The sequence below is a fragment of the Streptomyces sp. NPDC059010 genome, assembly GCF_042740355.1.
Classification (GTDB): domain Bacteria; phylum Actinomycetota; class Actinomycetes; order Streptomycetales; family Streptomycetaceae; genus Streptomyces.
In genome coordinates this window covers 143,467-198,673 of the sequence record NZ_JBHYJA010000014.1, presented here as the reverse complement: position 1 = coordinate 198,673, position 55,207 = coordinate 143,467, and the positions used below count along the sequence as shown (strand labels likewise).

The window sequence follows — 55,207 nt, the reverse complement described above, 5'->3', positions numbered from 1 at the left end:
GTCGACGGTCTGCAGCCACTCGTGCGCGTACACCATCCAGGGCTGCCCGGACGGGGCGACGTAGAGGGTGCCGTCGAGGGTCATGAGGTTCTCGGGCGGGGTGGGGCGTGCGGGGGCGAGGACCCTGAAGGGACCCAGCAGCGAGTCGGACACGGCGATGATCGTGCCGCGCATGTGCTGGGGGAGCTGGAACGGCGTGCCCCAGGGGCCGGGCGGCGGGACCGGGAGCGGCTTGTCCTGGTCGTGCAGCGTGGTGAACAGGAAGTACTTGCCGCCCCAGACGTGCACCTCCGGCGCCCAGCCGCCGTCGGTCGCCCAGAGCCCCTCCTGCCCGCCGGTCCGGAACACGACGACCGGGGGCGTCCAGTCCCGCAGGTCCTGGCTCCGGTAGACCATCGTGCCGGTGCCCTCCACGCCCGACACGGACGGGTCGTTGGAGGTGTAGAGGTGGTAGGTGCGCGTCCTCTCGTCGGCGACGACGAAGGGATCGTGCAGCGGCATGTCGGGCAGTCGCATCAGGTCGGTCTCGGCCACGGGCGCAGAATAGGGCGCCGTCGTGCCGCCGCCGGTGCCGGGATGGTAGAAGCGGGCATGACCAACTTGCTCTTCCGCAGGACCCCGTTCTTCCGCGGGGCCCCGCACACGCCCTTCCGTACGGCGGTCTCCCGATGACCGCCGGTATCGACACCCCCGACCGCCGCGGCCGTACCGGACTCGACCGGACCGGCCGGGACCTGACCGGCAACCCCCGGGTGAAGGTGCGGGACGTGCGGCTGCTGTCCAGCCACTGGTACGTCGAGCGCACGACCACCTTCGACTTCCGGCACGCCGACGGCAGTTGGAGCACCCAGGAGCGCGAGACGCACGACCGCGGCAACGGGGCGACCATGCTGCTGTACGACGCCGAACGCGAAACGGTGCTGCTCACCCGCCAGTTCCGCTTCCCCGTCTACGTCAACGGACATCCCGACGGCATGCTCGTCGAGACACCGGGCGGTCTGCTCGACGACGATGACGAGCATCCGGAGATCGCCGTGCGGCGCGAGGTCGTGGAGGAGACCGGGCACACCATCGGCGAGGTCCGGCACGTCTTCGACGTCTATATGAGCCCGGGCTCGGTGACCGAACGCGTCAGCTTCTACGCCGCCGCCTACGGCCCCTCCACCCGCACGCACGAGGGCGGCGGCCTGGACGAGGAGGGCGAGGACATCGAGATCGTCGAACTGCCCTTCCGCGGGGCCCTGGAGATGATCCGCACCGGTGAGATCGCCGACGCGAAGACCATCATGCTGCTGCAGTGGGCGGCACTGGACGGGCCGTTCGCGAAGTGACCGTGCCCGGATGCCGCGAACTCCCTTGACTTGAAGTGCTCTTCAAGATGAAGACTCCCGTGCGTGCCCCGCAGGAGGGCACGTACGGGAGGGGTTCACCATGAAGTACCGCACCATCGGCACCGGCCCGGACAACCGCCGTGAGGTGAGCGTGCTCGCGCTCGGCGCGATGCTGTTCGGCTCGCGGACCGACGAGGAGACGTCGTTCGCCGTACTCGACCGCTATGTCGAGGCCGGCGGGAACTTCATCGACACGTCCGACAACTACGCCTTCTGGGAGGACGGCGGCCAGGGCGGCCAGAGCGAGCATCTGCTCGGCCGCTGGCGGCGCAGCCGCGGCATCGGCGACGAGATCGTCATCGCGACCAAACTCGGCGCCCGCCCCCTGACCCCCGGCACCGGCTACGTCGACAACCCGGAGGGGCTGTCCGCGAAGGTGATCCGCGAGTCCGCCGAGCGCAGCCGGGAACGGCTCGGCGTGGCGAAGCTCGACCTGCTCTACGCCCACATCGAGGACCACCGGGTCCCCCTCAGGGAGACCGTCGAGGGATTCGCCGAACTGGTCGCCGAGGGCACCGTCGGCCTGCTCGGCGTCAGCAACCACGCCGTCTGGCGGGTGGAGCGGGCCCGCGCGATCGCCGCGGCGGCCGGACTGCCCGGCTACGAGGTCCTCCAGTACGCCCACAGCCATCTCAGGCCGCGCACCGACGTACCCGGCGATCTCTTCCCCGACGGCAGCCTCGGCCACGCGGGCCCCGATCTGCTCGGCTATCTGCGCGCCGAGCCGGGCCTGACCCTGGTCGCCTACTCGCCGCTGCTGAAGGGCGCCTACGTCCACCCGGACCGGCTGCCTTCGGACTACGACCACCCGGGCACCCCGGCCCGTCTGACGGCCCTGCGCGAGGTGGCCCGGGAGACCGGCGCGACCGTCAACCAGGTCGTGCTGGCCTGGCAGATCGGCGGCGAGCTGCCGGTCGTCCCGCTCGTCGGCATGTCGTCGGTGGCCCAGCTGGAGGAGAACCTGGCCGCCGTCGACCTGGAGCTGACCCCGCAGCAGCGGGCCCGGCTCGACGGGGCCCACTGACCGCGCAGCGCACGGAGCGCCGCAGTACGCTCCAGACGGAGCCGAAGGAGAGTGGATCATGACCACTTTGCCCACCGAGCGATCCGTCCGGACCACCCCCGAAGGCCTCCGGTGGGAGCCCAGCGAACGCTGGGTGCGCGGGTACAAGGGCGAGGTCGCCGTCGTGGACAGCCGCCATCCCGTCCTCGTCTGGGAGCCGAGCCTGCCCGTCCCGCAGTACGCCTTCCCGCGCGAGGAGGTCCGCACCGACCTCCTGCGCCCGGCGAAGCGGCCACGGACGGGCAGGCACACCGGATCACAGATCTTCTACGACCTCGAAGTCGCCGGCGAACAGGTGCCGAACGCCGCGTGGACCTTCCCCTCGGACGACCTCGCCGGGCACATCGCCTTCGAGTGGTTCGGGCGCTGGGACAGGGGCCTGGACCACTGGTACGAGGAGGAGGAAGAGATCTTCATCCACCCGCGCGACCCGCACAAACGGGTGGACGCCCTGCCGAGCAGCCGCCATGTACAGGTCGAGATCGCGGGCACGGTCGTGGCGGACACCCACCACCCGGTGCTGCTGTTCGAGACCGGCCTGCCCACGCGGTACTACATCCCGCGCGAGGACGTCCGCCTCGACCTGTTCGACGCCACCGACCACAGCACCGGCTGCCCGTACAAGGGCCGGGCCCATTACTGGACCTGGCGCGCCGGGGGTGACGTCCCGCGCAACATCGTCTGGAGCTATGCGGAGCCGCTGGCCGCGGTCGGCACCGTCAAGGGGCTGCTCGCCTTCTACAACGAGGCCGTCGACATCGTGGTGGACGGCGAACGCCTGGAACGCCCGGTCACGCCGTTCAGCGCGATGCTGCGCACGCAGGCCTGACCGTTCGTCCCCGTGCCCAGAGCCTGTGGCTTACCCCCGGGTGAACCGGTCGAGCAGGGCGTCCAGTCCGACCGCCAGTCCGTCCGGTCCGCCCCGTTTGGCGAGCGCGGTGGCGGTCTCCCGCAGCGTCGGCATCTCCTGGGCCGACAGACGGTGCAGGCCCAGGCGCAACGCCGGGTCCGGCTCGTCGGGGTCGTCCACCGTGGGGCGCAGCTGCACGGACACATAGCCGAGGATCCAGGCGGTGAACGCCTGGAAGGCGGCGGCGCTGCGGACGTCGTCGAGCCCGGCCTCGCGCAGCAGCCGGAGGACCCGCTCGTGGTCCCGCAGGACGGCGGCCGGCGGCCAGGCCGGCGGGATCGCCGGTACGCGGGTGGCGAGCAGGGGGACGGCGTGGGGGTGGGCGTGGCAGGTGTCGTACGTCGCGCGGGCGATCCGGTGGAGTTCGGCGCGCCAGACGGGCATGCCGGGTGTCGTGGCGGGGCCGGGCGCGGTGAGCAGGCGTTCTTCGAGTTCGCGGTAGAGGGACTCGACGACGCCGTCCAGGAGGGCTTCCTTGCTCACGGCATACCGGTAGAGCGCCATCGCCTCCACGCCCAGTTCGGTGCCGAGGCGGCGCATGCTCAGTGCCGGGAGGCCCTCGCGGTCCACCAGGTCCAGCGCGGCGGCCCGGACGCGTTCCCGGTTGAGCCCGCCGAGACGCGCGCTGTCGACGGCGCGATGCGCCGGGTCGGCCTCTGAGCCATTCGCCATTCCGTGCCTCCGTCTTCGCCTTGACGGTCTGCACCTTGCCGTTTAGATTGTACGTTTACATCGTAAATATAGCAGACGGCTGTCTTGAATCCTCTGATCGGCCCCGACCCGCCCCGCCTGACGGCGCTGGTGGACCGGGGTCGATCGCTGCCACTTGACCATTCGGATGCATGGGTGCAAAGTGGACGTATACGACGTAAGTTTACTGGTTAGGGGATGAGTTCCCACCGGGACCCGCTGACAAGACGTCTCAGGATGTTCGATGAAGTTGAGCGCCTTTATCAGGAAGCCTCGCGGCCCGCTGATCCTCCTGGCCTTCACCGTCGGTGTCATCCCCTTGATCATCACGCTGGCGGTGGCGCCCCAGGGATCCGGTTGGCAGGCGCTCCCGGACGCCCCGAACGTGCCGGACGCCCCGGAGACGAGGGCGACTCCGCCCGCGCCCGCCGTCCCGGGCAAGCAGCTCGTGCCGGTGCGCGACGACAAGACCGACGAGACCCCGGTGGCCCGGGGCGGCAAGGTCGCCCTGCGACAACTGGTCATCGCGGCCGACGCCCAGGACTTCGGGCTGCCGGCCTGGCGGAGGATCCTGGACCAGATCGGCACGCCCTACGACGTCCTGCTCACCAAGACCGACCGACTCGACCCGGACCGGCTGGTGCGCCCGGACGGCACCGGCAGATACAACGCCGTCCTGCTCACCAACAACACGCTGAGCGACGCCACCGGCTCGAACACCGTAGGTCAGCAGGAGTGGGACGCCCTGTGGGAGTACGAACGCACCTACAAGGTGCGGCAGGTCTCGCTGAACACCGCCGGAGTCGGCTTCCCCTGTCTGAACCCCGGATCCGAGGGGCCGGCGCGCCCCGGGTCGGACGACGTCACGCTGACCGGCCGCGGCCGGGAGATCTTCGACTACCTCGCCCCCGACATACACATCCCGCTCGGCGAAGCCTACGTGTACCGCTCGACGCTCAAGGCGGGCTGCGGAGCGCAACCGGTCCTGACCGTCGGCTCCTCGGTCGTCGGCACGCTCGCGGGCACCGACGGCCGGGAGGAACTCGGCGTGGGATTCTCCATCGGAGCCGGTGACGTGCCGGGTGAACTGCTCGGCTTCGGGCTGCTGCGGTGGGCCACCAGAGGCGTCTTCCTCGGTGAGCAGCGGCACTGGCTGAACGTCGACATCGACGACTGGTTCCTCCCCACGCAGCACGGTGGGCCCACGGCACCCGACGTACAGGCGTTCCGGATCACGGGACCCGAGGCACTGGGGCTCAGCCGGCAGCAGGCCGCGTTCCGGCGCCGGTATCCACTCGCCGACGGCTTCAAGCTCAACCTGGCCTTCAACGCCAGCCTGCTGCACGCCGAGGCCCCGGCGCAGTGCCGTCCCGGGAACACACCGGACGATCTGACGAGTTACACCCGCTGTCTCATGGACCAGTTCCGCTGGATCAACCACACGGCGACCCACCCCCAGATGAACACGACTCCGTACGACCGCAATCACGACGAGATCAGGCAGAACCTCGCAGGGGCGGCGTCGATCGGGCTCCCGGTCCCCGTCGAGGTGCTCAAGACCCCGGAGTACTCGGGGCTCGGCGCCTACGCCCCGCAGGCGCACACCCTGGCCGATCCGGTCGACCACGGGCTCAAGGCCTCCAACAAGGCGCTGCTGCGGGCGGCCAAGGACGTCGGCGTCAAATACCTGCACGGCAACATGTCCTTCCCCAGCCACCGGCCCGACTGCTTCAACTGCGGTGTCCGCCACCCGCTGGAGCCGGACCTCATGGTGGTGCCGGACTGGCCGGTCGCCATCGCCTTCCAGGCGATCGACCCGGCGGAGCAGGTGGCGCACTACTACGCCGCCTCGGACGCGAAGACGAGCACGGCCGCCAAGTACCGGAAGTCCATCGACGAGCAGGCCGATCTGGCGCTGGTGCACCTGATGAACGGCTCGGTCTACGCGCACACGCTGCATCAGGGCAACGCGCATCAGTACGCGCCCGGCAGGAGCCTCACCTTCGACTGGCTGCAGGCGCTGCTCGCCAAGTACACCGCGTACTTCCAGGTGCCGCTGAAGAACCCCGACTGGCTCAGCCTCGCGCAGTACGTCGAGGCCCGCACCAGCCATTTCGCCGAGCTCCACAGCCGTAAGGACGCCGTGTGGAACCGGGTCACCGACGCCATCACCTACACCCCGGCCGAGGACGGCTCCCTGTTCATCACCGGCGTCAGGACCAGGCCCGCCACCGATGACGACCAGGACGGCCCGGACGAGGCGGAGAAGTACGGCTCCGACCAGGTCTCCCGGCTCGGTCTGACCGAGGGCGACACCGTCACGCTCACCGCGAGGCCGCGATGACCAGTCCGGTACGGGTGAACCGAGGCCAGGATCGCGGCGATCAGGGCATCGATCCGCACTATGCCGACCTGGACCCCGCCGAGGTCGACAGGTCGCTGCGGGTGCTGCTGGTCGCCGAGGGCACGTACCCCTACCACACCGGCGGGGTCAGCCTGTGGTGCGACCAGATCATCCGGGGCATGCCGCAGAACTCCTTCACCGTCGTGGCGCTCACCGTCGACGGCACCGAGCCCCCGGCGTGGCCCGCCCCCGACAACCTCACTAGGGTCGTCAACCTGCCGATGTGGGCCGTACTGCCGTGGCCCGCGCGTCGCCCGGGACCGCCGCGGTCGCTCGTCGAGGCGCACGAGAACTTCCTGCGGGCGCTGATGCGTCCGCCCCAGCAGGACCCGGACCAGGACCGGCAGCTGGCGGAAACCTTCCTGATCATGGCGCGGACCATCTTCGACCACGCCGGGATCGACGACGTCCGGGCGGCGTTCATCTCCAACCAGGCGCTGGACCGGATGATGCGGGCGTGGCAGGAGGCCAATGGCGACGACCAGGCCGACGCGGCCGGCCAGGGCGGCACGCTCACCCTCTACGACGCGTTCACCGCGGCCGACCTGATGGAACACGCACTGCGTCCGCTGTCCCGCCCCCCGATCGACGCCGACGTGTGCCACCTCGCCATGTGCGGGCCCTGCGTCCTGGTCGGGCTGACCAGCAAATGGGCGTACGGCACACCGCTGGTGATGTCCGAGCACGGCGTCTACCTGCGCGAGCGGTACATGGAGATGCTCCGCGAACCCCACCCGACCGCCGGCCAGTTGCTCATGCTGCGCTTCTGCCGGGCGCTGACGGTGGCGGCCTACCACGCCGTCGACGTGCTGGCACCGCACTCCCAGTACAACCGGCGCTGGCAGCTGTACGGCGGAGCCGACCCGGCGCGGATCCGGACCATGTACAACGGCATCAACCCGGCCGACTACCCGCTCGCCCAAGGGGAGCCGGACGTCCCGACGATCGTGTTCATCGGCCGGATCGACCCCCTGAAGGATCTGCACACCCTGATCAGGGCGTTCGCCCTGGTACGGCGCGAAGTCCCGGACGCCAGACTGCGGATGTTCGGTCCGATCCCCAGGGAGAACAAGAACTACCACGCGAGCTGTGTGGCGCTGGTCGAGGAACTGGGGCTGACCGGCGCCGCGGTGTTCGAGGGCAGGGTGCCCCGCCAGGTGGACGCCTACCAGGCCGGCCATCTGACGGCGCTGACCAGCGTGTCGGAGGGATTCCCGTACACCGTCGTGGAGTCGATGTCCACGGGGCGACCGCAGGTCTGCACGAACGTCGGCGGTGTCTCGGAGGCCGTCGGCGAAGGGGGAATCCTCGTACCCCCGGGTGATCACTCGGCGGTCGCGGAGGCATGCGTGCGGCTGCTCCGCGACAGCGCGCTGCGGCAACGGCTGGGGGCCGCCGCGCGGACACGGGTGCTGGAGAAGTTCACGCTGTCCCAGTGGAACGACGGCTACCGCAGGATGTACGACGACCTGGTGCCCGACCCGCGTTCGGACACCCGCCGCATCGCGGACCGGGAGAGGGCGGCGATCCCATGAGCCAGGCCGACAACCACCCGAACTCCGGCCCGCCGCGGGACACCGGCCCGGTCGGGCAGCTCGTGGCGACACTGGAAGCGGACCCTCCGGTCGTCGTCGACGAACTGCACACGGCCACCCTGCTCGAACGCCAGGGCGTCACCGACCAGGAGGCCCGCGACAAGTACGGCTGCGAGGACGTCTTCGCGCTGGCCGGGGAGCTGTTCCGCCGCCTGCCCGACCGCTCGGCCCTGCCCGCGGACGAAACTACCGAGCACCCACCGCGCCGGCTCGTGCTGCTGACCCACGGCCTGCTCTACTCGGTTCCCGGCGCGGCGTATCCGGCGGTGCTCGTCGCCATCGGCGGGCCCGCGCTCGTACGCGGGATGCTGCTCGCCACCACACTGGGCTGGATCTGGGGCATGGGCACCAGCGTCGCCGCCTACCGGCTCCTCGGACAGGGGTTCCCGCAGACGGCCGCACGGACCTGGCGCCGGCTCAGCGCGCTCGGACTGGTCATGGCGATGGCCGACGCCACACTGCTCGCCGCCACCGGCGAGGGCGGAGCGGGGCTGGTCGTGTTCGTCGTGCTCCAGATGAGCTTCCAGCTCACCTCGGGCATCTTGGTCTTCTACCACATGGAGTGGCGGCTCGCGGTGATCGCGCTGCCCGCCTTCACCGCGGGCGCCGCCCACCTCGCCCACGGCTACGACACCGCCCATGCGACACCCGTGCTGATCACCGCCGTCGGCTGCTGCGCGCTGGCGATGGGAATGGCATGGTGGGCCACCGTCCCCACGAGGCAACCGCGTGACCGCGCCCAGCAGGCCCCCGTCCAGTCCGCGCTGTTCTCGGTCGTGCCCTGCATCGCCTACGCGGTGCTGTCCGCGCTGTTCCTGCTGTACAACACCGTGCCCTTCGTGACGGCGCCCCTGGACCTCGCCCTTGCCATGGCACCGCTGGTGCTGGGCATGGGAACCGTGGAGTGGCGCACGCACCGGTTCAACATCCAGTCCGTCGAAATAGTGCATCGCGTACGCGGCACCGCTGAATTCCATCGGCGGGTGTGGCATCTGCTGCTGCGCGAACTCGCGCTGTGCGTCACGGTCCTGGCCGTACTCGGCGCCCTTTTGCTCACCGTCCTCTCCGTCGCCGGACTCCTCACCCCGCGCGGGGTGCTGCTCGTCGGCGCGTACCTGGTGCTCGGCGGTGCCTACTTCCTCGGGTTCATCACGGTCAACCACGGTCACTTCCGCGAGATTCTGGCGATCACGGCCCTGGTTCTCGTGCTGAACGTCGCCGCGACCATGTCGCTCTCACAGTTCTTCGAGCCCTACGGGGAGGTGCCGATCTTCCTGGCCAGTTGTGTCGCTCTGCTCGCATTTCTGCTGCTGGCCCTGCGACTGAATCTCGGGGATGTCCATCACTACAGGTGATCCGAATCGGGCTCAGTTCCCAAGGAGGTCATGTCATGCATGTAGCGATCCTGGCGGGAGGCCGCGGGGTCCGCCTGAGGCCCTACACCACGGCACTCCCCAAGCCGCTGATGCCGATCGGCGGTGAGTACGCCATCATCGACATCATCCTTCAACAGCTCAGGGCCCAGGGCTTTCGGCGTGTGACACTCGCGGTGGGCCATCTCAGCGCGCTGATCCGCGCGTTCGTCGGCGACGGAGCGCGCTGGGGGATCCGGGCCGACTACGCGGAGGAAGACCAGCCGCTGGACACGATCGGACCGCTGTTCAACTTCCTCGACCGGCTGCCCGAGCACTTTCTGGTGATGAACGGGGACGTGCTCACCAACCTCGACTACGCCGCGTTCCTGCGGGACCACGAGGGATCGGGCGCGCCCCTGACCATCGCCAGCTACCAGCGCAAGGTCAAGATCGACTTCGGCACGCTGGAGACGATCGGCGACCGCCTCGTCAGGTTCAGCGAGAAGCCGACGCTGTCCTACGGAGTGAGCATGGGCGTGTACGCCATCTCCGGCAAGACACTCGCCCAGTACCCGAAGAACACGCCGCTCGGCTTCGACGAACTGGTCCTCGACCTGCTGGCCGGCGGCGAGCGGCCGAGGGTGTACGAGTTCGACGGCTACTGGATGGACATCGGCAGCCCCGACGACTACGAAGAGGCCAACCGCTGCTTCCAGGACATGCGTTCCACCCTGTTGCCGACCCTCTCGGCCGCCGAGGAAGTGGTCGCATGACCGCCACGGTGCTGCTGTTCGGCGCATCGGGTTTCCTCGGCCGCTCGGTCGCGGAATTCCTCGACCGTGACCCGCGCGTCGGCACGCTCCTCAGGGCGAGTCGCCGGCAGCGGCCGGAGGACCCCGGCTGGGTCCGGCACGACCTGGTCGTGCAACCCCTCGACGAGCTCGCCGCGTTGCTGCAGCGGGCCGGTCCCGACGTCGTCATCAACTGTGCGGGCCGGCTGTCCGGCGGCGCCGTCGCGCTGGTGGAGGCGAACACCCTGGTCACCGCCCGTCTGCTGGAGGCGATGAAGACGGTGGTCCCGGCCGCCCGGCTGGTGGTGCTGGGTTCGGCGGCCGAGTACGGCGCCGTCACCCCGGGCACGCCGGTCGCCGAGGACGCGCCGGGCAACCCCGTGAGCGTGTACGGCGTGACCCGGCTGGCCAGCACCCGGCTGATCGAACTCGCCGCGAGCGAGGGGTCCCTGGACGCCGTGGCGCTGCGGGTGTTCAACCCGGTCGGCCCCGGACTGCCGCCCGAGAACCTGCTCGGCCGGGCCGCGCAGGGCATCCGGACGGCGTTCAGAGACGGTGCCGACGCCATCACGCTCGGACCCCTGGACGCCTACCGGGACTTCGTCGACGTACGGGACGTCGCGGCGGCGATCGGCGAGGCGGCGCTGGCCGAACACGTTCCGCAGCCCGTGCTCAACGTCGGCAGCGGAACCGCGGTCCGGGCACGTGAGGCGGTCGCCCTGCTCGCGGCGACGGCCGGGTTCACCGGGCGGGTGCACGAGTCCGCGGCGGCACCGGCACGGTCCCGCCAGGTGCGGTGGATGGCCGCCGACGTGCACAGGATCCGCGGCGTACTCGGCTGGCAACCCACCCGTGACCTCGAAGTATCGATCCGGGCGAGCTGGGAAGGCTGAGTGTCCCGTGATGCCGCAGCGGATCCTGAGAGCAGCCGTCCTGGCGTGCTGCCTCGTCGTGTTCACGGGCTGTTTCACCCCCGAGGGCATGAAGCAGCTGGACCGGACGCGCGCCAGTACACCCCCTCCCGCTCCGGACCGTCCCGACGACATCACCAGCGCGGTGGTGCAGTTGCAGGGATACGAGGACGGGACCCTCGACGCGCTGACCCGCGGGCCGTACCAACTGGCCGTCATCGACCTGGCCAGAGACGCCTCGGCGTCGTACTTCACGCCCGAGGAGATCAGCCGGCTGAAGCGGTCCGGCAAGAAGGTTCTCGCCTATTTCGAGATCGGGTCGCTCGAATGGTTCCGGCCGGACTATCCCGGCTTCCGCAAGCGGAACCCCGATCTCATCATCCGTGAATGGTCGGACTGGCCGGGGGAGTACTTCGTGAAGTACTGGGACGAGCGCTGGTGGGAGGAGGCCATCAAGCCGCGCGTGGACCGGGCGATCGCCGCCGGGTTCGACGGGGTGTTCCTCGACACCGTGGTGGCCTACGACGAGATCGAACTCGCCTGGGTGCCCGGCGAGAGCCGACGCGATCTGGCGGCGAAAATGGTCGCCCTGATCAGCCGGATCAGCTCCTACGCCAAGGGCATCGACAACAAATTGTGGGTCTTCCCGCTGAACGCCCCGGAGTTGCAGCACTATCCCGGATATCTCGACGCCATCGACGGGATCGGTGTGGAAGGACTGTTCTTCCAGGCCACCGACGTCCCGTGCAACGACGACTTCTGCGCGCCGAAACTGGCGGCGACCCGCGCGCTGCGGAAGGCCGGAAAGATCGTGTTCGCGGTCGACTACGCCAACCGGCCCGAGAACATCGCCAGTGCGTGCCGCAGTTACCGCAAAGAGCGCTTCGCCGGCTATGTGACGGTGCGTGACCTGGACCAGGTCCTTCCGCCCTGTCCCGGACCGAAGAACCCCTGAACCGCATTTCTCGACATTTCTCGAACCGGCAGGAGAGCCGATCATGAGGGAAGCAGAATCACGCGAATTTCACCGGATCGGCATCATCGGCATGGGATATGTCGGCCTGACCCTGGCCGCGGCCATGGCCCGCAAAGGCTACGAGGTCCATGGAGTCGACGTACAGCCGTCGGTGCTGGAATCCCTGGGACAGGGCCGGGCCCATGTCTATGAACCGGGCGTCGACGACACGTTCGCCCGGCTCGTCGGCAAGAACATCTTCATCGCCTCCGAACTGCCCGACGAGCCCGTCGACGCGGCCATCATCTGCGTGTCCACGCCCGTCGACGAGGCGACCCGCGAGCCGTTCCTGAAGAACCTGGCCGCCGCCGCCGAGCAGGTGGCCGACCGCTGCACACCCGACACCCTCGTGGTGGTACGCAGCACCGTGCCGGTCGGGACCAGCCGCGCGGTGGTCCTCCCACCGCTGACGCACGCCTGGGGCGGGGCCCGGCTGGTGATGGCACCGGAACGGACCGTCCAGGGGCGGGCCCTGCGGGAGCTGCTGGAGCTGCCCCAAGTCGTGGGCGGGCTCGACGAGGAGAGTCTGCGCCTCGGCCTGGCCCTGTTCGGCGGCCTCGCCACGGAGGTCGTGCCCGTGTCCAGCCTGGAGGCCGCCGAGCTGGTCAAGCTCACCAACAACTGCCACACCGACGTGATCTTCGCGTTCGGCAACGAGGTGGCCGAGCTCACCGAACGCTTCGGCCTCGACCCGCTCGAAGTGATCAGGGCCGCCAATCTGGACTATCCGCGACCGGACATCCACAAGCCCGGATACGTGGGCGGCGGCTGTCTGTCGAAGGATCCCTACCTCATGACCTCCGGAGCCGAACGCGTCGGATACGTACCGCAGTTGGTCGGTGCCGCCAGGCGGCTGAACGAGGACCTCCCGGCCCGTGTCGCGGCCAAGGTCGTCGACATGATGCGGGAGACGGGCGGCACGACCCTGACCGTGCTGGGCTGGGCCTACAAGGGCTGGCCCCCGACCGACGACATGCGGGGCACACCGATCGAGACGATGATGCCGGTCTTCGCGGCATCCGGACTGCGCGTCCTCGGCCATGACCCCCTGGTCGGCGCCGACGTGATCCGCGCATACGGCGGGGAACCCGTCGACCTCCACACCGGATTCCACGACGCCGACGCGGTCCTCGTCATCACCGACCACCCCGAGTACCGGGACCTCGACGTGGGCCCCGAACTCGACGGCTCCTCCGTGCGGCTGGTCTTCGACTCCTGGCGGATCCTCGACGCCACCGAGATCACCGCACGGGGCGTGCGCTACGCCGGCCTCGGCTACCTGCCCGCGACGACCGCTCCTCCTGTCCCGGCGGTGACGACATGAAGGCGCTGATACTCGGCGGTGCGGGCTTCATCGGGCTCCACCTGACCAGGCGACTGCTGGGCGAGGGATGCTCGGTCACGATCGTGGACGACTTCTCGCGCGGCCGGAACGACCCCGCGCTGGCGTCCGTCGACGCCGACGTGCTGCACGCCGACCTCACCGACCCCGCCTGCTTCCGGGACATCCCGCACGGGTGGGACCAGATCTACCTGCTGGCCGCCGTCGTAGGGGTCCGCAATGTCGACAAGGACCCCGCCCGGGCCATCCGGATCAACACCCTGGTGCTGCTCAACACCCTGGACTGGATACGGCCGGGAGAACACCTCTTCTTCGCCTCCACCAGCGAGGTGTACGCCGGCGGGGTCAGCGCCGGCATCGTCCCCGTGCCCACGCCGGAGACCGTGCCCCTGACGGTGGACGACATCACCGCGCCCCGCTACGCCTACGGCACCAGCAAGCTGCTCGGTGAGGCCGCGGTGATCCACACCGGCCGGGCGAAGGACATCCCGTACGTCATCGGACGGTTCCACAATGTCTACGGCCCCCGGATGGGCGCGGCCCATGTGATCCCGGAGGTGGCCCTGCGGGCGCTGCGCCACGAGGACCCGTTCACGGTCTTCGGCGCCGATCAGGCGCGGGCGTTCTGCCATGTCGACGACGCCGTCGAGGCGGTGTACCGGCTGATGGCCGACGGGGTCGGTGACGGCCGGATCGTCCACATCGGCAACGACACGGAGGAGACCAACATCGCGGATCTGGTCAAGCTCATCCTGCGGGTCACCGGCCACGACCCGGCACTTGAGTACCGGCCCGCCCCCGCGAACTCGGTCGCCCGCCGCTGCCCCGACCTCACCCTCCTGCGTTCCCTCACGGGATACGTCCCGACAGTGTCCCTGGACGACGGCGTACGGCACACCGTCGACTGGTACGCGCGATACGGGCAGCCGACGGACGCACCGCTCAAGGTCTGACCGGTCGGGGTCCGACCGTCGACCGGCAGCCGCTCAGGGCCTGACCAGCAGCTGGAAGTCGAACGCGTACCGCGAAGCCCGGTAGATGTGCGTCCCGTACTCCACCGGCCGCCCGGTGTCGTCGTACGCAGTGCGCTGCATGGTCAGCAGCGCGGCGCCCGCCTTCTCGTCGAGGCGTTCGGCCTCCTCGGCGGTGGCACAGCGGGCGCCGATGGTCTGGCGGGCGCTGTGCAGGGTGATGCCGGCGGCCCGCATCATGCGGTACAGGCCGGTCGACTCCAGGCGGGCGGTGCCGAGGTCGAGCAGGCTCGCGGGGAGGTAGTTGCACAGGATGGCGACGGGCTGGCCGTGGGTGCAGCGCAGCCGCTCCAGGAGGGTGACCTCCGCGCCCTCGGCGATGCCGAGCGCGGCGGCGACATCGGCGGTCGCCGGGACGTGCTCGTTGCGGACGACCTCGGTGGTGGGGCCCTGTCCGGCCGCCTCCAGGTCGTCGTAGAGGCTGCTGAGTTCCAGCCCGCGCTTCACCTGGCTGTGCACCACCTGGGTGCCCACCCCGCGCCGCCGGACCAGCAGCCCCTTGTCGACGAGCGACTGGATGGCCTGCCGGACGGTGGGCCGGGACAGACCCAGCCGCACCGACAGGTCGACCTCGTTGCCCAGGAGGTTGCCCGGGGCGAGGACCCCGTGCTCGATCGCCGACTCCAGCTGCTGCGCGAGCTGGTAGTACAGCGGCACGGGACTGCCCCGGTCCAGGGCGAAGTCCATCGCGTCCAGCGCGGAGGCGGACGCGGTGCGTGCCGAGCCACGGGTCTTCGCCATGGGACGACCTCCCTCTCAGGGCGTCAGGAGTTGCTGGGGAAACCGAGGTTGATGCCACCGTCGGACGGGTCCGGCCAGCGGGTGGTGATCACCTTGCCCTGGGTGTAGAAGGCGATGCCGTCGTTGCCGTAGATGTGCAGATCGCCGAAGAGCGAGTCCTTCCAGCCACCGAAGGAGTGGTAGCCGACCGGCACCGGGATCGGCACGTTCACGCCGACCATGCCCGCCTTGACCTCCAGCTGGAAGCGGCGGGCTGCGCCGCCGTCCCGGGTGAAGATCGCGGTGCCGTTGCCCCAGCGGGAGTCGTTGATCAGCTTGATGGCCTCCTCGTACGTCTCCGCACGCACCACCGCGAGGACCGGGCCGAAGATCTCGTCCCGGTACGCGTCCGCCGTCAGCGGCACCCGGTCAAGCAGCGAGACCCCGAGGAAGAAGCCGTCCTCGTGGCCCTCGACCGAGTAGCCGGTGCCGTCCACGACGACCTCGGCGCCCTGCTCGGCGGCGCTCGCCACATACGAGGCCACCTTGTCGCGGTGCTCGCGCGTGATCAGCGGGCCCATCTCGGAGGCCGGGTCGTCGCCGGGGCCGATGCGCAGCTTCTTCGCCCGCTCGGCGATCTTGCCGACCAGCTCGTCGCCGGTGTCACCGACCGCGACCACGACCGACACGGCCATGCAGCGCTCGCCCGCCGAGCCGTACGCGGCGTTGATCGCCTGGTCGGCGGCGAAGTCCAGATCGGCGTCGGGCAGGACCAGCATGTGGTTCTTGGCACCGCCGAGCGCCTGCACGCGCTTGCCGTGCTCAACTGCCTTGAGCTGGATGTACTTGGCGATCGGCGTGGAGCCGACGAAGGAGACCGCCTCGATGTCCGGGTGCTCAAGGAGCCGGTCCACGGCCACCTTGTCGCCCTGCACGATGTTCAGCACACCCTCCGGCAGCCCCGCCTCGGTGGCCAGCTCGGCGAGCCGGTACGACGCCGACGGGTCCTTCTCGGACGGCTTGAGCACGAAGGTGTTGCCGCACGCGATGGCCAGCGGGAACATCCACATCGGCACCATGGCGGGGAAGTTGAACGGCGTGATGCCGGCGACCACGCCCAGCGGCTGGCGGATCGAGGCCACGTCCACCCGGGTCGACACCTGCGTCGACAGCTCGCCCTTGAGCTGCACGGAGATCCCGCAGGCCAGCTCCACGATCTCCATACCGCGCGCGACCTCGCCGAGCGCGTCGGAGTGCACCTTGCCGTGCTCGGCGGTGATCAGCTCGGCGATCTCGTCGCGGTGCGCGTCCAGCAGCTCGCGGTACTTGAACAGGATCGCGGTGCGCTTGGCCAGGGACGACTGGCCCCAGCTCTCGAACGCGGTCTTGGCGGAGGCGACGGCGGCGTCCACCTCGTCGACGGTCGCGAAGGCGACCTGCTTCTCCTCGGCGCCGGTGGCCGGGTTGTAGACGGCGCCGAAGCGGCCGGACGTGCCCTCGACGGACTTGCCGTCGATCCAGTGGGTGATGGTCTTCATGGTGCGAAAGGGCCTTTCAAGTACGGGTCGTGTGCGGGGAGTTCAGAGGTGGTGACGGCGTCCGGCGACGTTCTGGTCGTAGCGCTCGCGGGCCTCGACGGCCGCCTCGCGGGAGGCGACCTCGGCCACGGGGACGTCCCACCAGGCCTCGGCGCCCGGCGAGGACGGGTTCTTCATGTCCGTCTCGACGTACACGCAGGTCGGCCGGTCGGAGGCACGCGCGGCGGCCAGCGCCTCCCGCAGCTCGCCCACCGTCTTGGCGCGCAGCACGTCCATGCCGAGGCTGGCCGCGTTGGCGGCGAGGTCGACGGGGAGCGGGGCGCCGCTGAAGGTGCCGTCGGCGGCCCGGTAGCGGTAGTCGGTGCCGAAGCGCTCGCCGCCGACCTCGCTCGACAGCCCGCCGATGGAGGCGTAGCCGTGGTTCTGGATCAGGACGATGTTGACCGGCAGCCCCTCCTGGACCGCGGTCACGATCTCGGTCGGCATCATCAGATAGGTGCCGTCGCCGACCAGCGACCACACGGCGACGTCCGGGGCGGCCTGCTGGATGCCGATCCCGGCCGGGATCTCGTAGCCCATGCAGGAGTAGCCGTACTCCAGGTGGTACTGGCGCGGGGAGCGCGACCGCCACAGCTTGTGCAGGTCGCCCGGGAGCGAACCGGCCGCGTTGATCACCACGTCGTCGTCACCGACCACCGCGTCCAGCGCACCCAGCACCTGTGTCTGTGTCGGTACGGCGCTCTCGTCGTCGGCGCGGTAGGCGGCCTCCACGACCGCGTCCCACTGCTCCTGGCCCAAGAGGTACTCGGCCTCGTAGGAGGGGTGCACGCGATGGCCGGACAGCGCCTCGGCCAGGGCCGTGAGCCCGCTGCGCGCGTCGCACACCAGCGTGCGCGCGGCGAGCTTGTGTGCGTCGAACCCGGTGATGTTGAGGTTCAGGAAGCGCACGTCCGGGTTCTGGAAGAGCGTGCCCGAGGCGGTGGTGAAGTCGGTGTACCGCGTGCCCACCCCGATCACCAGGTCGGCCGCACGCGCGATGTCGTCACTGACCGAGGTGCCGGTGTGGCCGATGCCGCCGAGGTCGCAGGGGTGGTCGTGGCGCAGGGAGCCCTTGCCCGCCTGGGTGGAGGCGACCGGGATGCCGGTGGCCTCCACGAAGGCCTTCAGCGCGTCCTCGGCCTCGCTGTGATGGACCCCGCCGCCCGCGACGATCAGCGGGCGCTCGGCGGAGCGGATCGCCTCGACGGCCGCCGCCAGCTCGACCGGGTCGGGCGCGGGGCGCCGTACGTACCAGACGCGGTCGGCGAAGAACTCCTCCGGCCAGTCGTACGCCTCCGCCTGCACGTCCTGGGGGAGGGCCAGCGTCACCGCGCCGGTCTCGGCCGGGTCGGCGAGCACGCGCATGGCGTTCAGCGCGGACGGGATCAGGGCCTCGGGGCGGGTGATCCGGTCGAAGTACCTCGACACCGGCCGCAGGGTGTCGTTGACCGACACGTCCGCCTCGGTCGGGTGCTCCAGCTGCTGGAGCAGCGGGTCCGGGGCGTGCGAGGCGAAGTAGTCGCCGGGGAGCAGCAGGACCGGGAGGCGGTTGATGGTCGCCAGGGCCGCGCCCGTCACCAGGTTGGTGGCGCCCGGACCGATCGACGTCGTCACGGCCTGTGCGGAGAGACGGTTGAGCTGACGGGCGTAGCCGACGGCCGCGTGCACCATGGACTGCTCGTTGCGGCCCTGGTGGTACGGCATGACGTCCTCGCCCGCCTGGAGCAGGGCCTGGCCGAGGCCGGCCACATTGCCGTGGCCGAAGATGCCCCAGGTCCCGGCGATCAGCCGGTGCCGTACGCCGTCGCGCTCGGTGTACTGGGCGGACAGGAACCGCACCAGCGCCTGGGCGACGGTCAGGCGGACGGTGGATTGGCTCATCGGGGACCTCACTGGGATGGAGCGGTGTAGAGGGGCAGACGGGGGTCGACGCTCTGGTCCGGCCAGGTGCCGCGGATCCAGGCGTGATCGGGGTGGTCGCAGATCAGCCAGGCGCGCTCGGCCTCGGGACCCGCCATGACGTTGAGGTAGTACATGTGATGGCCGGGCACGGCCATGGAGGGCCCGTGCCAGCCGTCGGGGATCAGCACGACGTCACCGCCGCGCACCTCGGCCAGGACATCGGTGTTCCTGCCGTGACCGGACGGGGAGACGCGCTGGTAGCCGAGGCCGGGGGTGCCCTCGTGGTCAGCGAACTCGAAGTAGTAGATCTCCTCCAGCACCGACTCCTCGCCGGGCCGGTGCTCGTCGTGCTTGTGCGGCGGGAAGGAGGACCAGTTGCCGCCCGGTGTGATGACCTCGACCGCGATGAGCTTGTCGCACTCGAAGACCCCGGCCGCGCCGAAGTTGTTCACCTGGCGGGAGGAGTTTCCGGTGCCGCGCAGCTCCACCGGCACCGACGACGCGGGGCCGTACCGGGCGGGCAGCCGCCGGGTGCAGCGCGCACCGGTCAGCGCGAACCGTCCGCCGCCGGTGGACGAGACGGTCGTACGGGCGTCGCGCGGTACGTAGGCGAAGTCGGTGACTCCACTGAACACGCCGTCGCGGCCGGTGAGCTGGAACGTGTCATGGCCGAAGTCGTCGGTCGCCTCGACCGTGCAGCCGCCGCTGAGCGGCAGCACGATCCACTCGCTGTCACCGGTCTCGAAGGTGTGCGAGCCGCCGGGCGGCAGCTCCAGGACCTTCAGGCCGGAGTAGCCCCAGCCGGCCTTCTCGGGCGTGACGTCCACGACGTACGGGCCGCCGAGCGCCTTTCCCGCGGGAAGGTGATACGTCATCGCGTCCTCAAGCGTCACAGTCGTTCCTCCGTGTCACAGTCCGGGTCACAACAGGCCGACGGCCGTGTCCACCGCCGTCTCCACACTGCCCTCGGCCGGGTAGAGCAGCGAGCGGCCGACGACCATGCCCTGGACGGTGGGGAGCGCGAGTGCCTTGCGCCAGCGCTCGTACGCGCCCTCCTGGTCGTCTCCGACCTCGCCGCCGAGCAGCACGACGGGCAGGGTGGACGTCTCCAGGACCTCGGCCATGTCGTCGGGGTCGTCGGTGACGGGCAGTTTCAGCCAGGTGTAGGCCGAGGTGCCGCCGAGACCGGAGGCGATCGCGATCGACTTGGTGACGGCCTCGGCGGACAGGTCGTTGCGCACCCGGCCGTCGATCCGCCGGGAGAGGAACGGCTCGACGAACAGGGGCAGTCGGAGCGCGGCCATGGCGTCGATCGCCCGGGCCGTGGACTCCAGGGTGGTCAGCGAGCCCGGGTCGTCGTAGTCGACACGGAGCAGCAGCTTGGCCGCGTCGAAGCGCAGCCGGGCGATGTCCTCGGCGCGGTGGCCGGTGAAGCGGTCGTCCATCTCGAAGGACGCGCCGGCCAGGCCCCCGCGGTTCATGGACCCCATGACAACCTTGTCGTCGAGGACGCCGAGGAGCAGCAGGTCCTCCAGGATGTCGGCGGTGGCCAGCACTCCGTCGACGCCGGGCCGCGACAGGGCCGTGCAAAGACGTTCCAGCAGATCGGCCCGGTCGGCCATGGCCAGCCGTCTGTCGCCGACGCCCAGGGCGCCGCGGGCCGGATGGTCGGCGGCCACGATCATCAGGCGGCCGCTGTCGCCGATCAGCGGTCGGCGTACCCGGCGGGCCGCGGCCTCGGCGATCGCCTCGGGGTGCCGGGCTCTGATCGCGGCGAGGTCAGTGATGCTGATACTCAAGGAAAGGCTCCGTTCAGGGGTGGCTCGGCCTGCCGTCACGACGCCCGCGCGAGGAGGCTCTCGACCTCGGACTCGGTGGGCATCGCGGAGGAGCAGGCGAGACGGGAGGCGACGAGGGCGCCGGCGGCGTTGGCGTACCGCATGGTTTCGGCCAGATCCCGGCCGGCCAGCAGTCCGTGGACCAGCGAGCCGCCGAAGGCGTCGCCCGCGCCGAGGCCGTTCGCGACCTCGACCGGTACCGGCGGCACCTCGGCCTCCGTGCCGTCGCGGTGCACCGCCAGCACGCCCTTGGGGCCCTGTTTGACGACCGCCAGCTCCACCCCGGCCGCCAGCAGCGCCTCGGCGCAGGCACGCGGCTCGCGGACCCCGGTGGCGACCTCGCACTCGTCGAGGTTGCCGACCGCGACCGTGGCGTGCCGCAGGGCTTCCGCGTAGTACGGGCGGGCCTCTGCCGGGTCCTTCCAGAACATCGGGCGCCAGTCGAGGTCGAAGACCGTGGTGCCCGCCTTGTCGCGCGCCTTGAGGGCGGCGAGGGTGGCGGAGCGGCTCGGTTCCTCGCTCAGACCGGTGCCGGTGATCCAGAAGACCCGGGCCGAGCGGATGGCCCAGTAGTCCAGCTCGTCGGAGTGTATCTCCAGGTCAGGGGCCTTAGGCTGCCGGTAGAAGTACAGCGGGAAGTCGTCCGGCGGGAAGATCTCGCAGAACGTCACCGGCGTCGGGTACGCGGCGACGGGCGTCACCCAGCGGTCGTCGACGCCGAAGTCCTTGAGGGCTTCGTGCAGGTAGGCGCCGAAGGGATCGTCGCCGGTGCGGGTGATCACCGCGGTGCTCCGGCCCAGCCGGGCGGCGGCGACGGCGACGTTGGCGGCCGAGCCTCCGAGGAATTTTCCGAACGTCTCCACCTGCGTCAGAGGTAGGCCAGACTGCAGAGGGTAGAGATCGACTCCTATTCTTCCCATTGTGATCAAGTCGAAGGGCTTGGCTGACTCGGCCATGCGCGACGCTCCTAGAGCTGGACTGGGGGTGGGGCCCCCAGGGGGCCTGCCGCCTCCCAGGTGTAGGGCGTGGAGGCCGACGCTGTCAATACTTTGTACTTACATTCGGACCTGAGTGTGAAATGATGTCTTAACAAAGTATTGACAGCGGGCGCATCCAGGGACTTGGATCCCAACCCAGCGAGACCGCCGTGTCGCACGGCACACGACCCGGACTTCTCCCACCGGTCCGGGCCGCTGATCACCAGTGATCAGCCCCTTTCCCCCGTCGCAACACCCCGTCGTACAGTGAGGTGCTGGAAAGATGGACCGCTCTTACTCCCGCTCCCGCAGGCTGGCCCCTGTAGTGGCCGTCGCCGCAGCGGCAGCTCTGACGCTCGCAGGATGCTCCAGCAGCTCCGGCGGCAAGAAGGCCGAGGAGAGTGCGGAGGGCGCCTCCGCAGGCAAGGCGAACACGCCGCGTATGACGGTCGCCCTGGTCACGCACCAGGCAGCCGGTGACACCTTCTGGGACATCGTCCGCAAGGGTGCCGAGGCCGCCGCCGCCAAGGACAACGTCAAGCTGATCTACTCCAACGACCCGAACGCCGGCAACCAGGCCAACCTGGTCCAGAACGCGATCGACCAGAAGGTCGACGGCATCGCGATCACCCTCGCCAAGCCCGACGCCATGAAGGAGGTCGTCGGCAAGGCGAAGAAGGCCGGCATACCGGTGGTCGGTCTCAACTCCGGTGTGAGCGAGTGGCAGAAGCTCGGCCTGATGGAGTTCTTCGGGCAGGACGAGACCGTCGCGGGCGAGGCGCTCGGCAAGCGGCTGAACGAGTCCGGCGCCAAGAAGGCCGTCTGTGTCGTCCAGGAGCAGGGCAACATCGGCCTGGAGCAGCGCTGCGCGGGTGTGAAGAAGACCTTCGAGGGTGACGTCGAGAACCTGAACGTCAACGGCACCGACATGCCGTCCGTGAAGTCGACGATCACCGCGAAGCTCAAGCAGGACAGCGACCTCGACTACATCGTCACCCTCGGCGCCCCGTACGCGCTGACCGCGGTGCAGTCGATCGGTGACGCCGGCGCCAAGGCGAAGGTCGCCACCTTCGACCTCAACAAGGAGCTGACCGGCGCGATCAGCAAGGGCGACATCGAGTTCGCCGTCGACCAGCAGCCCTACCTCCAGGGCTACCTGGCGATCGACTCCCTGTGGCTCTACAAGAACAACGGCAACTACATGGGCGGCGGCGAGCAGCCGGTGCTGACCGGTCCGGCCTTCGTCGACAAGACGAACGTCGAGACGGTCAACAAGTACGCCGCGAAGGGCACTCGGTGATGAGCATGACCCAACAGGCTGAGCCGGCGGTGAACACACCGCCGGCCTCCGGCCCGGGCAAGGAGAAGGACGGGAGGACGGCCGAACGCCCCCTGGCGCTGCGGCTGTTGGCCCGGCCCGACGTCGGTGTCTTCCTCGGCGCCGTCGCGGTGCTGATCTTCTTCCTGATCACGGCGCCGCCGGTGCGCGACGGCAGCTCGATGGCCAATATCCTCTACCAGTCGTCGACCATCGGGATCATGGCGCTCCCGGTCGCGCTGCTGATGATCGGCGGCGAGTTCGACCTGTCGGCCGGTGTCGCGGTGATCACCTCCGCGCTGACGGCCAGCATGACCGCGTACCAGCTGAGCATGAACGTGTGGGTCGGCGTGATCGTCGCCCTCGTGGTGTCGCTGGCGATCGGTCTGTTCAACGGCTGGATGCTGGTGAAGACCGGTCTGCCGAGCTTCCTGGTCACGCTGGGCACCTTCCTGATCCTCCAGGGCGTGAACCTCGCGGTGACCAAGCTGATCACCGACAACGTCGCCACCGACGACATCAGCGACATGGACGGCTTCGACCAGGCCAAGGCGGTCTTCGCCTCGTCCTTCGAAATCGGCGGCGTCAACGTGAAGATCACCATCGTGTGGTGGCTGGTCTTCGCGGCCCTCGCGACCTGGGTCCTGCTGCGCACCAAGTACGGCAACTGGATCTTCGCCGTCGGCGGCAACCAGCAGTCCGCCCGCGCGGTCGGTGTCCCGGTGACCTTCACCAAGATCTCCCTCTTCATGCTGGTCGGCTTCGGCGCCTGGTTCGTCGGCATGCACCAGCTGTTCTCGTTCAACACGGTCCAGTCCGGTGAGGGCGTCGGCCAGGAGCTGATCTACATCGCCGCGGCGGTCATCGGCGGCTGTCTGCTGACCGGTGGTGCCGGTTCGGCGATCGGCCCGGTCTTCGGTGCCTTCATGTTCGGCATGGTCCAGCAGGGCATCGTCTACGCCGGCTGGAACCCCGACTGGTTCAAGACGTTCCTCGGCGTGATGCTCCTCGGCGCCGTCCTGATCAATCTGTACGTGCAGCGCACGGCGACCCGGAGGTGACCGACATGACATCCACCAACGGAACCGGCACCCACGGCGCCGTCATCGCCGACAAGGCCCCCGAGAAGGACGGCCCCGTCGTCGAACTCCGCAGCGCGGGCAAGTCCTACGGCAACATCCGCGCCCTGCACGGCGTCGACCTGAAGGTGTTCCCCAGTCAGGTGACCTGCGTGCTCGGCGACAACGGGGCCGGCAAGTCCACCCTCATCAAGATCATCTCGGGTCTGCACCAGCACACCGAGGGCGAGTTCCTCGTCGACGGCCGGCCGGTGCGCTTCTCCACCCCGCGCGAGGCGCTCGACGCCGGTATCGCCACGGTGTACCAGGACCTCGCGGTGGTCCCGCTGATGCCGGTGTGGCGGAACTTCTTCCTCGGCTCCGAGATGACCAAGGGCCCCTGGCCCATCCGCCGTCTCGACATCGAGGCGATGAAGAAGACCGCCGACCAAGAGCTGCGCAACATGGGCATCGTCCTCGATGACATGGAACAGCCCATCGGCACCCTGTCCGGCGGCCAGCGCCAGTGCGTCGCGATCGCCCGCGCCGTCTACTTCGGCGCCCGCGTCCTGATCCTGGACGAGCCGACCGCCGCCCTCGGCGTCAAGCAGTCCGGCGTGGTGCTGAAGTACATCGCCGCCGCCCGCGAGAAGGGCCTCGGCGTCATCTTCATCACCCACAACCCCCACCACGCCTACATGGTCGGCGACCACTTCAGCGTCCTGCGCCTCGGCACCATGGAGCTGAACGCCTCCCGCGACGACGTCAGCCTCGAAGAGCTCACCAACCACATGGCCGGCGGCACCGAACTGGCCGCGCTCAAGCACGAGTTGAGCCAGGTACGCGGGGTCGACGTCGAGGAGCTCCCCGAAGAGGGAGACCTCACCGCACCCGTGGCCACCACCGGCGAAGGGAAGTCCTGACATGCCCCCTGTGCTGGACCGCATCCGGGTCGGCTCCGCCCCGGACTCCTGGGGCGTCTGGTTCCCCGACGACCCCGTACAGGTGCCCTGGGAACGCTTCCTCGACGAGGTCGCCGAGGCCGGCTACTCCTGGATCGAGCTGGGCCCCTACGGCTATCTGCCGACCGACCCTGCGCGCCTGACCGACGAGATCACCAGGCGCGGCCTCAAGGTCTCGGCGGGCACGATCTTCACCGGTCTGCACCGCGGCCCCGCCGTCTGGGAGTCGACCTGGCAGCACGTCAGCGAGGTCGCCGCGCTCACCCAGGCCATGGGTGCCAAGCACCTGGTCGTCATCCCGTCCTTCTGGCGGGACGACAAGACCGCCGAGATCCTGGAGCCGCCGGAGCTCACCGGTGAGCAGTGGGCCCACCTGACCAAGGGCATGGAGCGGCTCGGGCACGAGGTGAAGGAGACGTACGGCCTCGACATCGTCGTGCACCCGCACGCCGACACCCACATCGACACCGAGGCCCACGTCGAGCGCTTCCTCGACTCGACCGACTCCGACCTGGTCAACCTCTGCCTCGACACCGGTCACTACGCCTACTGCGGCGGCGACAGCGTCAAGCTGATCGAGACCTACGGCGAGCGCATCGGCTATCTGCACCTCAAGCAGGTGGACCCGGAGATCCTCGCGGACGTCGTCAAGAACGAGGTCCCGTTCGGACCCGCCGTGCAGCGCGGCGTGATGTGCGAACCCCCGTCCGGCGTACCGGAGCTGGGCCCGGTCCTGGAGGCCGCGCAGAAGCTGAACGTGGACCTGTTCGCGATCGTCGAGCAGGACATGTACCCCTGCGAGCCGGACAAGCCGCTGCCCATCGCGGTGCGTACCCGCCAGTTCCTGAGGTCCTGCGGCGCCTGACGACCCGAAAGGACGGCCGATCACCATGACCCAGCGTCCGCACACGCTCGGAGTCGCAGTCATCGGTACCGGAAAGATGGGTGCGGATCATGTGCGCCGTATCCAGGAGGTCACCAGCGGGGTACGGGTGTCGGCAGTCGTGGACGTCGACGCGGAGCGCGCCAAAACGGTCGCGTCCCGTGTCGACGGCTGCGTCGCCTTCACCGACCCGGCCGCCGCGATGGCGTCGGCCGACGTCGACGCGGTGATCGTCGCGTCCCCCGGCCCCGCCCACGAGGCGGCGCTGCTCACCGCCTTCGAGCACGATCTGCCGGTGCTGTGCGAGAAACCCCTCACCCCCGACGCCGCGTCCGCGCTGCGCGTCATGGAGGCCGAGCGGAAGCTGGGCCACCGCCGGGTCCAGGTCGGCTTCATGCGGCGCTACGACGCCGAGTACATGAAGCTCAAGGCGCTGCTGGAGTCGGGCCAGCTGGGCCGTCCCCTGATGCTGCACAACCGGCACCGCAACGCCGCCAGCCCGCCCGGCTGGACGTCCGAGATGCTGATCAACGACTCGGTGACGCACGAGATGGACGTGACCCGCTGGCTGCTCGGCCACGAGATCACGGCCGTCACCGTACTGACACCGACGCCCTCCGGCAACGCGCCGGACGGCATCCGCGACCCGCAGCTCGTGCTCTTCGAGACCGACGGCGGCGCCGTCGTCGACGTCGAGATCTTCGTCAACTGCGGCTTCGGCTACCAGGTCCAGGCCGAGGTCGTCTGCGAACGCGGCACCGCCCGGGTCGGCGACGGCCACGCCATGGTCACCAACGCCGCCGGCCGCTGGGGCGGCATCATCGCGCAGGACTACATCGAGCGGTTCGCCGACGCCTACGACCGTGAGGTCCAGGCCTGGGTGGACGCCACCCGGCGCGGTGAGGTCACCGGCCCGAGCGCCTGGGACGGCTACGCCGTGGCCGCCGTCTGCGAGGCGGGCGTACGGGCACTGGCGGAGGGCGGCAGATTTCCGGTGGAACTGGTCGACCGGCCCGCGCTGTACGCGGCATGACGGCCCGTCGGCCCGACCTGACCGAGAGCTGACGGTGCGATACGGCTGAGGGCCGGGGATGGCGTTCCCCGGCCCTCAGCCGTTTACCTAGTTACGGTCCCTCAGCTCGCGAGCGTCGTGCGCGGGCGCGGCTCGAAGCCCGCCGCCCGGTAGGACTCGTCGATCAGCGTCATCGTCGCGAGCGCGTCGTCCGCGTCCAGCGGCAGCGGCGCGTCCCGGCGTATGTGCGCGGCGAGCGCCTCCAGTTGGTAGGTGTACGACGAGCGGGTGCCGAGCCGCTCCGTGCGCTCACCGTCCGGTGTGCGCACCACGAGCCGGTCGTCCAGGTGGGGCAGCACGAAGTTCGGCGCCAGTGCCTCGCCCCGCGAGCCGACGATCCGGCAGCTCATCTCCAGCTCGCCGTACGCCATGTGGCAGCGCGCGGAGGCGGTCGCCCCACCGGGGAACTCCAGCTCGGCGTCCAGCCACTCGTCGACGCCGGGCGCCCCGGCCCGCTCCCCGCCGCGTGCGGAGACCAGGCGCGGCGCACCGCCCGCCCAGGGCGCGAGCATCCGCACCGCGTGCAGGCTGTAGCAGCCGAGGTCCATCACGGCGCCGCCCGCGAGCGGCAGCGACCAGCGCGGGTCGGCGGCCCCCGGCGCGGGGATGGCCACCGTCGTCTCCACCCGTTGCAGCTCGCCCAGTTCGCCGCTTTCGAGGATCTCGTGCAGGCGCCGGGTGACCGGGTGGAAGAGGTAGTGGAAGGCCTCCATGAAGACCGTGCCGGCCTTCGCGACCGTCTCCCGCACCTCGGCGGCCTCCTCGGCGTTGCTCGCCGACGGCTTCTCCGTCAGGACGTGCTTGCCGGCCGCGAGCGCGGCGAGGTTCCACGGCCCGTGCAGCCCGTTGGCGAGCGGGTTGTAGACGACCTCGACCTCGGGGTCGGCGAGCACGTCGGCGTAGGAGTCCGCCACCCGCTCCACGTCGTGCTCCTCCGCGAACGCCTCCGCCCGGGCCCGGTCGCGCGCCGCCACCGCCACCAGGCGATGGCCGGTCGTGCGGGCCGGACCGACGAGCGAGAGCCCGGTGATGTTCGCCGCGCCCAGTACTCCGATGCGCAGCGGCTCCCGGCCTGGTTCCTTCATGCCTGCCGTACCTCCTCGATCGTCACCGGACGGTGCTCCTGCAGCGACAGTGTGCACGCATCGGCGATCCAGCCGGCCTCCAGGGCGTCCTCGATCGTGCACGGGGACGGCCGGGTACCGGCCACGACCTCGGTGAACGCGGTGAGTTCGGCGCGGTAGGCCGCGGTGAAGCGGTCCATGAAGAAGTCGTGCGGGGTGCCCGCCGGGAAGGTCACGCCGGGCTCGACCGAGCGCAGCGGCAGCTTGTCCTCCAGGCCGACCGCGATGGAGTCCGTGAAGCCGTGGATCTCCATACGGACGTCGTAACCCCGGGCGTTGTGGCGGGAGTTGGACACCACCGCGATCGTGCCGTCGTCCAGGGTGAGGATCGCGCCGGTGGTGTCGGCGTCGCCCGCCTCCTTGATGTAGTCGGCGCCCTTGTTGCCGCCGACGGCGTACACCTCGGTCACCTCGCGGCCGGTCACCCAGCGGATGATGTCGAAGTCGTGCACCGAGCAGTCCCGGAAGATGCCTCCGGAGGCGGCGATGTACGCGGCGGGCGGCGGCGCCGGGTCCAGCGTGGTCGACCGCACGGTGTGCAGCTTGCCCAGTTCACCGGCCTGCACGGCGGCCCGGGCGTTGACGAACCCGGTGTCGAAGCGCCGGTTGTAGCCGATCTGGATCGGCACGTCCCTGCCCTGTACGGCCTTCAGTACCTCGACGCCCTCGCTCATCGTCTTCGCGACGGGCTTCTCGCAGAAGACGGGGATGCCGGCCTCGACACCGGCCAGGATCAGCGCCGGGTGGGCGTCGGTCGCGGCGGCGACGACGATGCCGTCCACGCCGGCCGACAGCAGGGCCTCCGGCGAGTCCACGACCTCGGCCCCGAACCGCTCCGCGGCGGCCTTGGCGGCGTCCGCGAACGGGTCGGTGACGACGAGGGAGTCGACCGCGTCGAGTCCGGAGAGGGTCTCGGCGTGGAAGGCGCCGATGCGGCCGAGGCCGAGGATTCCGATACGCATGGGGTTGGTGCTCCTTGCAGTGGCGGTACGGGGAGATGGGGAAGGTCAGTCGAGTCCGCCGAGGACGTTCTGGTCCCAGTCGATGACCGAGCCGGTGACCACCCCGGACCGGTCCGACAGCAGGAACACCACGAAGTCGGCGATCTCGTCGGGCTGGCCCAGCTTGCCCATCGGCAGCTTGGCGGCGGCCTGCTCACGCCAGTCGTCCGCGGCGCCGTGGAACGCCTTCTGCGTCGCGTCCTCGCCCTCCGTCGCCGTCCAGCCGATGTTCAGGCCGTTGATCCGGACCCGGTCGAAGCGGTGCGCGTGCGCGGCGTTGCGGGTCAGCCCGATGAGGCCGGCCTTGGCGGCGACGTACGGCGCGAGGAACGGCTGCCCGCCGTGCGCCGAGGACGTGATGATGTTGACGATGGTGCCGGGCGCCTCGCGCGCGACCATGTCCTGCACGGCGGCCTGCATGGCGAAGAACGGCGCCTTGAGGTTGATCGCGATGTGCTGGTCGAACAGCTCGGGCGTGGTGTCCAGGAGCGTGCCCCGGGACGTCAGCCCCGCCGAGTTGACCAGGCAGTCGATCCGCCCGTACGCGTCGACGACCTCGGCGACGGACGCCTTCGCCTGGTCGGCGTCCGCGAGGTCGGCCCGTACGAACAGGGCCTTGCCCCCGTCGGCGGCCAGCTCGGCCACCAGCGCCTCACCGGGCTGCGTGCGCCGCCCGGTGACGGCAACGACCGCACCCTCGCGGACGGCGGCCCGCGCGATGGCGGCGCCCACCCCCTGGCTGCCGCCGTTGACGAGGACGACCTTGTCGTCGAGAAGTCCCATCTGGTTCCGGGTCCTTTCAGCTCTGATCAGCTCTGGCGCCGCTCGGCGCCGGCCCGCAGCTCTTCGCGCAGAGCCTCGGGAGTCCATGCCTCGCGCAGCGCACGCCGTACGACGTCCGCCTGCGCGGGCGGGGCCAGCCCGGCCACCGGCGGATCGCTGTCGAGGTTCGTGGGGAAGGGGTACCCCTCCGCGCTCGCGGCGATCACCCGCTCCAGCCATGCCTCGTCCGCGCCCTCGCCGCGCCGCTTGAGCAGCACCGGGAACACGGCGTTGGCCACCGCCTCGCGGTCCACCGTCTCCATGGCCCGGCCGAACGCCGAGGACACCTGGAGCAGGTTCGCCATGCGCCGGATGTCCGCCGACCGATTGGTGCCGGCCGCGTGGAACAGCGCCGGGTTGAAGAAGGCCGCGTCGCCCTTGGAAAGGGGGAGCTGGATGTGGTGGTCCTCGAAGTAGGCCTGGAACTCCGGCAGCCGCCAGGCCAGGTAGCCCGGCTCGTACGTCTGCGAGTACGGCAGATACATCGTCGGCCCGGACTCCACCGGCATGTCGCAGTGCGCGACCGCGCCCTGGAGGGTGAGCACGGGGGAGAGGAGGTGCACATGGGCCGGGTAGGCGGCCGCGACCTCGTTGGAGAGGAAGCCCAGGTGGTAGTCGCGGTGCACGGTCTGCGCCGCTCCGCCGGGGTTGACCACGTTCACCTGCGAGGTCACCTGGTAGCCGGGGCCGAGCCAGGCGGCCGAGACGAGCGCCAGGATGTCGTTGGCGTAGTAGTCGGCGAACGCCTCGGGGTCGTACAGCGCCGCCTTCTCCAGCGCGTTCCACACCCGGTCGTTGGCGCCCGGCTTGGCGAAGTGGTCACCGGCGTGCGCGCCCGAGGCGCGCTGCTCGGCGATCAGGGCGTCGAACACGGCGCTGAGCCGGTCGATGACCCCCGGGTCGGGAAAGGCCCGCCGGAAGACCACGATGCCCGGACCGTCGGTGAGGGCGCGGACCAGTTCGGCCCGCACCGCACGCGGGTCCTCGGACTTGCGCAGGCGGTCGCTGTCGTAGACCAGGACGCCCCGCTGCACGGCGGAGGCGTACGGATAGTCGGCGAGGTCGGTGGCCCGCTCGACAAGCGCACGGAACGCGGCGAGGTCGCAGTCCTGCTCGGACAGCCACGCACGGCGCTGGACTGAGGTGTAGGACATCGGCGTCCTCTCGGTGACACGGGCGACTCGGTGCTGTCATTCTTGTCAGTACAAACCCGTCGAACAACCAGCAGGCGGCCATCAAAAACCCCTCAAGGCAACCTGCCGGGCAGCCTCCAGGCACCCCCTTCAGACAAGCTCCGGGAGCATCCGTATGGGACACCCCTTCCCGATCCGGGAGATCGCACGTCAGGCCGGCCTCAGCGAGGCCACCGTGGACCGGGTCCTGAACGGCAGGGGAGGGGTGCGCGAGAGCACCGCGCGCGAGGTCCGCCAGGCCATCGCCGACCTGGACCGGCAGCGCACCCAGGTCCGGCTGGTGGGCCGCACCTTCATGATCGACATCGTGATGCAGTCGCCGGAGCGGTTCTCCACCGCCGTACGGGCCGCCCTGGAGGCCGAGCTGCCCGGCCTGCACCCGGCCGTCGTGCGCTCGCGGTTCCACTTCCGCGAGACCGGCCCGGTGGCCGAGCTGACCCGGACGCTGGACCGGATCGCCCGGCGCGGTTCGCAGGGCGTCATCCTCAAGGCCCCGGACGTCCCCGAGGTGACCGCCGCCGTCGCACGGCTCACGGAGGCCGGCATACCGGTGGTGACCCTGGTGACCGACCTGCCGTCCACGCCGCGCCTCGCGTACGTCGGCATCGACAACCGGGCCGCCGGGGCGACGGCCGCGTACCTCATGGGCCAGTGGCTGGGCGAGCGCCCGGGACATGTCCTCACCAGCCTCAGCAGCGGCTTCTTCCGCAACGAGGAGGAGCGCGAGATGGGCTTCCGCAGCGCCATGCGGGCCCGGCACCCCGAGCGCGCGCTGGTCGAACTGGCCGGGGGACAGGGCCTGGACGCGACCCAGTACGACCTCGTCCGCGCCGCCCTGGAGCGCGACCCGGAGATCCGCGCGGTCTACTCGATCGGCGGCGGCAACATCGCGACGCTGCGGGCCTTCGAGGACGCGGGCCGTGCCTGCGCGGTGTTCGTCGCGCACGACCTGGACCACGACAACACCCGCCTGCTGCGCGAGCACCGCCTGTCCGCCGTACTCCATCACGACCTTCGCCAGGACATGCGCGAGGCCTGCCACATCGTCATGCGGGCGCACGGCGCGCTGCCGCCCGCCGGTCCCACCCTGCCGTCGGCGATCCAGGTGGTGACGCCGTACAACATGCCCACGCCCATCGGGTGACGATCGGGGCGGCGCGCCTGGCGTGTACACCGGCCGGACGGGCCACGGCTCCCTACCGTCGTGCGCATGTGGAAATCGAACCCGGACGGTGGGCCCGAGCGACTGACGGCGCTCGCCGACGGTGTGTTCGCCATCGCGATCACCCTGCTCGTCCTGGACTTCTACGTGCCGCGGGGGCTGGACGACGCGCACTACCACGACGCCCTGCACGAACTGATCCCGAACCTCGGCGCGTACGCGCTCACCGTGCTGGTGCTCGGCGCCTTCTGGCGTGAGCACCGCCGCATCTTCCGGCTGGTCCGGCAGATCGACGGACAGGTGATCACCCTGTCCATCATGGGGCTCGGCGTCGCGGCCCTGCTGCCCTTCCCCACCAAGCTCATCGCCGAGTACGGCAGGGAGGCCGAGTCGGTCGCCTCCTACGCGGGGGCGGTCGCCGCGCTCGGCGCCGCCCACCTCGCACTGATCCTCGTCCTGGCCCGGCGCCCCTGGCTGCGTTACGGCGCGGAGCCGCCGGAGGGCTTCCGGCTCTTCGCGCTCGACCTAGCGATGACGGTGCTGGTCTTCGCCCTCAGCGTCCCGCTCGCCCTGGCCATCGGCTCCACCGCCATGTGGTTCTGGCTGGTCCTGGCCCCCATCAAGGTCACCCTCGGCCGCCGCGCCGCCCGCTCCCGCTGACAGCGTCCGTCACGCTCCAGTGTCCACGGACACCCACGCCCCGCCCTCCGCCGAGCGCACCATCGCCTCCAGTACGGCGGCGCTGTGCACGGCGTCCTGGACGGTGGCGCCGTGCGGGGTGGCCTCGGCGATGGAGCGCAGGAAGCGGTAGGCCTCGATGACCTTGAGGTCGTCGTAGCCCATGGCGTTCGCCGCGCCCGGCTGGAAGGCGCCGAACTCTCCGGCGCCGGGGCCGACGTGGACCGTGCTGACGGGCTGGTCCTGGTAGGTGGTGCCGCGGCTGACGCCGAGTTCGTTCATGCGGCGGAAGTCCCAGAAGACGGCGCCCTTGGTGCCGTGCACCTCGAAGCCGTAGTTGTTCTGCTCGCCGACCGAGACCCGGCAGGCCTCCAGGACGCCGCGGGCGCCGGAGGCGAAGCGCAGCAGGCAGTTCACGTAGTCCTCGTTCTCGACCGGGCCGAGTTCGCCGCCGGTGGCCAGGGTGTGGCCGGCGGTGGCGCCGGTGGGGCGGGCGCGTTCGGGGATGAAGACGGCGGTGTCGGCGGTGAGGGAGGCGATGTCGCCGAGCAGATGGCGGGCGAGGTCGGCGCCGTGCGAGGCCAGGTCGCCGAGGACTCCGCTGCCGCCCCGTTCCTTCTCGTACCGCCAGGTCAGGGCGCCGTCGGGGTGGGCGGCGTAGTCGCTGAAGAGACGGACGCGGACGTGTGTGACGGTGCCGATCTCGCCGGAGGCGATGAGCTCGCGGGCGGCCTCGACGGCGGGTGCGTTGCGGTAGTTGAAGCCGACCGCGCTCTGGACGCCGGCCTTGGCGACGGCGTCCGCGACCGCCTGGGCGTCGGCCACCGACAGGCCCACCGGCTTCTCGATCCAGATGTGCTTGCCGGCCTCGGCCATCGCGACGCCGATCTCGCGGTGCAGGAAGTTCGGGGCGGTGATGCTGACGGCCTTCACCCGCGGGTCGGCGGCCACCTCGCGCCAGTCGCGGGTCGCGGCGGCGAACCCGAACTGCGCGGCGGCCTCCTCGGCCCGCCCCGGCACGTCCTCGGCGACGACCACCAGCTCCGGGCGCACCGCCAGCCGCGGGTAGTGATGCGGGACGCGGGCGTACGCCTGGGTGTGCACCCGGCCCATCCAGCCGAATCCGACAACGGCGACGCCAAGCGTGTCGACCATGACTGACAGCCCCTCTTTGGACCGGTCCAACTTCTTTCCCGCCCACCTTGGGGGCCGTTCTCCCGGGGTGTCAACCCCTTCCCGCCCCTTTGACAGGACAAGGCCGCGCATGGAACGGTCCATCTCATGAGACCGCCGACGATCCGCGACGTGGCCGACCGGGCCGGCGTCTCCAAGTCGCTGGTGTCGCTGGTGCTGCGCGGCTCCGAGCAGGTGCGCCCGGAGAAGCGGGAGGCCGTCCTGCGGGCCGTACGCGAACTCGGCTACCGCCCGAACGCCGCCGCCCGCAGCCTCAGCGAGCAGCGCACCCGCACCGTCGGCGTCCTCCTGAACGACCTGCGCAACCCGTGGTTCGTGGACATGCTGGACGGCCTCAACTCCCTGCTCCACGCCAACGGCCTGCACATGCTGCTGGCCGACGCCCGGCTCAACCGGCGTACTGGCCAGGACCTGGCGGGTCCCTTCCTGGACCTTCGCGTCGACGGTCTGGTCGTGGTCGGCACGCTGCCCGACCCGGCCGGGCTCGGGGCGGTGGCCGAACGGCTCCCGGTGGTGGTCGCGGGCGCGCGCGAGCCGGCGCTGCCCGGCGTGCAGCTCGTCGCCAACGACGACGAGCGGGGCGCCCGCCTGGTCGCCGAGCACCTCATCGGGCTCGGCCACCGGCGCATCGCGCACATCGCCGGTTACGGGGCCGTCGGCGAGCTGCGTCGGCGCGGCTTCGAGGCGGCGATGCGGGCGCACGGCCTCGCGGACGAGGCGGTCGTCGAGCCGAGCGACATGACCGAGGAGGGCGGCTACCGCACGACGGTCCGGCTGCTGAGCCGCGCGGACCGGCCGACGGCGGTCTTCGCGGTGAACGACATCGCCGCGATCGGCGCGCTGTCGGCGGCCGAGGAATCGGGGCTACGCGTGCCGCGTGACCTCTCCGTCGTCGGCTACGACAACACGAGCATCGCCCGCCTGCGCCATGTCTGGCTCACCACCGTCGACAACGCCAGCCACGAGGTGGGCCGCCGCGCGGCCCGCTGTCTGCTCGACCGGTTCGAGGGCAGCGGGGGAGCGGGCGAAGTCCATCTCGCGGCACCGACGTTGGAGATCCGCGGTTCGACGGCGCCCCCGCTCACAGATTGATCGCGTACGCCTTCCGCAGCGTCTCGTGCACCGTCCACGTCGTACGGTCGCCCTCGCGCAGCACCGCCATGTCGCCGGGCCCGACCGTCAGCGTCGGCCCGTCCTCGACCTCGATGGTCGCCGACCCGCTGATCACGACGAACAGCTCGTCCGCCTCGGTGTCGGTGACGACCCCCGGCGTGATCTGCCAGACCCCGCGCACCTGACGCCCGTCCGCCGACTCCCAGACCACCTTCCCGGTGACCTCGGGCTTCCCCGAGACGATCTGCGCCGGGTCGAGGGGCTCGGGTTCGAGCTCGGCGTCGGGGATGTGGAGTACGAAGCTGTGCGTCATGCGGCGACCCTAGCCGGGCCGGACCAGGGAGCGGCCTGGACAGAGTGTGGGGTGCCGGCGGGGGCAGGCAGACACTCCGTCATGCACTCAATCTGGCAGACAAAATTGTTGACAATTCTGTTTGGCTAGATTTACGTTCGACAGGCACTCACTCAGGGAGGGCACATGCCGAACGAAGCCGGTCCGAGCACCGGGGAGCAGGCCAAGCAGCACGCGCTCGCGCAGCTGCGGCAGGCGATCCTGCACGGCGAGATGGCACCGGCACAGCGGCTGGTGGAGAACGAACTCGCCGAGCAGTTCGGTGTGACACGGGCCAGCATCCGCGCGGCACTCATCGACCTGGAGGCCCAGGGCCTGGTCGAGCGGATCCGTAACCGGGGCTCGCGGGTTCGGGTGGTGAGCGTGGAGGAAGCGGTCGCCATCACCGAGTGCCGCATGGTCCTGGAGGGACTCTGCGCGGCCAAGGCCGCCGTCACGGCCAGTGACGAGCAGCTGACCCGACTCGCCGACCTCGGCGCGGCGATGACCAAGGCCGTCGCCGACGGCGAGCCGATGACGTACTCCGAACTCAACCAGGAACTGCACGCCAGGATCCAGGAGTTCTCCGGCCAGCGCACGGCCGTGGAACTGCTGGAGCGGCTCAACGCACAACTGGTGCGCCACCGCTTCCAGTTGGCGCTGAGGCCGGGACGTCCACAGCACTCCCTGAGCGAGCATCTGGCGATGATCGAGGCGATCAGGTCCAGGGACCCGCAGGCGGCCGAGGCGGCCGTCCGCGCCCACCTCACCAGCGTGATCGAGGCGCTGCGCGACTGAGCCGTACGAGGCGCCGCGCGGCTGAGCCGTGCGAGGGCTGCGCGGCTGAGCGGTACGAGTCGTCGCGCGGCTGAGTCGCTGGGGGCGGGCGCACACCTGTCACTCAAGGAGAACCAGCCATGACGCATGCCGACGCGCCCGCCCCCGAGCTCTCGACTCCGGTCGAGCAAGGGGAACCCCCGTCGCGGCCCCGCCCGCCCCGCTCGACCCTCGTCATCACCGCGCACGCCGGGGACTTCGTCTGGCGGGCGGGCGGCGCCATCGCCCTGGCCGCCGCCCGGGGCGAGAAGGTCACCATCGCCTGCCTGACCTTCGGCGAGCGCGGCGAGTCCGCCAAGGCCTGGCGCGAGGGGAGGAAACTGGAGGAGATCAAGGTCATACGCCGTGACGAGGCCGAGCGCGCCGCCGCCACCCTCGGCGCCGAGGTCCGCTTCTTCGACGCCGGCGACTATCCGCTGGTCGCCACCGCCGAGCTGACCGACCAACTGGTCGCCGTCCACCGCGAGACCCAGCCCGACATCGTCCTCACCCACCCGGCCGAGGACCCGTACAACGGCGACCACCCGGCCGCCAACCGCATGGCCCTTGAGGCCCGGATCCTCGCCCAGGCCATCGGCTACCCGGGCGCCGGCGACATCATCGGCGCCCCGCCCGTCTTCTACTTCGAGCCCCACCAGCCTGAGATGAGCGGCTTCAGGCCCGAGGTCCTGCTCGACATCACCGAGGTGTGGGACACCAAGCGGGGGGCCATGGAGTGCCTCGGCGCCCAGCAGCACCTGTGGGACTACTACACCGACCTCGCCGTCCGGCGCGGCGTCCAGCTCAGGCGCAACGCCGGACCCAACCTGGGCCTGGCCCACCAGACCATGGCCGAGGCGTACATGCGCCCGTTCCCGCAGATCGCGAAGGAGCTGGCATGAGCGGCGTGATCGTCACCGACCCGCCGAAGGCGGAGCTGAAGGACGTCGACGCGCTGGCCCGTTTCGGCGTGGCGACCGTCAGCGAGGCCATGGGCCGGACGGGCCTGCTGGGGCCCGGGATCCGCCCCAATCAGCAGGGCGTACGGGTCGCGGGCACGGCCGTGACCGTCCTCGGCTGGCCCGGCGACAACCTCATGATCCACGCCGCCGTGGAGCAGTGCGGCGAGGGCGACCTCCTGGTCGTCACCACGACCTCCCCTTCCACCGACGGCCTGTTCGGCGAACTGTTCGCGACCGCGCTGCACCGGCGCGGGGTGCGCGGCCTCGTCATCAACGCCGGCATCCGCGACACCCAGGAGCTGCGCGAGATGGGCTTCGCCGCCTGGTCCCGGGCCGTCTCCGCACAGGGCACCGTCAAGGCCACCGGCGGCTCGGTGAACGTGCCGGTCGCCATCGACGGCCAGGTCGTCCGCCCGGGCGACGTGATCCTCGCCGACGACGACGGCGTGGTCGTCGTACCCCGCGAGCACGCCCGGGCGACGGTGGCGAAGGCGGAGGCCCGCGAGGCCAAGGAGGCCGCCACCCGCGCCGCCTTCCTCGAAGGCCAACTCGGCCTGGACCGCTACGGGTTGCGCGAGAGGCTCACGGCGCTGGGCGTCGAGTACCGGACGTACGAGGAGTACGCGGAGTGTGAGGGGCACGCGGGGCACGGGGGAGAGCGGCCGTGACCGACGGAGTGCCCGAGCCCGACGGACTGCGCTGTCTGCTGATGCGCGGCGGCACCTCCAAGGGTGCCTACTTCCTGGCCGCCGACCTCCCCGCCGAACCGGCCCCGCGCGACGACCTGCTGCTCCGCGTGATGGGCAGCCCCGACGAGCGGCAGATCGACGGTCTCGGCGGCGCCCACCCGCTCACCAGCAAAGTGGCAGTGGTGTCGCCCTCCGCCGACCCGCGCGCCGACGTCGACTATCTGTTCCTCCAAGTCGCCGTGGACCAAGCCGAGGTGAGTGACCGTCAGAACTGCGGGAACATCCTCGCGGGCATTGGCCCGTTCGCCGTCGAGCGTGGACTCGTCCCGGCGGGGCAGGAGCACACCTCCGTCCGCATCCGCATGGTCAACTCCGGTGACTACGCCACCGCGACGTTCCCCACCCCGGGCGGACGGGTCGACTACACCGGCGACGCCGAGATCTCGGGCGTACCGGGCACCGCCGCCCCCGTGCTGATCGAGTTCCCGCCCGGCACCGGCAAGCTGCTGCCCACCGGAAAGCCCCGCGACGAGATCGACGGCATCCCCGTGACCTGTGTGGACAACGGCATGCCGACCGTGCTGATCGCCGCGACCGCACTGAAGGTCACCGGCCATGAGACCCCCGGGGAGCTGGAGGCGGATCCCGAACTCGCCGACCGGCTGGCCGGGATACGGCTGTCGGCCGGGCGCCTGATGGGCCTCGGCGACGTGTCGGACACGACCGTCCCCAAGCTCACCCTCCTCGCCCCGCCCCGAGGCGACGGCGCCGTCACCACCCGCACCTTCATCCCCGTGCGCTGCCACACCTCGATCGGCGTGCTGGGCGCGGCGAGCGTCGCGGCAGGCCTGCGCATCGACGGCGGCGTGGGCGCGGACCTGGCCCGACTCGACGCCGGGGACGACCGCGTCCGCATCGAACACCCCACGGGGTTCCTCGACATCGAGGCCGCTCTCGGCACCGACGCCGCAGGGCTCCCGTTCCCCCGCCGGACCGCCGTGGTCCGCACCGCCCGCAAGATCTTCGACGGCAGGGTCTTCCCCAGGGCCGCCGCACGACCCCGAGGAGGCCACCGATGACCCCACCGCTCGGCGACATCGCCCACATCGGCCACGCCCAGCTGTTCACCCCCGACCTGGACGCCAGCGTCGCCTTCTTCACCGACTACCTCGGCATGACGGTCAATCAACAGACCGGAGACACGGTCTACTTGCGGACCTACGACGACTACGAGCACCACAGCCTCGTCCTCACCGCCCGCGAGCAGCCCGGCCTCGGCAGGCTCGCCCTGCGTACCTCCAGCCAGGAGGCACTGGAGCGCCGTATCAAGGCGATCGAGGCGGCGGGCGGCGCCGGCCGGTGGGTCGAGGACGAGCCCGGCATCGGCAGGCTCTACGTCACCACCGACCCGGACGGACACGAACACGCCCTGTACTGGGAGAGCCGGCACTACGAAGCCCCCGAGGAACTGCGGCCCGCGCTGAAGAACCAGCCGCAGGCCAAGCCCAACCGAGGCGTCGGCGTGCGGCGCCTGGACCACGTCAACTTCCTCGCCGCCGACGTGCTCGCCAACGCCCAGTTCCAGGAACGGGTGCTGGGCGCCCGGCCGACCGAGCAGATCCAGCTCGACTCCGGCCGGATCGCGGCCCGTTGGCTGACGTACACCAACAAGTCGTACGACGTCGTCTACACCTCGGACTGGACCGGTTCCACCGGCCGACTGCACCACATCGCCTTCGCCACCGACACCCGCGAGGACATCCTGCGCGCCGCCGATCTCGCCATCGACTCCGGCGTGTTCATCGAGACGGGCCCGCACAAGCACGCCATCCAGCAGACGTTCTTCCTGTACGTCTACGAGCCGGGCGGCAACCGCATCGAGCTGTGCAACCCGCTCACCCGCCTCGTGCTGGCGCCGGACTGGCCGCTGATCACCTGGACCGAGGCCGAGCGGGCCAAGGGACAGGCATGGGGGCTGAAGACGATCGAGTCCTTCCACACCCACGGGACACCGCCGGTCGCCTGAGGCGGCCCACCCTCACCTTGCGGACGCAACCGAGCCTCCCTGTCTTGTCGCTGAGATTGTTGACAAAACTGTTGACGAGATTGGAGTGGCTCCTTAGCGTCTGGCGCACAAACGCACGAGAGGAAAACAAAGATGTCCCCGTCCCCGTCCCCCTCCCTGTCCGCTCGCGCCGGCAGACTGGCAGTGCTCGCCGTCGGCCTGTGCTGGCTGGCCGTCCTCTTCGACGGCCTGGACATGTTCATCTACGGCTCGGTACTGCCCCACATGCTCGCTGAGAAGGCCCTCGGGCTCACCCCGGACCAGGCCGGTGACCTGGGCAGTTACGCCACCTTCGGGATGCTGGTCGGCGCTCTGACCGCGGGCACGGTGGCCGACCGGACGGGCCGTAAGAAGCTGATGGTCGGCTGCGTCACGCTCTTCTCGCTGGCCTCCGGGCTGTGCGCGCTGGCGGACGGCGTCGCGGTCTTCGGCCTCGGCCGCACACTCGCCGGAATCGGTCTCGGCGGTCTGCTGCCCACCGCGATCAGCATGGTCTCCGACTACGCCCCGCGCGGCCGCGCCGCCCTCACCATCGGCATGCTGATGACAGCCCACCACGCGGGCGGCATCCTCTCCGCCTACGTCGCCCTGTGGGTCGTCGAACCCCTCGGCTGGCGGGCCGCGTTCTGGTTCTGCGTGCTTCCGCTGCTGTTCGTGCCGGTGCTGGCCAAGTTCCTGCCCGAGTCGCTGAGCTTCCTGGTCGCCAAGGGGCGCAGCCGGGAAGCGCACGAACTGGCCGGCCGCTACGAGGTCGAACTGCCCGCCGCCCCGGCCGACAAGCGGGCCGCAGGCGACCGCTGGACGTCCCTCGCCAACCTCTTCCGCGGCGGCGAGTGGACCCAGACCCTCCTCTATTGGCTGGCCTCCTTCGGCGGCCTGCTCCTCGTCTACGGCGTCGCCACCTGGCTGCCCACCCTGATGCGCGGCGAGGGTTACAACCTCGGCTCGGCGTTGACGTTCGTGGTGCTGTTCAACCTCGGCGGCATCGTCGGCATGCTGGTCGCCGGACGTGCCTCCGACCGGTTCGGCGCCCCCCGTATCTCGGCGATCTGGTTCGCGCTGACCGCCGCCGGAGTCTTCCTCCTCAGCGTCCACATGCCGCTGGCGCTCACCTTCACGGTGGTGTTCCTGACCGGCGTGTTCCTCAACAGCGCGCAGACCATGATCTACGCGACCGTCTCGATCCGCTCCCGCCCCGAGAACCGTGCCACCGCCGTCGGCTGGACCTCCGGCATGGGCCGCTTCGGCGCCGTCTTCGGCCCCTGGCTGGGCGGCCAGTTGCTCGCCGCGAACAACGGCGACTGGGGCTTCACCGCCTTCGCCCTCGCCGGTCTGTCGTCCATGGTCTTCATCGGCATCGCCGCGCTGCGCGGCTCGCGCCGGGCGACCGGGAGCGACAGCGAACGGCAGCTGATCGGCGCGCACTGACCGGCGGACGCCGACCGCGGGGGCGAGGGCGGATGCCGGTTCACTCCGGCACATGGGGTGAACGGCATCGGTCATATCTAATGTCCCGTCGTATGTACTGATGGTCCCAACTGGGTTATACGACGGTCTCGCGTATTGTTGCGTCATATGCCCGCTGTGATGCAGGGCGGCTTTCGTGACGCCGGGGGCGGATGAGTTGATCGTTAAAGGGGGATCGGGACGTGACGGCATTTCTCGCGCTGGTGGCAGTCGTTGCGTTCATGGCCAAGGCCGGCCTGCCGTGGTGGGTTGTCGTGGCCGTGGCCCTGCTGATGGCGGGCTTCGTGTCGGGGTCCAGGGGCCCGGGGAGAAGCACCAGGAATACCGCGACGCCGAGCCCGGCGCCTCAGCCGATCTGGTCCTCGGCCGACCGGGTCTCGGCGGTTCGGCCGGACCCGGTGGACGCGCTTGTCCCGTGCGCGGAGGAGCAGTTGGCGAGCGTCAGCTCCCCGCAGCCTCCCGAACATGCCCGGCGATGACCCCGTAGACCGTCCGAGCCTTCTCGTCGTCGTCCCCGTCGTACCCGTGATCGGCGCCGGTCACCTCGTGATACTCGACCAGCGCCCCCACCGCGCGCAGCCGCTCGGCATACCGCTCACCTTCACCCCGTAGCAGGTCGTACTCAGCGGTGATCACCAGAGCCGGCGCGATCCCCGTCAGGTCGGCGGTATCGGACGGATGTGCGGGGGAGACCAGCGGGTCGGCGCGCCGCTTCACGTCCGGAACGTACGACGAGTCGAACACGTCGGCCATCCAGGGCCGCAGCATCGGCTTGGCGGTGGCGGCCCGCTTGTGCCGCGCGCCGGTCGCCAGGTCGAGCGGCGGATAGTGCAGCACCTGGAGCGCGATCGACGGTCCGCCCTCTTCGAGCGCCTGCCGCGCCACGGCCGCCGCGAGGCCGCCCCCGGCGCTCTGCCCGCCGACGGTGAGCCGACCGCCGTCCCAGCCCTCCTCGCCGCCCTGCTCCGCGACCCACCGCACGACTTCGTACGCCTGCCGGGGCGGCGCCGGGAACGGATGCTGGGGTGCGACGGCATAGTCCACGTTGATCACGACCACCCCGGCCTCGGTGGCGAGGTACCGGCACAGCGGGTCGTCCAGCTCGGTCAGTGCCATGACGTAGCCGCCGCCGTGGAAGTTGACGTGCACGGGTGGCGCGGCCCCGTCGCTCGCGTTCGGAGACAGACGGCTCGGGGGCAGATAGACCGTGGCCCGGGCGGGACCGATCGACGTGGGAATCGTCAACTCGCGTACCCTGCGCGGAAATTCGGGGAAGCGCGCGTGCGAGGCGGCGGCGGAGCCCCGGCCACCGGAACGCCGGTCCGCCAGGACGGTCACACGCTGCAGCGCCTTGGCGGCGAGGGCGGCCACCGCGGGCCGGGCCAGGAGGGACATATGGCTCCATTCGATGGCCGCCCGTGGGTCGACCCGCGGGAAGATCTATTGAGTTAGGCAATCATAGGCATCAACAATTATTGGTCAAGGGCCGGACCGGCCGGGCCGCTCTGCGTATGAGGTAGGGTTGACCTGCATGATCACGCGGTTCGCCGCGCGTCAGGCATCGGGACGTGGCGCAGCTTGGTAGCGCACTTGACTGGGGGTCAAGGGGTCGCAGGTTCAAATCCTGTCGTCCCGACTGGAGTCTTCTCCGTAGTCGCAGGTCAGGGCCTTGGATCACAGCATGTGAGACGAGGCCCTTGATCGTTTCTGAGCGTTCGTCTCACAATTTCTCACGGTCACAAACGGACGACGACGAGCGCGATGTCGTCCTGGCTGCCAGCGGTGACGCCCAGGTGGTCCAGCAGCCCGTCGGCGAGTTCTTCCACCGGGAGGGTGCTGCACTGGGCAAGGGCATCGGTCAGCCGGGCCAGGCCGGTATCGATGTCTTCGCCGCGCCGTTCGATGAGCCCGTCGGTGTAGAGCACGAGGGTGTCCCCGGGGGCGTAGGACAGTCCGGCCTGAGGGCGTGGGACATGTTCCGGGCGGGCGCCCAGCGGTGGGTCGGTGGCCTGGTCCAGCAACTGCCAACTGCCGTCTGGACGACGCAATACCGGCGGAGGGTGACCGGCGTTGCTGTAGATGATCAGTCGGCTACGCGGGTCGATGAGCACCTTGACCACGGTGGTGGCCAGCGCGCCGTCGACCGCCCTGGCGTACAGGCCCAGTACTTCCAGGGCCTGCGCGGGGCTGGGAACGGCCCGGATGGCTGCGCTCAGAGCGCTGCGCAACATGCCCATAACGGCGGCGGCCTCCAGGCCGTGGCCGACAACGTCCCCGACGGCGATGGAGTAGCGATCGGGCGGCAGATCGACCACGTCATACCAGTCCCCGCACACGTTGAGTGATCCAAAGGCAGGCAGATAACGCACAGCTATGTCCCGGTGCCTGTCCAAGTCGGGCGAGCGAAGCATGACCTCCTGCAGGGTGACGGCGACCTCACGTTCGCGGGCATGTGCCTGGCGTAGCTGCTCGTTCAGTTGTTCCAGATCGTGAGACCGGGCATACACCAGGGCCGCGATGCTTGTTGCCTGCGTGCTCAGCGGTGGGGTGAGCGCACGAATGAAGGGGGAACGCATGAACTCGGTGACGTCGTCGGCCCGCGCGATGATCCACTTCACCGTGCCGTCCGGCCCCAGGACGGGGCTGGCCATCCCGCACCACCACCGCTCCTCAAGTTCACCTGAGCGGTCGGCAACGGGGATGTCGAATCGCTTCGGTGCCACCACGTCGGGCTGGCGTGACTCCAGCACGCGCTGGAGTGAGGCGCCGAAGTCACGGGCCGCGGCCGGCGACGCAGGAGTGTCCGGAAACGCCGCCAGAATGTACTGCCCAACCAGTTCTTCGCGGGTCCTGCCGGTGACCTGGAGGTAGGCCCGGTTGGCGTAGCGGACTACCAGGTCGGCGTCCAGCACCAGATACGGGTTCGGCGCGGCGTCGAACAGCTCCTCGAAATCGATCTCCGCTGTCGTCACGCGCGTGGCCTGCCGATCTTTACGAGCGCGACCGCTTTCATCTCCAACCTACGAGCTATCCGCCAGGTGCGCCCACCGGACGACTACCGATGCGAGCTCCTCAGCCGAGCAGCTCGCTGAGCTTCTCCGAGCTGGCGTTGCGGCTCTGCGGGTCGGGGTGGAGATAGACCCGCTTGGTGAAGGAGAGGTCACTGTGTCCGGCCCAAGCTGAGACCACCGTGTCGGGCACGCCGTTGTTGGCCATCCAGGACAGGCAGGCGTGACGTGCGTCGTACAGACGAACCCTGCGCACGCCTGCTGCCTCCATCAGCTTCTGGGCTTCGCAGGTCAGAGGTCGTATCGGAGTATGCCGGTACGACCTCTTGATCGTTTTGGGGGTCAGTTGAGGGCCGGGCGGTCAAGACTGCTCGCTGTGGGCTGGGCGGCTCTCACATCCGCGTGAAGATCCAGAACCGGCCCCATCTCATCGACGCATGACTGGCCGGATCCGGCATGTCCTTCACCCCAACGACTTCGTGAGTTTCTAGCTCAGTAGTCGTTGTCAGGGGAAACCCCACCCGACTTCGAGAGGGGGCTCCTGTCGACGGATTGCCAGGCCAATTGGTGGGCAGCAGTATCCCATCTTGAGCTAATCGGTTCGAAGCTTCGAAGGTGAACCGATCTCTCCGGTTATTGAACCAGACGTGAGGCTCGGAGGTTCCTCGATGGGCGCTGACGATGAAGGATCCGGATCGGGCAACTCTGCCCAGCCACCCAGCGGGAGAGTTGTCGACAGGGCATATGTTCGCCTGGTTTACGCGCAGGCGATCGATTGGTATAAGGTCGCCGAGTCGAAGGCGCAAATAATTCTGACCGTCAACGGCGTGCTGGTGACCATATTCTTCGGACTCAACGCCCAGATCCTGGCGGATGAGCCCCGGCTGGCCAAGATATCCGGTGTTGAGACGTGGTGCTTCTTGTTTGCCTCCACGCTGGCTGTTTTAGGAGCGGTAACCTGCGCGACGGCATGCCTGTGGTCACGGCACGGTAAGAACTCCAAGGGGACGTTCGCGCTCCTGGGCGTAAACCCTGACCAGCCGCATACGTACTGCCCGGAAGTCCTTTGGTACTTCGGTGATCTGGCGAACCTGCAAATGGAGCCGGCGGCTGCTCTAATTAGCCGGGCCGACGCCCAATTCGAAGTCGCAGCCCTCTCGTATAACGTCGTGCACTTGGGGCGAGTCGTGCTCCGCAAGCATCGGTTCTTGAATACCGGTTGGGCGCTTACCGCCACTGCTATCGTCTCACTCATCTTTGGTGGGGTGAGCGTCTTCGTGCGAGCTCAAATGTGAGTAAGCCAAGACGGTATCGCCGGGGTGCGAAGTGCGAGCCCTTTCGTTCGTATCGGACGGTGAGGCGGCGGTAGCCGAAGAGCCAGGCGATCGGCCGTTCGATCTGCCAGCGGTGCCGACCGAGGCGTTCGCCGGACTCGATGCCGGGCCGCGCGATGCGCGCGACGAGCCCGCGCTCGCGTAGTCAGACATTTGGAGCGAACGGAGGCCGCGTCGACGATCGCCAACCTCTAAGCCTTGATGGGTGCGGCCGACCTGGCGGCCTGCTCGATCTTCGCGCAGTGGGCCGCACGGGCTTCCTCGTCGATCTGTTTCTCGTGTTCGGCGCGCAACCCGGTGCGGCCGTCGAGGCCCTCGCGCAGGATGTCGGCGTGCCCGGCATGCCGGATGGACTCGCCGAGGACATGGACGATGATGGCGAACAGGTTCGTGTTGGGACAAGGCTCCGGCCACCAGGGCACGTGGCCGGGGGCGTCGAGGGGAAGCTCGTTGATCGTCGCGTCCGAGTGTTCCCACGTGCGCCGGTAGAACCCGATGATCTGATCGCGGGTCTCGTCCTCGGTCGCCCACAGATCGCTGCCGTTGGAGTGGTCCTGCCACCGGGGCAGCGGTTCCGGGGAAGGGCGGTCGAAGACCTCGCCGAAGTACCTGGCCTCGACGGTGGCCAAGTGTTTGACCAGGCCGAGGAGGTTGGTCCCGGTCGCTGTCAAAGGCCGGCGGGCGTCGTATTCGGACAAGCCGTCGAGTTTCCAGAGCAGCGCCTTGCGGTCCCGCCGCAGTCTCCCGTGCAGGTTGTCTTTCGCGAATTCATCGATCATGCGGCATGAGCCTGCCATGGGCTGCTCGCGGTCTCAAGATCCACTACGTGGTCCGCAACGACCGGCAGAGCCGAAGCCTGGCCATGGCCGCCGCCCTGACCTGCTACGAGAGGCTCGCGAAACTCGCCACGTGAGTCAACCTCCAAGCCTGCCGAGGTCCTTGATGTCTGGGGCGCCCTTGCGGGAGATCACCGACAGAATTCGGCGACTGCGCAGCGAGCGCCGGTTCGGGTTGCTGTCGTAGCCCTTGTCGCCCAGAAGCTCTCGGCGGAAGCGAGAAGTGGACACCGGCCTCCCAACGGGCTTCTCCCGGTTGATCGGTGAACCCTTTGGGACTGCCGTGTACATCGCCGACACCACCGTCCGCATGATCGGTCCGGTCAACTGAAAGCTCAGCAGCACATCCGCCAGCGGAGTGCTCCTGATCGAGAACCAGAAAACCTTCGAGGCGCTCAGCCGCACTACCGTGCCCGAAGGCCGGTTGTACGTCTCGATGGGCGATTTCGCCTCGGACGCACTCGGCTTGTTTCTCAGGCGCTTCGCGATCGCGGCGACTCGTGCGGTTGATCCGCATCGGTTGGGATGCGGTGGCATCTGGGCCAGCCCGCACGAGGTCGAGAACCGGCTGCTCCAGCACCCCGACGTCGCCGCGGCATGCGTCGTGGCCGTCCCCGACACCGACGGACTCGACCGCCCCGTCGCCTGCGTCGTACCGGCCTCCACCGATCCCCGCGATCCCCTCGACACGGACGCCCTGACCGCGTTCTGCCGCCAGACCCTCGCCTCGTACACATGCCCGCGCCGGATCCTCACCTTCACCGCCCTGCCCACCACCGGCACGGGCAAGGTCAACCGGCGCCAGGTCCAGCAGCAGGCACTCGGGCGACTCACCGCCGGCACCCCGGCCCACGGTCCTCTGCCCGGCGAGACGTAGGCCGGCAGTGAGCAAGTCATGCGCCCGGAGCCCACCTTCGCGCCATCAACTGGCCCTGTCGGCCCTGGCCGCCCAGGACGACGAACTCCAGTGGCTCCGCCGCCGGCTGAGCACGATCAGCCCCACCGCCCCTGCAGGCGTCGTCGTCCCCCTGCCGCGCCGACGAACTCCTCCGGCACGTGCTCAAGAGGGTAGAGAGGTGGTTGTCGTTGAGTGAGAGGACGAGGGCCACGTGGATGTGTATGAAGCCGTGGACAGTCGCCGGGCCGTGCGGGCGTTCAGCGATGAGCCGGTGCCCAAGGAGGTTCTCGAACGAGTGCTGACCGCTGCCACGCGGGCTCCGTCGAGTGGAAACCTCCAGCCGTGGCATGTCTTTGTCGTGGCCGGCGAGCCCTTGGCCGAACTGAAGAAGCGTGCGACGGCCAGGGCGCTTGCGGGAGACCCGGGCGATGAGCGGGAGTATCCGATGTATCCGGCCGAGCTGCCTTCGCCGTATCTGGACCGCTTTTCCGCTGCGGCCGCCCAGAGGTACGAAGCGCTGGGAATCGAGCGCGACGACCCCGACAGGCCCATGAAGATCGCCGCCTTGAACTCGGGGGCGTTCGGAGCGCCGGTCGTGCTGTTCTGCTACCTCGACCGGACGATGGGGCCCGGGCAGTGGGGGGACGCGGGGATGTACTTGCAGACGGTCATGCTGTTGCTGAGGGCGGAAGGGGTCCACAGCTGTCCCCAGGTGATGTGGACGATGTATCGCAAGACCGTCAGTCGGATAGTCGGAGTCGATGACGGGCTCGTACTGTTCTGCGGTGTCTCGGTGGGATTCGAGAAGGAGAGCGTGCCCCGGCTGCGTACCGGGCGGGCGGATGTGACGGAAACAGTGCGCTTCATCGGAGTGTGACCGTCAGGCTGACCCGCTATTGGTCTCGGGGCGTGTTGGCCCGCGGGTTCGGCTGGCTGGTGGATGAGAAGGCGCGACCGCCGCTATGTCCCCGCACCCACCGGCCAAGGTCAGTACCAAGATCAGTCGCAGGTCGGCCCATTAGGGTCGGTGGCATGAACACATCCCTTGCCAGCAGTGCCTTCGACTCGCTCCGCCTCGACGCCGTGCCCGATCAGGACGCGTTGCGCCGGGTCTACGAACTGCCCAAGGACACGGCCCTACGCAAGCAGATGACCGAACTCACCGAGCAGACCCGGCGGTTGATCGGCTGCTCATCGCTGGTCCTGGTCGCCAGCGCGGACGCCGAGGGCAACTGTGACGTTTCCCCGCGCGGCGGCCCCGCCGGGTTCGTCGCCGTACTGGACGCATGGACGGTGGCGATACCGGACGCGACGGGCAACAAGCGTCTGGACACCCTGCAGAACGTCGTCGCCACCGGACGGGCCGGGCTGCTGTTCGTCATCCCGGGGCGCACCACGACGCTCCGGGTGAACGGCCGGGCCTGCGTCTCCACCCGCCCGGAGCTGCTGTCGCAGCTGACCGCCGTGGGCAAGCCGCCGGCCAGTGCGCTGGTGGTGGGGATCGAGGAGGTCTACCCGCACTGCCCCAAGTCCCTTCTGCGCAGCGGGGCCTGGAAGCCGGAGCAGTGGCTGGCGGCGGACGCCCAGCCGACCTCGGCGGAGGTGACACTGGCCCAGTTGCGTATGCCGGAGCTGACGATCGCTGACGTCGAGCAGGCGGAGGCGGATTCGCTGAAGTACCGGTACGAGTAACGGGGGATCCGCGCTTGCCGAACCACCAGCCCGTCAGCAGGTCACCGGCACGCGACTGGGCAGCGGCTCCGCGCCGGGACCTGTCATCCTGAGCAAGTCCGGTTCCATCCGCATGCCGTGGAGGTTGTGATGCGTGCAGGCGTCGTGGTCAGCGCGCATCCCGGAGTGGAGGACCTCGCCGTGCGGGCCGAGGAGTTGGGCCTGCACAGCTTCTGGGTCAACGACACCCCGATGGTCCACGGCGATCCCTTCGTCGCCCTGAGCCTGTGCGCGAAGGCCACCAGCCGCATCAGGCTCGGTATCGGCGTGACGTCACCGGCGCTGCGCTCGGCTCCGGCCGCCGCGAGCGGGTTCGCCGGCCTCAACGCGCTGGCACCGGGCCGGATCATCTGCGGCGTCGGCACCGGGAACACCGCCCGGCGCACCCTGGGCATGAGGCCGACCACGTCGGCCAGGCTGGAGAACTTCACCGCCGCCCTGCAGGACCTGTGCGCCGGCCGCTCGACCGAGTACCGCGAAGGCGACCGGGTCCGCGACATCCGGTTCCTGCACACCGGGGCGCACGTGAACACCGCCGACCCGATCGAGTTCGTGGTGGCCGCGCTCGGGCCGCAGGCCGCCGCCGTCGCCGGCCGCCGCGGCACCGGCCTCATCTCCTTCGGCCTGCTGGACCCCGCCGCTTGGCACGCGCTGCACGACGCCCGCCGCCACGCCGCCCAGGACACACCCCGCGACCCCGACTCCCGCACGGACTCCTACGTGGTCACCGCGCTCCACATACTCGACGAGGACGAGGACCCACACGGCGACGCGGCCCGGGACGCGACCGGTCACCTCGCCCTGTCGCTGCTGGCCTTCGCCGCCGACACGGCCGCCGAAAACCCCGCCTTCGCCGAGCGGCTCAGCCCTGGGGAACGCGAGGCGGTGCGGCGGCTCCTCGACCGGCGCGGCACCACCGCCACCGCGCCCGACCGGCACACCAAGCTGTACCCCAACTACCTCGGCCGCATCGCCCCGCAGGACCGGGACCTGGTCCTGCCCGCGCTGATGAACACCCTGGCCCTGGTCGGCACCCGCGAGGATCTCCTCGCCCGCATCGCCACCCTGGAACAGGCCGGCATCGACGAACTCCTCATCCAGCCGGTGATCGACCCACCCACCGAGATGGCCCAGCTCGCGAAACTCCTCACCTGAACGGACCTGCCCGCCGCATGTGCCGGTCGTCGGCGTTGGCCAGCAGCAGCCGCTCGCCGAACTACCGAGGTTCTGTCGGTAACTGGTCGGGAACCACGCCTTCTTCCGCACCCGACCGCCCCGCCGGCTCCTGACTCCCGCCGTCCCGGGACCAGCCGCTGATCGGCGTTTGCGGGCGGGCCATGGCTGTGGGGATCGAAGTCGGGTGTCAGTCATGCCCGTCAGCCGACAGAGAGGGAGAAATCGTGAACTAACAACCCTGGATGGGAGCAATCCGTTCCGCTCTCCGGAACCGAAGGACGGGAGTACTGGCCATCGCCCCGGTACCTGAACACGGTCCGAGGCAGATCAGAGAGGACCACACATGCAGATGCGTAACTCGGTTGCCGTTGCGCTGGCAGTGGCGGCCTTCGCTCTCGTCCCGGCCGCGGCTCCCGCTCTGGCCGCTCAGACGCCGAGCGCCCAGGCCGTGACGTGCATGGGTCAGGTCGCGAATGTCATCGGCACAGAGGGCGACGACTTCACGACCGGCACCCCGGGCAACGACGTGGTCGCCCTGCTCGGCGGCAACGACACGTACGCCGACGCGGGCGGCAATGATCTCGTATGCCTGGGCAGCGGCAACGACATCATGGGGGCGGACTCCACCTTCGTCACCAACTCCGACACTGTGGACGCAGGCCCGGGTGATGACCAGGTGTTCGCCTTCGACGGCGGTGACGTCGTCCTCGGCGGCGACGGCGTCGATGAGCTGCACGGCGGCAACGGCATGGACGACCTGCGAGGCCAGGCCGGCGACGACGATCTGTTCGGAGAGGGCGCCAACGACATCCTGCGCGGCAACACGGGCAGCGACTCCGCCGACGGCGGTCCCGGGCTCAACGATCAGTGTGCCGCGGAAACCGAGGTCGCCTGCGAGACGGATCCGCCGGCCTGAAGGCGTTGACAGGCTGTCCCGACTTGCGAAGCAGCAGGTCAGGGGAGTGCCGGAAATTCCGGCACTCCCCTTGGCCATTTCTGGTGGGTGGGCGGAGCGCGGTCGAGGGGCATGTTCTGGGGTCCGCTACGATCACGGCATGGTTACGGCTTGGTCGCCCTGGTGCGTCGGCGGGACCCGCCTGGGCGGGCGTCCGCTGCTGCGCGTGCTGGCCATGGCCGCCCTGCTGTTCGGCGTCCTCATGACGCAGTGCGGGCACATGGAGAGCGCCGATGGGCAGGCCGATGGGCACCTCTCCAGCAGCGCGACGGTCTCCGCGGCCCAGCCGGACGACGAGTCGTCGCACTCCGGCGAGCAGTGCCTGCCCGGGCAGCCCCAACAGGGTTCTGTCCCGGCGGCGCCCTGCTTTGCGGCGTGGGTTCGCCAAGCGACCGGTGTTGAGGGGGCCTCGCCCCCGCGTCCACCGGCCATCGGTCGGTCTGTCGACGGGGTGTCACCAGTGGCCCTGAGAGCCGCCTCAGTGGTGCGGCAGGTCTAGGAGGCGGCGTCCTCCGACCGGCCTGCTGACTGTCTGTCACCGGTTCGGCCGCTATCGCGCGACGAGTGTCGTATCCCATGCTCATGAGGGGTCGTCACATTCGTCGATGCCGTCCTGCCCCCACCCATGCCTGCGCCTGACTCCGCCCATGCCGGAGGCGAGGCAGCAGCGCGGAGGACTTGTGCCGACACATTCCCGCATGCCCGCACACGCGACATGGCCCCCCTGCGGGTCGTCCCGGTGGCGTCGAATCGCCTCGACGACCCGCGCCACCCTGGTGATGGTGCTCATGCTGTGCGCCGTCATTCACGGAGCGACCGAGCAGACGCACGCGTCGGTGTCCATGCCCGCCGTTTCGTCCGCGGTGGCCGTGGCCGGAGGCCATGGGGACCGTCATGGGCCCCACGGTCCCCACAACCCCCATGAGGCGGAGGACTGCGCGGGGGACGCGATTGTTCGCCATGCCTTCCCGTCGGCCGAGGATCCTCCCCCCGACGCGATGGACGTGGTCGCACCCGCCGCCGGGTCACTGGCGGTGGGAAGACCGCCCGTACGGCGTGAGTCCCGCAGACGTCGCAGCGCACGCACCGGCCGGGTCGCGCTCGTCCGTACGTCTCGCTGGCGGATCTAGACCCCTCGCTCGCAGCCGGCCGACCTCGTCGGCTGCCGCGCCCCCTGGCGACAACGCGGACCGCGTGGTCCCCTTGCTCGCCATGGACGCGAGATGAACCCGCACCGTGCATTCATCGAGCGAGAGTGACAACACAGACATGCAGTCATTGACCAAGGCCGAGGTCCCCTCGGGCCGGGCCGCCCTCTCCGGGCTGGTGGGCAACACCCCGCTGCTGCGGGTGTCGCAGCCGCTCGCCCCGGCCGGACGCGGCTTCTGGGCGAAGCTTGAGGGGTTCAACCCCGGCGGTATCAAGGACCGTCCGGGCCTGCACATGGTGGAGCGGGCCCGGGCCCGCGGCGACCTGCGGCCCGGCGGACGCATCATCGAGTCCACGAGCGGAACGCTGGGCCTCGGGCTGGCCCTGGCCGGGATGGTGTACGGCCACCCGGTCACCCTGGTCACCGATCCGGGGCTGGAGTTGTCCATGACCCGGCTGCTGACCGCGTACGGAGCCCAGGTCAACGTCGTCTCCGAACCGCATCCCACGGGCGGCTGGCAGCAGGCCCGCCGTGAGCGCGTGCAGCGGCTGCTGGAACAGCACCCCGACTCCTGGTGCCCGGACCAGTACAACAACCCGGACAACGTCGCCGCCTACACCCCGCTGGCCCTCGAACTCGCCTCCGAGACGGGCCACATCGACGTGCTGGTGTGCAGCGTCGGCACCGGCGGCCACTCGGCGGGCGTGTCCCGCGTCCTGCGCCAGCTCTACCCGGAACTGACCGTCGTCGGCGTGGACACGACCGGTTCGACCATCTTCGGCCAGCCCGCCCGACCCCGGCTGATGCGCGGCCTCGGCTCCAGCATCTACCCCCGCAACGTCGCCTACGAGAACTTCTCCGAGGTGCACTGGGTGGCCCCGGCCGAGGCCGTGTGGACGTGCCGTCAACTGGCCGCCTCCCACTACGCCACCGGCGGCTGGAGCGTCGGCGCGGTCGCACTGGTGGCCGGCTGGCTGGCCCGGACCATGCCCGCCGACGCACGGATCGTCGCGATCTTCCCCGACGGCCCGCAGCGTTACCTGGGGACGGTCTACGACGACGACTACTGCGCCGCACACGGCCTCCTCGACGCCCCACCCGCGCCCGAACCCGAGCTGATCGGCCGCCTGGACGAGAAGGAGGTCACCAGCTGGACCCGGTGCACCACCGTGATCGACCCCCTCACCCTGCAGGGCGAGGAGGAGCGGTGAAGGGTCTGCTCACCCAGGTCCGGTCGTACGAACGCAGCGTCCAGCTGTTGATGGTCAACCAGTTCACCATCAACCTCGGCTTCTACATGCTGATGCCCTATCTGGCCGCCCACCTCTCCGGCACCCTCGGCCTGGCCGGGTGGATCGTCGGACTCGTCCTCGGCGTACGGAACTTCAGCCAGCAGGGCATGTTCCTGGTCGGCGGCACGCTCGCCGACCGGCTCGGCTACAAGCCGATGATCATCGCCGGATGCGTGCTGCGCACCCTCGGCTTCGCGACGCTCGGCCTGGTCGACTCGCTGCCCGCGCTGCTCGCCGCCTCCGCGGCCACCGGGCTGGCCGGGGCCCTGTTCAACCCGGCCGTACGGGCCTACCTCGCGGCCGACGCGGGGGAGCGCAGGGTCGAGGCGTTCGCCCTGTTCAACGTGTTCTACCAGGCCGGCATCCTGCTGGGCCCGCTGGTGGGCATGGTGCTGACCGGGGTGGACTTCCGCGTCACCTGCCTGGTGGCGGCCGGGATCTTCGCGCTGCTGAGCGTCGTACAGATCCGTGCGCTGCCGGCCAGGCGGGCCGAGCGCGCCGGACGGCAGGAGGCCGGGGACGGTGCGGGCGTGCTCGCCCAGTGGCGCGGCATCCTCGTCAACCGGCCGTTCCTGCTCTTCTCCTTCGCCATGATCGGTTCGTACGTCCTGTCGTTCCAGGTCTATCTGGCGCTGCCGCTGGAGGTGCGCCGGCTCGGCGGCGACGGGGAGTTCGGGACGGCGGCGGTCGCGGCGCTGTTCGCGGTGTCCGGGCTGAGCACGATCCTCGGTCAGACGCGGGTGACGGCGTGGTGCAAGGCGCGGTACGAGCCCGGGCAGGCGCTGGTGCGCGGGCTGGCGGTCTTGGGCTCGGCGTTCGTCCCGCTGCTGCTGGCCGTCGCCGTGCCCGTACCGGAGGCGGGGATCGGGCGGTGGCTGCTCGCGGCGGTGCCGCCGACGCTGGCCGCGCTGCTGCTCGCCGTCGGCACGATGATCGCCTACCCGTTCGAGATGGACACCATCGTCCGCCTCTGCGGTGACCGCCTCGTCGCCACGCACTACGGGCTGTACAACACCATCTGCGGCATCGGCATCACCGTCGGGAACCTGGGCACGGGCGCCGCGCTGGACGCGGCCCGGGCGGCCGGGCTGCCCGCGCTGCCGTGGATCTCGCTGTTCGCGCTCGGTATGGCATGCGCGGCCGCCCTGTACGGCCTGCACCGCACAGGCCGACTGGCGGCACCGCCCGCCGCCCAGCCACTGCCCGCCACGGCCTGATCCACCGGCCGTCCGGCCCGGGGGCGGGGCGCCGATCGGTGCCCCGCCCCTGCCTCAGCCGCTGCTCCTGCTCGGTCGCCGGGGGGCGGCCCCCCGCCCCCCGCCCGGCACACCGCCCCCCGCCGGGGGGGGCGGCGCGGGGGGGCGCCCCGGCGGGCGAGGGGGGAGAGGGGCGCGCCCCGATCCCG

At 70.0% G+C, this 55,207-nt stretch carries 54 protein-coding genes, 1 tRNA gene and 1 pseudogene (1 of these 56 cut by a window edge); 36 read left to right on the top strand and 20 right to left on the bottom strand.

The window, feature by feature from the left end; all coding sequences use genetic code 11:
• Positions 1–516: the 5' portion of a glycoside hydrolase family 43 protein gene (locus ACFWYS_RS17585; RefSeq protein WP_384769141.1), read on the bottom strand. It extends 486 nt beyond the left edge of the window; the window shows 516 of its 1,002 coding nt (coding positions 1–516); the start codon lies at positions 514–516; its stop codon lies off the left edge, out of view.
• Positions 517–668: 152 nt separating this feature from the next.
• Between ACFWYS_RS17585 and ACFWYS_RS17580 the strand changes: the two genes are divergently transcribed.
• The 3 genes from ACFWYS_RS17580 (at position 669) to ACFWYS_RS17570 (ending at position 3,283) form a co-directional block, all read left to right on the top strand.
• Positions 669–1,331, top strand: a complete 663-nt coding sequence (locus ACFWYS_RS17580; protein ID WP_384769005.1) for an NUDIX domain-containing protein — start codon at positions 669–671, stop codon at positions 1,329–1,331.
• Positions 1,332–1,431: 100 nt separating this feature from the next.
• Entirely contained in the window at positions 1,432–2,415 is a 984-nt protein-coding gene (locus ACFWYS_RS17575; RefSeq protein ID WP_384769002.1) for an aldo/keto reductase, read from the top strand.
• Between the two features lie 58 nt (positions 2,416–2,473).
• On the top strand, positions 2,474–3,283 hold the full coding sequence (locus ACFWYS_RS17570; protein WP_384768999.1) for a DUF427 domain-containing protein: 810 nt from the start codon (positions 2,474–2,476) through the stop codon (positions 3,281–3,283).
• 30 nt (positions 3,284–3,313) lie between these two features.
• Here the strand turns inward: ACFWYS_RS17570 and ACFWYS_RS17565 are convergent, their stop codons facing one another.
• Positions 3,314–4,036 (bottom strand): TetR/AcrR family transcriptional regulator, encoded by a 723-nt coding sequence (locus tag ACFWYS_RS17565; protein WP_384768997.1) that lies wholly within the window; start codon positions 4,034–4,036, stop codon positions 3,314–3,316.
• A 268-nt stretch (positions 4,037–4,304) separates the two neighbouring features.
• On the opposite strand from ACFWYS_RS17565, the gene ACFWYS_RS17560 reads away from it, so the two are divergent.
• Genes ACFWYS_RS17560 through ACFWYS_RS17525 form a run of 8 tightly spaced genes read left to right on the top strand, consistent with a single transcriptional unit; the run spans position 4,305 to position 14,420 of the window.
• Positions 4,305–6,398: a hypothetical protein gene (locus tag ACFWYS_RS17560; protein ID WP_384768994.1), complete on the top strand. Its 2,094-nt coding sequence runs from the start codon at positions 4,305–4,307 to the stop codon at positions 6,396–6,398.
• A complete protein-coding gene (gene pelF, locus ACFWYS_RS17555; RefSeq protein WP_384768991.1) occupies positions 6,395–7,993 on the top strand; it encodes a GT4 family glycosyltransferase PelF in 1,599 nt (532 codons plus the stop codon). The genes ACFWYS_RS17560 and pelF overlap by 4 nt, the downstream gene beginning before the upstream one ends.
• Positions 7,990–9,408: a hypothetical protein gene (locus ACFWYS_RS17550; RefSeq protein WP_384768989.1), complete on the top strand. Its 1,419-nt coding sequence runs from the start codon at positions 7,990–7,992 to the stop codon at positions 9,406–9,408. The genes pelF and ACFWYS_RS17550 overlap by 4 nt, the downstream gene beginning before the upstream one ends.
• A 35-nt stretch (positions 9,409–9,443) precedes the next feature.
• Positions 9,444–10,181 carry an NDP-sugar synthase gene (locus tag ACFWYS_RS17545; RefSeq protein WP_384768986.1) on the top strand — a complete coding sequence of 246 codons (738 nt, stop codon included), beginning with the start codon at positions 9,444–9,446 and terminating at the stop codon, positions 10,179–10,181.
• The gene (locus ACFWYS_RS17540) at positions 10,178–11,092 is read left to right on the top strand and encodes an NAD-dependent epimerase/dehydratase family protein (RefSeq protein ID WP_384768984.1); all 915 of its coding nucleotides are present in this window, start codon (positions 10,178–10,180) and stop codon (positions 11,090–11,092) included. Before ACFWYS_RS17545 ends, ACFWYS_RS17540 begins: the two co-directional genes overlap by 4 nt.
• 10 nt (positions 11,093–11,102) lie before the next feature.
• On the top strand, positions 11,103–12,065 hold the full coding sequence (locus tag ACFWYS_RS17535; protein ID WP_384768981.1) for an endo alpha-1,4 polygalactosaminidase: 963 nt from the start codon (positions 11,103–11,105) through the stop codon (positions 12,063–12,065).
• A gap of 43 nt (positions 12,066–12,108) precedes the next feature.
• Positions 12,109–13,449: a nucleotide sugar dehydrogenase gene (locus ACFWYS_RS17530; protein ID WP_384768978.1), complete on the top strand. Its 1,341-nt coding sequence runs from the start codon at positions 12,109–12,111 to the stop codon at positions 13,447–13,449.
• Positions 13,446–14,420, top strand: coding sequence for an NAD-dependent epimerase/dehydratase family protein (locus ACFWYS_RS17525; RefSeq protein ID WP_384768975.1), 975 nt, complete (start codon positions 13,446–13,448; stop codon positions 14,418–14,420). The genes ACFWYS_RS17530 and ACFWYS_RS17525 overlap by 4 nt, the downstream gene beginning before the upstream one ends.
• A gap of 33 nt (positions 14,421–14,453) precedes the next feature.
• On the opposite strand, the gene ACFWYS_RS17520 is transcribed toward ACFWYS_RS17525, so the two are convergent.
• From ACFWYS_RS17520 to iolC, 6 genes are read right to left on the bottom strand one after another with little or no spacing between them, the layout of a single operon-like run.
• Entirely contained in the window at positions 14,454–15,239 is a 786-nt protein-coding gene (locus ACFWYS_RS17520) for a GntR family transcriptional regulator (RefSeq protein ID WP_384768973.1), read from the bottom strand.
• Between the two features lie 23 nt (positions 15,240–15,262).
• On the bottom strand, positions 15,263–16,756 hold the full coding sequence (locus ACFWYS_RS17515; protein WP_384768970.1) for a CoA-acylating methylmalonate-semialdehyde dehydrogenase: 1,494 nt from the start codon (positions 16,754–16,756) through the stop codon (positions 15,263–15,265).
• Between the two features lie 42 nt (positions 16,757–16,798).
• Entirely contained in the window at positions 16,799–18,676 is a 1,878-nt protein-coding gene (gene iolD / locus ACFWYS_RS17510) for a 3D-(3,5/4)-trihydroxycyclohexane-1,2-dione acylhydrolase (decyclizing) (RefSeq protein ID WP_384768967.1), read from the bottom strand.
• 8 nt (positions 18,677–18,684) lie between these two features.
• Positions 18,685–19,572 (bottom strand): 5-deoxy-glucuronate isomerase, encoded by an 888-nt coding sequence (gene iolB, locus ACFWYS_RS17505; RefSeq protein ID WP_384769139.1) that lies wholly within the window; start codon positions 19,570–19,572, stop codon positions 18,685–18,687.
• Between the two features lie 45 nt (positions 19,573–19,617).
• On the bottom strand, positions 19,618–20,496 hold the full coding sequence (locus ACFWYS_RS17500; RefSeq protein ID WP_384768964.1) for a deoxyribose-phosphate aldolase: 879 nt from the start codon (positions 20,494–20,496) through the stop codon (positions 19,618–19,620).
• Between the two features lie 35 nt (positions 20,497–20,531).
• Positions 20,532–21,491: a 5-dehydro-2-deoxygluconokinase gene (gene iolC / locus ACFWYS_RS17495; RefSeq protein ID WP_384768961.1), complete on the bottom strand. Its 960-nt coding sequence runs from the start codon at positions 21,489–21,491 to the stop codon at positions 20,532–20,534.
• Between the two features lie 304 nt (positions 21,492–21,795).
• Here iolC and ACFWYS_RS17490 point away from each other — a divergent pair, with 304 nt between their 5' ends.
• Genes ACFWYS_RS17490 through ACFWYS_RS17470 form a run of 5 tightly spaced genes read left to right on the top strand, consistent with a single transcriptional unit; the run spans position 21,796 to position 26,766 of the window.
• Positions 21,796–22,812, top strand: a complete 1,017-nt coding sequence (locus ACFWYS_RS17490; protein ID WP_384768959.1) for a sugar ABC transporter substrate-binding protein — start codon at positions 21,796–21,798, stop codon at positions 22,810–22,812.
• Entirely contained in the window at positions 22,812–23,891 is a 1,080-nt protein-coding gene (locus ACFWYS_RS17485) for an ABC transporter permease (protein ID WP_384768956.1), read from the top strand. Before ACFWYS_RS17490 ends, ACFWYS_RS17485 begins: the two co-directional genes overlap by 1 nt.
• Positions 23,892–23,896: 5 nt before the next feature.
• Positions 23,897–24,811 (top strand): ATP-binding cassette domain-containing protein, encoded by a 915-nt coding sequence (locus tag ACFWYS_RS17480; protein ID WP_384768953.1) that lies wholly within the window; start codon positions 23,897–23,899, stop codon positions 24,809–24,811.
• Between the two features lies 1 nt (position 24,812).
• Positions 24,813–25,715, top strand: a complete 903-nt coding sequence (locus tag ACFWYS_RS17475) for a sugar phosphate isomerase/epimerase family protein (RefSeq protein WP_384768951.1) — start codon at positions 24,813–24,815, stop codon at positions 25,713–25,715.
• 25 nt (positions 25,716–25,740) lie between these two features.
• A complete protein-coding gene (locus ACFWYS_RS17470; protein WP_384768948.1) occupies positions 25,741–26,766 on the top strand; it encodes a Gfo/Idh/MocA family protein in 1,026 nt (341 codons plus the stop codon).
• Between the two features lie 101 nt (positions 26,767–26,867).
• Here the strand turns inward: ACFWYS_RS17470 and ACFWYS_RS17465 are convergent, their stop codons facing one another.
• The 4 genes from ACFWYS_RS17465 to ACFWYS_RS17450 are packed head-to-tail and all read right to left on the bottom strand — an operon-like array spanning position 26,868 to position 30,906.
• The gene (locus ACFWYS_RS17465) at positions 26,868–27,890 is read right to left on the bottom strand and encodes a Gfo/Idh/MocA family protein (RefSeq protein ID WP_384768945.1); all 1,023 of its coding nucleotides are present in this window, start codon (positions 27,888–27,890) and stop codon (positions 26,868–26,870) included.
• The gene (locus tag ACFWYS_RS17460; protein WP_384768942.1) at positions 27,887–28,891 is read right to left on the bottom strand and encodes a Gfo/Idh/MocA family oxidoreductase; all 1,005 of its coding nucleotides are present in this window, start codon (positions 28,889–28,891) and stop codon (positions 27,887–27,889) included. Before ACFWYS_RS17460 ends, ACFWYS_RS17465 begins: the two co-directional genes overlap by 4 nt.
• A 45-nt stretch (positions 28,892–28,936) precedes the next feature.
• Positions 28,937–29,713, bottom strand: coding sequence for an SDR family oxidoreductase (locus ACFWYS_RS17455; RefSeq protein ID WP_384768939.1), 777 nt, complete (start codon positions 29,711–29,713; stop codon positions 28,937–28,939).
• A gap of 26 nt (positions 29,714–29,739) precedes the next feature.
• Complete coding sequence (locus tag ACFWYS_RS17450; RefSeq protein WP_384768937.1) at positions 29,740–30,906, bottom strand: phytanoyl-CoA dioxygenase family protein; 1,167 nt, start codon at positions 30,904–30,906, stop codon at positions 29,740–29,742.
• Positions 30,907–31,060: 154 nt separating this feature from the next.
• Here ACFWYS_RS17450 and ACFWYS_RS17445 point away from each other — a divergent pair, with 154 nt between their 5' ends.
• Entirely contained in the window at positions 31,061–32,089 is a 1,029-nt protein-coding gene (locus ACFWYS_RS17445; RefSeq protein ID WP_384768934.1) for a LacI family DNA-binding transcriptional regulator, read from the top strand.
• Positions 32,090–32,155: 66 nt separating this feature from the next.
• Positions 32,156–32,767 (top strand): TMEM175 family protein, encoded by a 612-nt coding sequence (locus ACFWYS_RS17440; RefSeq protein ID WP_384768932.1) that lies wholly within the window; start codon positions 32,156–32,158, stop codon positions 32,765–32,767.
• A gap of 9 nt (positions 32,768–32,776) precedes the next feature.
• On the opposite strand, the gene ACFWYS_RS17435 is transcribed toward ACFWYS_RS17440, so the two are convergent.
• A complete protein-coding gene (locus ACFWYS_RS17435) occupies positions 32,777–33,940 on the bottom strand; it encodes a Gfo/Idh/MocA family protein (protein WP_384768929.1) in 1,164 nt (387 codons plus the stop codon).
• 126 nt (positions 33,941–34,066) lie between these two features.
• On the opposite strand from ACFWYS_RS17435, the gene ACFWYS_RS17430 reads away from it, so the two are divergent.
• Complete coding sequence (locus tag ACFWYS_RS17430) at positions 34,067–35,071, top strand: LacI family DNA-binding transcriptional regulator (RefSeq protein WP_384768926.1); 1,005 nt, start codon at positions 34,067–34,069, stop codon at positions 35,069–35,071.
• Here ACFWYS_RS17430 and ACFWYS_RS17425 read toward each other — a convergent pair.
• Positions 35,061–35,405 (bottom strand): cupin domain-containing protein, encoded by a 345-nt coding sequence (locus tag ACFWYS_RS17425; RefSeq protein ID WP_384768924.1) that lies wholly within the window; start codon positions 35,403–35,405, stop codon positions 35,061–35,063. The genes ACFWYS_RS17430 and ACFWYS_RS17425 overlap by 11 nt on opposite strands.
• Before the next feature lie 165 nt (positions 35,406–35,570).
• On the opposite strand from ACFWYS_RS17425, the gene ACFWYS_RS17420 reads away from it, so the two are divergent.
• From ACFWYS_RS17420 to ACFWYS_RS17395, 6 genes are all read left to right on the top strand, one after another.
• Entirely contained in the window at positions 35,571–36,221 is a 651-nt protein-coding gene (locus ACFWYS_RS17420; protein WP_384768921.1) for a GntR family transcriptional regulator, read from the top strand.
• Between the two features lie 119 nt (positions 36,222–36,340).
• Complete coding sequence (locus ACFWYS_RS17415) at positions 36,341–37,141, top strand: PIG-L deacetylase family protein (protein ID WP_384768918.1); 801 nt, start codon at positions 36,341–36,343, stop codon at positions 37,139–37,141.
• Complete coding sequence (locus ACFWYS_RS17410; RefSeq protein ID WP_384768916.1) at positions 37,138–37,869, top strand: 4-carboxy-4-hydroxy-2-oxoadipate aldolase/oxaloacetate decarboxylase; 732 nt, start codon at positions 37,138–37,140, stop codon at positions 37,867–37,869. Before ACFWYS_RS17415 ends, ACFWYS_RS17410 begins: the two co-directional genes overlap by 4 nt.
• A 41-nt stretch (positions 37,870–37,910) precedes the next feature.
• Positions 37,911–38,969, top strand: coding sequence for a 4-oxalomesaconate tautomerase (locus ACFWYS_RS17405; protein WP_384769136.1), 1,059 nt, complete (start codon positions 37,911–37,913; stop codon positions 38,967–38,969).
• The gene (locus ACFWYS_RS17400) at positions 38,966–39,916 is read left to right on the top strand and encodes a catechol 2,3-dioxygenase (protein ID WP_384768913.1); all 951 of its coding nucleotides are present in this window, start codon (positions 38,966–38,968) and stop codon (positions 39,914–39,916) included. Before ACFWYS_RS17405 ends, ACFWYS_RS17400 begins: the two co-directional genes overlap by 4 nt.
• Positions 39,917–40,048: 132 nt before the next feature.
• Entirely contained in the window at positions 40,049–41,383 is a 1,335-nt protein-coding gene (locus ACFWYS_RS17395) for an MFS transporter (RefSeq protein ID WP_384768912.1), read from the top strand.
• 480 nt (positions 41,384–41,863) lie between these two features.
• Here ACFWYS_RS17395 and ACFWYS_RS17390 read toward each other — a convergent pair whose 3' ends face one another.
• Complete coding sequence (locus tag ACFWYS_RS17390) at positions 41,864–42,817, bottom strand: alpha/beta hydrolase (protein WP_384768909.1); 954 nt, start codon at positions 42,815–42,817, stop codon at positions 41,864–41,866.
• A gap of 167 nt (positions 42,818–42,984) precedes the next feature.
• On the opposite strand from ACFWYS_RS17390, the gene ACFWYS_RS17385 reads away from it, so the two are divergent.
• A tRNA-Pro gene (locus ACFWYS_RS17385) sits at positions 42,985–43,058 on the top strand.
• 100 nt (positions 43,059–43,158) lie between these two features.
• On the opposite strand, the gene ACFWYS_RS17380 is transcribed toward ACFWYS_RS17385, so the two are convergent.
• Positions 43,159–44,394 carry a PP2C family protein-serine/threonine phosphatase gene (locus tag ACFWYS_RS17380; protein WP_384768906.1) on the bottom strand — a complete coding sequence of 412 codons (1,236 nt, stop codon included), beginning with the start codon at positions 44,392–44,394 and terminating at the stop codon, positions 43,159–43,161.
• A 100-nt stretch (positions 44,395–44,494) separates the two neighbouring features.
• On the bottom strand, positions 44,495–44,701 hold the full coding sequence (locus ACFWYS_RS17375) for a tyrosine-type recombinase/integrase (protein WP_384768904.1): 207 nt from the start codon (positions 44,699–44,701) through the stop codon (positions 44,495–44,497).
• Between the two features lie 397 nt (positions 44,702–45,098).
• On the opposite strand from ACFWYS_RS17375, the gene ACFWYS_RS17370 reads away from it, so the two are divergent.
• On the top strand, positions 45,099–45,725 hold the full coding sequence (locus ACFWYS_RS17370) for a hypothetical protein (protein ID WP_384768901.1): 627 nt from the start codon (positions 45,099–45,101) through the stop codon (positions 45,723–45,725).
• Positions 45,726–45,761: 36 nt separating this feature from the next.
• Here the strand turns inward: ACFWYS_RS17370 and ACFWYS_RS17365 are convergent.
• A pseudogene (locus ACFWYS_RS17365) lies at positions 45,762–45,891 on the bottom strand (IS5/IS1182 family transposase); the annotation flags it as partial.
• Between the two features lie 64 nt (positions 45,892–45,955).
• Entirely contained in the window at positions 45,956–46,543 is a 588-nt protein-coding gene (locus ACFWYS_RS17360; RefSeq protein ID WP_384768899.1) for a DinB family protein, read from the bottom strand.
• A gap of 5 nt (positions 46,544–46,548) precedes the next feature.
• Here ACFWYS_RS17360 and ACFWYS_RS17355 point away from each other — a divergent pair, with 5 nt between their 5' ends.
• The gene (locus ACFWYS_RS17355; RefSeq protein WP_384768896.1) at positions 46,549–46,677 is read left to right on the top strand and encodes a hypothetical protein; all 129 of its coding nucleotides are present in this window, start codon (positions 46,549–46,551) and stop codon (positions 46,675–46,677) included.
• A gap of 1 nt (position 46,678) precedes the next feature.
• Here ACFWYS_RS17355 and ACFWYS_RS17350 read toward each other — a convergent pair whose 3' ends face one another.
• Entirely contained in the window at positions 46,679–47,137 is a 459-nt protein-coding gene (locus ACFWYS_RS17350; protein WP_384768894.1) for a hypothetical protein, read from the bottom strand.
• Between ACFWYS_RS17350 and ACFWYS_RS17345 the strand changes: the two genes are divergently transcribed.
• The 8 genes from ACFWYS_RS17345 to ACFWYS_RS17310 all read left to right on the top strand — a co-directional run bounded on the left by ACFWYS_RS17345 (position 47,121) and on the right by ACFWYS_RS17310 (position 55,019).
• Positions 47,121–47,477, top strand: a complete 357-nt coding sequence (locus ACFWYS_RS17345; RefSeq protein WP_384768891.1) for a hypothetical protein — start codon at positions 47,121–47,123, stop codon at positions 47,475–47,477. The genes ACFWYS_RS17350 and ACFWYS_RS17345 overlap by 17 nt on opposite strands.
• A 232-nt stretch (positions 47,478–47,709) precedes the next feature.
• Entirely contained in the window at positions 47,710–48,375 is a 666-nt protein-coding gene (locus ACFWYS_RS17340; RefSeq protein ID WP_384768889.1) for a nitroreductase, read from the top strand.
• Between the two features lie 155 nt (positions 48,376–48,530).
• Complete coding sequence (locus ACFWYS_RS17335) at positions 48,531–49,190, top strand: MSMEG_1061 family FMN-dependent PPOX-type flavoprotein (protein WP_384768886.1); 660 nt, start codon at positions 48,531–48,533, stop codon at positions 49,188–49,190.
• Between the two features lie 129 nt (positions 49,191–49,319).
• Positions 49,320–50,384, top strand: coding sequence for an LLM class flavin-dependent oxidoreductase (locus ACFWYS_RS17330; protein WP_384768883.1), 1,065 nt, complete (start codon positions 49,320–49,322; stop codon positions 50,382–50,384).
• A gap of 364 nt (positions 50,385–50,748) precedes the next feature.
• Entirely contained in the window at positions 50,749–51,321 is a 573-nt protein-coding gene (locus tag ACFWYS_RS17325; RefSeq protein ID WP_384768881.1) for a calcium-binding protein, read from the top strand.
• A gap of 139 nt (positions 51,322–51,460) precedes the next feature.
• A complete protein-coding gene (locus tag ACFWYS_RS17320) occupies positions 51,461–51,859 on the top strand; it encodes a hypothetical protein (protein WP_384768879.1) in 399 nt (132 codons plus the stop codon).
• A gap of 770 nt (positions 51,860–52,629) precedes the next feature.
• Complete coding sequence (locus ACFWYS_RS17315) at positions 52,630–53,721, top strand: PLP-dependent cysteine synthase family protein (protein WP_384768876.1); 1,092 nt, start codon at positions 52,630–52,632, stop codon at positions 53,719–53,721.
• Positions 53,718–55,019, top strand: coding sequence for an MFS transporter (locus tag ACFWYS_RS17310; RefSeq protein WP_384768873.1), 1,302 nt, complete (start codon positions 53,718–53,720; stop codon positions 55,017–55,019). The genes ACFWYS_RS17315 and ACFWYS_RS17310 overlap by 4 nt, the downstream gene beginning before the upstream one ends.
• Positions 55,020–55,207 lie beyond the last annotated feature (188 nt).

Excerpts from the sequence above, each read along its gene's own strand:
- ACFWYS_RS17395 (WP_384768912.1), top strand. The coding sequence starts at position 40,049 with ATGTCCCCGTCCCCGTCCCCCTCCCTGTCCGCTCGCGCCGGCAGACTG.
- ACFWYS_RS17315 (WP_384768876.1), top strand. The coding sequence starts at position 52,630 with ATGCAGTCATTGACCAAGGCCGAGGTCCCCTCGGGCCGGGCCGCCCTC.
- pelF (WP_384768991.1), top strand. The coding sequence starts at position 6,395 with ATGACCAGTCCGGTACGGGTGAACCGAGGCCAGGATCGCGGCGATCAG.
- ACFWYS_RS17440 (WP_384768932.1), top strand. The coding sequence starts at position 32,156 with ATGTGGAAATCGAACCCGGACGGTGGGCCCGAGCGACTGACGGCGCTC.
- ACFWYS_RS17360 (WP_384768899.1), bottom strand. The coding sequence starts at position 46,543 with ATGATCGATGAATTCGCGAAAGACAACCTGCACGGGAGACTGCGGCGG.
- ACFWYS_RS17415 (WP_384768918.1), top strand. The coding sequence starts at position 36,341 with ATGACGCATGCCGACGCGCCCGCCCCCGAGCTCTCGACTCCGGTCGAG.
- ACFWYS_RS17430 (WP_384768926.1), top strand. The coding sequence starts at position 34,067 with ATGAGACCGCCGACGATCCGCGACGTGGCCGACCGGGCCGGCGTCTCC.
- iolC (WP_384768961.1), bottom strand. The coding sequence starts at position 21,491 with ATGGCCGAGTCAGCCAAGCCCTTCGACTTGATCACAATGGGAAGAATA.
- ACFWYS_RS17410 (WP_384768916.1), top strand. The coding sequence starts at position 37,138 with ATGAGCGGCGTGATCGTCACCGACCCGCCGAAGGCGGAGCTGAAGGAC.
- ACFWYS_RS17335 (WP_384768886.1), top strand. The coding sequence starts at position 48,531 with ATGAACACATCCCTTGCCAGCAGTGCCTTCGACTCGCTCCGCCTCGAC.
- ACFWYS_RS17515 (WP_384768970.1), bottom strand. The coding sequence starts at position 16,756 with ATGAAGACCATCACCCACTGGATCGACGGCAAGTCCGTCGAGGGCACG.
- ACFWYS_RS17565 (WP_384768997.1), bottom strand. The coding sequence starts at position 4,036 with ATGGCGAATGGCTCAGAGGCCGACCCGGCGCATCGCGCCGTCGACAGC.
- ACFWYS_RS17470 (WP_384768948.1), top strand. The coding sequence starts at position 25,741 with ATGACCCAGCGTCCGCACACGCTCGGAGTCGCAGTCATCGGTACCGGA.
- ACFWYS_RS17580 (WP_384769005.1), top strand. The coding sequence starts at position 669 with ATGACCGCCGGTATCGACACCCCCGACCGCCGCGGCCGTACCGGACTC.
- ACFWYS_RS17490 (WP_384768959.1), top strand. The coding sequence starts at position 21,796 with ATGGACCGCTCTTACTCCCGCTCCCGCAGGCTGGCCCCTGTAGTGGCC.
- iolD (WP_384768967.1), bottom strand. The coding sequence starts at position 18,676 with ATGAGCCAATCCACCGTCCGCCTGACCGTCGCCCAGGCGCTGGTGCGG.
- ACFWYS_RS17525 (WP_384768975.1), top strand. The coding sequence starts at position 13,446 with ATGAAGGCGCTGATACTCGGCGGTGCGGGCTTCATCGGGCTCCACCTG.
- ACFWYS_RS17465 (WP_384768945.1), bottom strand. The coding sequence starts at position 27,890 with ATGAAGGAACCAGGCCGGGAGCCGCTGCGCATCGGAGTACTGGGCGCG.
- ACFWYS_RS17320 (WP_384768879.1), top strand. The coding sequence starts at position 51,461 with ATGGTTACGGCTTGGTCGCCCTGGTGCGTCGGCGGGACCCGCCTGGGC.
- ACFWYS_RS17330 (WP_384768883.1), top strand. The coding sequence starts at position 49,320 with ATGCGTGCAGGCGTCGTGGTCAGCGCGCATCCCGGAGTGGAGGACCTC.
- ACFWYS_RS17355 (WP_384768896.1), top strand. The coding sequence starts at position 46,549 with ATGAGCCTGCCATGGGCTGCTCGCGGTCTCAAGATCCACTACGTGGTC.
- iolB (WP_384769139.1), bottom strand. The coding sequence starts at position 19,572 with ATGACGTATCACCTTCCCGCGGGAAAGGCGCTCGGCGGCCCGTACGTC.
- ACFWYS_RS17540 (WP_384768984.1), top strand. The coding sequence starts at position 10,178 with ATGACCGCCACGGTGCTGCTGTTCGGCGCATCGGGTTTCCTCGGCCGC.
- ACFWYS_RS17535 (WP_384768981.1), top strand. The coding sequence starts at position 11,103 with ATGCCGCAGCGGATCCTGAGAGCAGCCGTCCTGGCGTGCTGCCTCGTC.
- ACFWYS_RS17450 (WP_384768937.1), bottom strand. The coding sequence starts at position 30,906 with ATGTCCTACACCTCAGTCCAGCGCCGTGCGTGGCTGTCCGAGCAGGAC.
- ACFWYS_RS17545 (WP_384768986.1), top strand. The coding sequence starts at position 9,444 with ATGCATGTAGCGATCCTGGCGGGAGGCCGCGGGGTCCGCCTGAGGCCC.
- ACFWYS_RS17390 (WP_384768909.1), bottom strand. The coding sequence starts at position 42,817 with ATGTCCCTCCTGGCCCGGCCCGCGGTGGCCGCCCTCGCCGCCAAGGCG.
- ACFWYS_RS17460 (WP_384768942.1), bottom strand. The coding sequence starts at position 28,891 with ATGCGTATCGGAATCCTCGGCCTCGGCCGCATCGGCGCCTTCCACGCC.
- ACFWYS_RS17350 (WP_384768894.1), bottom strand. The coding sequence starts at position 47,137 with ATGCCACCGCATCCCAACCGATGCGGATCAACCGCACGAGTCGCCGCG.
- ACFWYS_RS17435 (WP_384768929.1), bottom strand. The coding sequence starts at position 33,940 with ATGGTCGACACGCTTGGCGTCGCCGTTGTCGGATTCGGCTGGATGGGC.
- ACFWYS_RS17570 (WP_384768999.1), top strand. The coding sequence starts at position 2,474 with ATGACCACTTTGCCCACCGAGCGATCCGTCCGGACCACCCCCGAAGGC.
- ACFWYS_RS17485 (WP_384768956.1), top strand. The coding sequence starts at position 22,812 with ATGAGCATGACCCAACAGGCTGAGCCGGCGGTGAACACACCGCCGGCC.
- ACFWYS_RS17325 (WP_384768881.1), top strand. The coding sequence starts at position 50,749 with ATGCAGATGCGTAACTCGGTTGCCGTTGCGCTGGCAGTGGCGGCCTTC.
- ACFWYS_RS17400 (WP_384768913.1), top strand. The coding sequence starts at position 38,966 with ATGACCCCACCGCTCGGCGACATCGCCCACATCGGCCACGCCCAGCTG.
- ACFWYS_RS17405 (WP_384769136.1), top strand. The coding sequence starts at position 37,911 with ATGCGCGGCGGCACCTCCAAGGGTGCCTACTTCCTGGCCGCCGACCTC.
- ACFWYS_RS17425 (WP_384768924.1), bottom strand. The coding sequence starts at position 35,405 with ATGACGCACAGCTTCGTACTCCACATCCCCGACGCCGAGCTCGAACCC.
- ACFWYS_RS17575 (WP_384769002.1), top strand. The coding sequence starts at position 1,432 with ATGAAGTACCGCACCATCGGCACCGGCCCGGACAACCGCCGTGAGGTG.
- ACFWYS_RS17530 (WP_384768978.1), top strand. The coding sequence starts at position 12,109 with ATGAGGGAAGCAGAATCACGCGAATTTCACCGGATCGGCATCATCGGC.
- ACFWYS_RS17475 (WP_384768951.1), top strand. The coding sequence starts at position 24,813 with ATGCCCCCTGTGCTGGACCGCATCCGGGTCGGCTCCGCCCCGGACTCC.
- ACFWYS_RS17445 (WP_384768934.1), top strand. The coding sequence starts at position 31,061 with ATGGGACACCCCTTCCCGATCCGGGAGATCGCACGTCAGGCCGGCCTC.
- ACFWYS_RS17370 (WP_384768901.1), top strand. The coding sequence starts at position 45,099 with ATGGGCGCTGACGATGAAGGATCCGGATCGGGCAACTCTGCCCAGCCA.
- ACFWYS_RS17455 (WP_384768939.1), bottom strand. The coding sequence starts at position 29,713 with ATGGGACTTCTCGACGACAAGGTCGTCCTCGTCAACGGCGGCAGCCAG.
- ACFWYS_RS17480 (WP_384768953.1), top strand. The coding sequence starts at position 23,897 with ATGACATCCACCAACGGAACCGGCACCCACGGCGCCGTCATCGCCGAC.
- ACFWYS_RS17520 (WP_384768973.1), bottom strand. The coding sequence starts at position 15,239 with ATGGCGAAGACCCGTGGCTCGGCACGCACCGCGTCCGCCTCCGCGCTG.
- ACFWYS_RS17420 (WP_384768921.1), top strand. The coding sequence starts at position 35,571 with ATGCCGAACGAAGCCGGTCCGAGCACCGGGGAGCAGGCCAAGCAGCAC.
- ACFWYS_RS17550 (WP_384768989.1), top strand. The coding sequence starts at position 7,990 with ATGAGCCAGGCCGACAACCACCCGAACTCCGGCCCGCCGCGGGACACC.
- ACFWYS_RS17375 (WP_384768904.1), bottom strand. The coding sequence starts at position 44,701 with ATGGAGGCAGCAGGCGTGCGCAGGGTTCGTCTGTACGACGCACGTCAC.